We start from the raw sequence: 57671 nt of genomic DNA on the forward strand, positions 1-57671 counted from the left end.
CCGACCCGATCATGCGCGCCGTTGCCGAACAGCTCTGGCTATGGCTGGGAGGGGATTATTCGCGTTTAAACGCCACTTACCAGATGGAAAAAGCCGGGCCCGTATCGCTGCGTATAAGCCCGAAGGACCAGGCAATGCTCGAATATATCACCAGTATCACCATCACCTTCAACAAAACCAGCAAACAACCTGAAAAGGTAGAGATCGTCGACCCAGGCGGCGACACGACCGTCATCAGCTTCCACTCCTACGTCCTCAACAGCAAGACCCCTGACGTTCTCTTTGCCCTCTGTGGTACCAATGAGTAGAAGGGCTGCGATTATCCGCTGGTTGTTCGTCCTTGGCGCCTTCGCCGTGGGCATGATCTTTTGTAACGATCTGCGGCTCGCCGATGATGCCATCGACCTGTTGCCGGGTGAGGCGGTGCGCGGCGACCTGAGGATGCTCAAGCGGATGGGCCTGGTGGATCGGCTGTTTATCACCGTCTCCATGAAAAATGAGGGGGGGATTCCTGTCACAGTCAGCAAGAAGGCCCTGCAGGCCAGTACCAAAAAGCTTGGCGACCTGCTGAATGACAGCGGTCAGTTTTCCTACGTGTTGGCCCGGCTGCCTGAAGGCTATGAATTTTCCCTCTTTGCCGGGCTACAGCCTTCCCTGCCGCTTCTTCTTGATGAAGGCGACATCGCCAATCTGGCTACCATGACCTCGCCGGAAGGCATTAAGGCCGGTCTGCAGAATTCCTTTGCGCTTCTAAACAGTCCGGCGGGCATTGCCATGAAGAAGCAGGTGCAGGTCGATCCTCTCGGTCTGATCACCCTGGCCTTGCAAAAGCTGAACCTCATGCGCTCTGAATACACGGTGCGTATTGATGAGGGCTTTTTCATGAGCAAAGATGGCAGAAGCTGCTTGTTGGTTGCCGAGAGCCGGAAGTCCCTCACCGATTCAGAACAGGCGGCGGCGGTAGAGAAGATCTTGCATGCCGCCTCCGGCCAGGCCCTTGATGCGGGAATCGAGGCGACGGTCATCGGCAGTCTGCCGCATACCCTCGCCAACAGCCGCTCCATCGAGAAAGACCTGCAGCTGTTGTTGCCGCTGGCCTCGGTGCTCATGCTGCTGTTGTTCGGGGTGGCCCTGCGCAATATCCGTTTTCTGGTGGTGGTCGGTGTGCCCTACCTGGCGGCGCCCCCGGCCATTGCTCTGACCAGCCTTTTCTACGACAAACTGAGCGGCCTTGCCCTCGGGTTCGGCATTGTTCTTTTAGGTATTACTGTCGATGTTGCCACCCATCTATATCTGGCCATGACCGGCGCCGAGGGGGGCAGTCCGCGTCAGGCGATGAAACAGGTGGCCAAGCCTTTGTTCTACGCCGTCCTGACCACAGCCGCCGTTTTTGTGGTTCTGCTCTTTTCGCAGGTGCCCTGCCACCGGCAGATGGCCTTGCTGGCGATCTTCGGGGTAACCCTTGCCTCTCTCTTTGCCTATCTGGTCATCCCGGCAATTGCCGCCACGCAAAAAAACAAACCGGTCCGGGTCAAGGAGAACCATTGGCTGCGGCTGCTGTCCCCGAGGCATCCCGGCCAGATTCTCGCAGTCTGGCTGGTCCTTGTGGCCTTTGGCCTGGTTACCTGGCCCCGGCTGCATTATAACGGCGATTTGCGTGGGCTGGACGTTCCCGATCAGCAGGTTATCGAGGGGGAGCGTCATTTCAACGCCACCTGGGGCGGGGGCGATGAGCAGGCCTTTGTCCTTGCCACCGGCAGCAGTCTTGATGAGGTCCTCGATAGAAATTATCTCGTCTATCGCTTTCTGCGGGAAAGCGGTGTGAAGAAGTTTCAATCCTTTGCTCCTCTATTGCCCGGTCCCAGCGCCCAGACCCGCAATCAGCAGGGCTGGCAGCAATTCTGGGAGGCGAACCGGGGAGATTTCGAGGAACGGTTCATAAAGGCGGCGGTCGCCCGTGGTTTTACCGAACAGGCCTTTCTGCCGTTTTTCCACTGGCTGGATACCCCGCCGCAGCCTCTGCTGCCGGAAAAATTCCTGGGTGGTCCTTTGCAGCCGCTGTTTTCTTCGATGCTCAAGGTGCCGGGGGAGGGGGTCAGTGAAAAGGATTCCTACATAGCCATGACCACGATCGCCATTGATGATGCACTTTTGCCTCAGCTTCTGCAGTTTGGCGAAAAGACCGAAGGGGTGCGGGTTCTCGCCAATAAAAAATGGCGGGCCGAGGTGGAGCACCTGCTCCGCTACGACGTCCAGACCCTGTCGCTTATCGCCGGTTTGCTTATCACCCTGATGGTCATCTATCAATTCCGCAACACCAGAGCGACGCTGGCGGTGCTGGCGCCGGTTATTTCGTCGCTTGCCGCCATGTCGATCTTCTGCTTTCTCACCGGTGGCCAATTGAACATGATGCACCTCATCATGGGGCTGATGGTGATCGGCGTCAGTGTAGATTATGGCATTTTTATTGTCTGCGCCAAGCTTTCCGGCCTGGAAAAGGTCTCGGAACGATCGGTGAGCCTGACCGCTGCCAGCTCCATGATCGGTTTTGGCGTCCTGGCCTTTGCCGGTCATCCCGCCCTATACGCCCTTGGAGTGACGGTGCTTATCGGTGTCGGTGTCGCCTGGCCGACTGCCCTTTGGGTCAGTCCGGCACTCCTCGTCTTTGGCAAGAAGGAGTGATCGATGAAGGTCCGGGTTTTCTTCCTGCAATGCTGCCTTGCTGTGCTGCTTTCCGCCTGCAGCCTGCCGTATGTTGTGCCGGGTCCTGATCCGGCGGGACCCGGCAAGGACGAAAAATCCGGCCGCTTGCTGAATATCCGTGTCCAGCGGTGGGATACCGAGCGCTTCTCCGGCCTTCTCGGCCTGCGCCAGAGGGAGGCGGATTTATATTATGTACTGCTTGATGCAACCGGGGTAAAGCTGCTCGAAGCCGAGGTTGCCCTTGACGGTAGTCATCAGCTCCTGCGAGTAACCGGGCCGATGAAAAACACCGAATTCGCGCCGTTTTTATCCGAGGCCCTGGCAAGAATCTACCTGCAGGAGCCGAGCCTTTTGCCCTGCGGCGGTGGATGGTGGCAGAGCCTCTGCCGGGAAGCGGTCGGGACCGGCGGCGGTTTCCGCAAATACGCCCAGATCGGCCCTCTGCCCTTTTGGCAGGTGACCATGAACGGCGAAGAGGCAACGGGCAGAGAGGCGCCGATAGTCTATAGGCAGCCGTGGCTGGGTGTGGCTGTCTTTCTTGAACCGGCAAAACAAGTACAGTGAGCAGTGTTATGGAGAACTCTTCCCTTTACGGCGCCATGCCGGAATGTTGTCTTTGCGTGCGGCTTGAGACCCTGGCCGAGCAGCATCTGCAGGTGGTTGCTGATTTTTGCTTTCCCCCCGGCTATGCCGGGTTCCAGGGGCACTTCCCCAATCAGCCGCTTCTACCGGCGATTGTCCAGATGGCCATGGTACGGTATCTTGCCGAACGCACCGTGCAGGCCAGCCTTATGCCTGGCGGCTACCGGAAGGTTAAATTTACCGGCAAGATTGTGCCCGGCGATACGGTCAGTGTTGTTGCCGATATGCAGAAAAACGACCAGGGATGGGCGGTGAAATTTAACCTGAAAAAAACCGATGGCCAGGCAGTTGCAGCTGGATTTGTTCAATTTCTTCAGTAAAAAGGGGTTCGCAAGCAAATGGTGTACTCTCCAAAATATTTCCCGGTCCGGGATGGTGATCCGGCCCCGCTGGTGGCTATGGCCAAGCGGCGGGTGCGCTTTGAAGAGGTCGATGTCCTCGGGATGGTCTGGCATGGTCATTATGCCAGCTTTTTCGAGGATGGGCGCATAGCCTTCGGCGACATCTACGGCCTGACCTACCAGACATACCGTGACAACAACGTGATGGCCCCGGTGGTGCAGATGCACCTTGATTATAAAATCCCCCTGCGCTTCGACGAAGAGATCACAATAGAAACGGCCCTGCACTGGGCGGAAACGGCCAGGATGAATTTTTCCTATCTCATTTACAATGGCCAGGGGCAATTGGCCACCAGTGCCTATACCGTACAACTCCTCACCGACCCGCAAGGGACGTTGCAGCTGTACACCCCTGACTGGCTGGTCGAATTCAAAGAAAGGTGGCGACAGGGAGCCTGGCCGAAACCGTGATCGGGATGCGGAGGGCGGGGGTAAGGCTCAGGACTCCATCTTGCCCGGCTATGACAATCAACTTTTAGAATTTTCTTTATGCAAACTCTGCGATCAACCATTCTCCTCGTCCATCCCCTTGGCTACAGCGCCAAAAACGCCGGCAGTGATATCTCGCGGGTGGCAAATATCATGCCGCCGCTCGGCCTGGCCTCCATCTCGGCCTATCTTACCAGCCACAGCCTTGCCAACGATATCATCGACTGCTACGCCCACCCTGATTCCGACGAGCGGATTCTTGCATATTTACGCCAGGAAAATCCGCCATTTATCGGTTTTTCCTGCACCACCTCAAGCTTCTTTGACGGGGAGCGTCTGGCGCGGCTGGCCAAGACCGTTCAGCCGGCAATCAAGGTGGTTTTTGGCGGGGTACACGTCTCAGCGCTCCGGGAACAGGTCCTCGACAACTACCCCCTTATCGACTACGTGGTGGTGGGCGAGGGCGAGGAAACCCTCCGGGAACTGCTGGCCACCGCTGAGGCGGAGCGGCAGGGGGTTGAAGGCGTGGTTCTGCGCGGCGAGGGCGGCAAGGCGGTGTTCACCGGGCGGCGGAAAAAACTCCTCGACCTCGACAGCCTGCCCTTTCCAGATTACCGCAAACTGGCGGGTTACCCGGAGGCCTACACCCTGCCGATCTTCAACTACCCCAAGGCGCCGAACGGCAGCTGCCTGTCCAGCCGCGGTTGCCCCTACGCCTGCAGCTACTGCGATCGTTCGGTCTTCGGCCGGTCGTTTCGCTACAATTCCGCCGACTATCTCTATCGCCACCTGTGTTTTTTAAAGGACACTTATGGCCTCCGCCATCTCAATTTCTACGATGACCAGTTTACCTTCAATCGCCAGCGGGTTGTCGACTTTTGCCGGATGGTTATTGAAAAGCCCCTCGGTATGACCTTCAACTGCGCCGCCAGGGCCGAGCATCTCGACTTTGAACTGCTGCAGCTGATGAAGGCGGCGGGCTGCTGGATGATCAGCCTGGGGATAGAGACTGGCGACGAGGTGCTGCTCTCGGCCCATCGCCAGAATGTCGATCTGCAGCTTATGCGCGACAAGATCGCCATGATCAAAAAGGCCGGAATTCGCGTCAAGGGTCTCCTCATGATGGGCCTGCCCGGCGAAACCGAGGCGAGCATCCAGAAGAGCCGGGAATACGTATTCTCCCTGCCCATCGATGACTTCAATCTCGCAAAGTTCACGCCTTTTCCTGGCTCACCGGTGTATCAGCAGATCAAGCAGGCGGGTGGGGCGATGGGCACCTTTCACGAAGACTGGGAGAAGATGGACTGTATGGCCTTTCAGTTCGTGCCGAGAGGGATGGAGCTTGCCAGGATGGAGGAGCTGTTTATCGACTTTCACCGCCGCCATTTCCAGCGGTCGCGGGTCATCTGGGGCTATGTGGCGATGCTCTGGCAGTCGCCGGACAGCTGGTTGCGCTTCCTTAGGAATCTGCCCTCCTTTCTCAGATTCATCTCCACCAATAAACGGATCGGTGGCAAAGAGGAGCAGTGAGCTGCTGCCGGTACGCAGTGTGGCGGCAAACCGTCACTTACGCTTCTCGACACCCACCCGTTGGTCCTTTACCGACCGAATGATGTACACCCCCTGACTGAGCAGCTGCGGGTTCCATTTGCACTTGAACTGAATGTCGCGGCCGATGGTAAGTTTGTTCGCGTCGCGTACGGAAAGATCAAAACCGACGCCATGCGGTGAGATGTCGAAAAGTTCCACCACCAGTTCCCGGCCGTCGGCGGTCTGCACAAGGACGGTACCGGATTGCTGTTCTCGTGGCGTAATCCGCCGGTTAAACATGCACCGGGTTGTTTCCCCACATTTACTGCAGCGCATTGACCGCATACGCACCCCCGGCCCGACGGCAATCATTCTCTTGGCTTGGCAGGCATGGCAGGTGAAGAGCGCTCTGCCGTTTTCCACTCGTAGGGTCTTGGTTCTGGCCATGGCTTGGTTCTCCTGGGGTTACCGGGACGCGAGGGTTTTGGTGATCTTGTCAACCGCCCTGCGGTTCAGGGTGCGTGCGCAGTAGGTACCGCCTTTGAGGGAATGTTCCCCGTCCTGCCACTCAGTGAGGAGGGCGCCGCGTTCGTCGAGGAGTTTGTAGCTGAGGTCAAGGGCCGAGACCGGAATGCCCATTCGTCCCCTGGGCAGGCTGGGGGTCGTGCCCGGATTGAAGAATTCGACATTGATGATGAAAAGCGGCCCCATGGCACTTGTATAATTTTTTATGTCGTCAAGAAGAACCGTCTCGATGCCGTTGCTGCGCATATGGTCGATGAGATCGCGATCCAGCCAGTTCATGACCCGCGTCAGCTCAATGCGGTCGTCCGGCGGGAGCTGTTGCCGTTCTTTATCGGCGACGGTGAGAACGGCAACGGCGTTGGGTTGAGCCGGTGCCTGTACTGCCTCTATTGGTGCCTCGTGCTTATTAGCGCAGCCACCGGCAGTTGAGAAAAATATAAAGAAAGACAACAAGATGACAAACCGTTTCATTCGGCGATCCTCTTTGCTTTAATGGGGTGAATTCATAGTTACCTTTACAGGTAACGCATATCTGGGTTTTTTTCAAGAAACCGGAATAGAGCGGGACAGGTTTTGCAGCGAAAGATGGCGCCGGCTACTGATCGGTGGTTTTACCGGCAGGCGGGGTGTTCATGGCAGCAAGAAGGATTACTTAAAAAACCGGTTCTCCACCCCCCGGGGTATTTATTTTGCGGAAGTATTTTCCCGGAAAAAACCGTGCCGCCTGAGAAAGTCGAGAGATCGACAAAGGGCCATGCTTGCGGTAGTCTGTGCCGTGCCACACAAGGTGTTGATATTGTGCAGTTCAACCTGTGAACCAGCATTGACGGTTGTGATGGAGGACGCCGGGGCGAGGGCCGCCGCCTTCCGGAAGTCATCGAAGGCTGCCTCGTAGTTGAAGAGTTTGCGGTAGGCCATGCCACGGTTAAATATGGCATCGGCAAAGTCCGGCTGGAGGCTAATCGCCCGGGTAAAGGAATCCACGGCCTTTTGAAAGTCTCCCCGGCGATAGTGCAGGTTTCCCAGATGGTTATGGGTGTCGGCATAGTCGGGCATTATTTTAAGCGCTTGGGCAAGGTCTTGTTCCGCCTCCTGGAGTTTTCCCAAACTCAAATAGGCGACCGCTCGGCTGTTGTAGGCCCTTGGGTTTTCGTCGTCCAGGGTGAGGGCCTGGGAAAGGTGGTCTATCGCCAGGGCAGGATTGGTGAATTGTCCATGGTTCCAGAGGGTAAGTGCCTTCTCCAGCCAATGGCTGGCGGTTAGGGCGGCGCTTAACTCTGTAAAATCGTTGTCAAAATCATTTGGTTTATGGGAGGGGGAGGTGGCTTGGACATTTGCCTTCTCCAACTCGCGGATTCTCGCCAGAAGCTCCTGTTCGCGGTCATGAATCTCATCGTATTTACTTAGCAGGGTGCGGTCCTTGAGGAGCTTATCCATTCGCTGGTGGAGGATGCCGGTGTCAATTTCTATTCGGGTTGCCAGGCGGATGCCAAAGGTCTGGTCATTGGCATAGTTTTCTTTGGCGACCACCTGGACATGCAGTACGCCACCGGCGAGCGCCGTCACCTCGTCTTTAACGAGGGTTGCGTTCTCCACCACGCTGAGACTTTCAAGATAGGTTCCGGCCAGTTCAAGAACCTCAAATTTTGACTTGGTCATGGCCGCCATATAGGCGTCGTCCGGCGACTGGCTACCGGAAAATGGCTGGTTGACCCAATGTTCGAAGACCTTCGTTTCGGCTTGACTATCGACCGCTATCAAGCAAATCAATAGCCAGGCGAAGAGGAGGTGGCCGGCGCTGGTCGTTTTCAGGCGGTGGCTGGTGTTGCCGCGCCTGCCGTACCGGCAGAAATGGAGGAAATTGACGAAATGAGGAAAGAAACTGCGCACAATGCGATCCCAGGCTGTTGAATGAATTGATACCTGCACCGGCAATAGACCCTTTAATCCTATAACTTTTGAGGGGAAAAATGCAAATCTGAAGTGAAGGGCAGGAGGGTGAAATGACAGTGTCGCTTCGCTTGCGGAAAAGACATGATGCGAGCGTTATCTGGTTAAAAGTTCTTTGCCTTGCCGGTAGTACCCGGCCATTTCCTCCTCGGGCACCATTTGGCCGCCCGTCCCCCAGACGATATGGCTGGCTGCGGCCATTTTTTCCTGCAGGCCCTTTTCCCGGAGATAGTCTCTCTCCTGAAGTATCGCTGGAGGGCCGAGCATCCCGGCCAGGGCGGATGGTTCCATGGAGATTGCCTCACTGTCGGCCAGGAGGGCGAGGAGGCGGAACAGCTCTCCATCATCGACGGTAAAGGCGCCGTCGACCAGCGGCGCGACGGTCTTGCCGATAAAGCCGGAGGGTCGGCTCACCGCCAGGCCATCGGCTGCGGTGATTCCATTCAGGCCGAAATCCTGAACCGAGACTGCGGCATGGAGACCGGTACAGAGGCCAAGGAGCATGCACGGCGCATGGGTCGGCTCGGCAAAGAAGCAGTGGACGTTTTCGCCGAAGAGGTGTTTCAGGCCAAAGGTGATCCCGCCAGGTGCGCCGCCGACGCCACAGGGCAGGTACACAAAGAGCGGGTGGTCGGCATCGACTGGGATGGCCAGTTCGGCCAGTTGCCGCTGCAATCGCCTTGCTGCCACCGCATAACCGAGGAAGAGGTCGACGGAATTCTCGTCGTCGACAAAATGGCAGCGCTGATCACCGGCCGCCTGCCTTCGTCCCTCTGCCACCGCCGAGCTGTAGTCACCCGGATGCTCAACCACCAAAACCCCGTGGCTGCGCAGCAGGTCTTTTTTCCATTGTCTTGCTTCAGCGGACATATGGACGGTGACCTGAAAGCCAAATCTGGCACCCATTATGCCGATCGACAGGCCGAGGTTGCCGGTTGAGCCGACGGCGATTCGGTAGTCGGCAAAGACCGCACGGGCGCGGTCGCCGCCGAGGACGGCATAATCGTCGCCACGTCGCACCAGTCCCTTTGCCAGGGCGACTTCCTCGGCGTATTTCAGCACCTCATAGATGCCGCCCCGGGCCTTCACCGAGCCGGAGATGGGTAGGAGATTGTCGCATTTTAAAAAGAGCCTGCCGGGGATCAGCAGCCCGCAGTGATCTTCAAGGGCCGCCCGCATCCTTGGAATGGGGAGGAGGGGTGATTCGATCAAGCCCCCCGCGGGCCGCGTTTCCGGAAAGGCAGCGGCGATGAAGGGCCGGAAGCGTTCAAGCCTGGCCTCCGCGGCATCGATATCTCTGCCTGTAAGACCGCTGACCGCCGACTTGCCGGCAGATCCTCCAGGATTCGGGTTGATCCAGGTCAGCGGTTTATAGGCCATCAGGTCAACAAGGAGGGGGAGACGTCGGCACCACTCGGCAAGGGTCGCCCCGCAGACCAATTCCAGCGGGGGGCAAGTGTTGTCCTGTAGCTGGAGATCGTCGGTTTTGCCGTTGTTCTTGGAGTTTTTTGAGTGAGTCATTTGTCAATTTTTTGCAGGTGGAATGGCAGCGGCGCCGTGGTATTTTTTGAGTCGCGCCTTTCTTTTTGTTCACAAACCGTCGATTCTTTCGTATAGCACATATTTTCACTGTCGAAAATCACTATCAAATTGGAACATTGCGTTATGACTGCGGTTGCTTCATCGCGCCCTATGGGGGCTTTCTTCGTTGTCTTCTCCGCCATTGGTTTTGGCGCCCTGGCCATCTTCGGCAAGGTAGCCTTTGCCTCCGGGGCCTCCACCGCCACGGTGCTCTTCGTTCGCTTTCTTGTCGCCGGCGGGCTGATGGTACTGCTGATGGCGGCCCTCCACCAGCCCTGGCCGCAGGGCCGGGACCTGATGGTTCTCATCGGTATGGGCGGGCTTGGTTATGCCGGGCAGGCCTTCTGCTTTTTTTCTGCCCTGCACCATGCCACCGCCGGGCTGACCGGACTGCTGCTCTACCTGTATCCGGCCCTGGTTATTATTGCCTCGGCGCTTCTTGGCAGGCGGAAGCTGACCATTATGAAGAGTTTTCTCGCCCTGCTGTCTCTTTTTGGCATCTTTCTCACCGTATCCGGTGGTTTGGCGGGAACGCCCGTCGGGATAGCCTTCGGCCTCGGTGCGGCACTGATTTACACCGTCTATATCCTGGTCGGCGAAGGGGTGGGCGAACGTACCGGGGCAATCAGTGCCGGCTGCGTTATCATGCTTTCCGCGGCAGGAGTCTTTGGTACCGCCATGCTCCTTGAGGGACCGCAGCCGCCGGGGAATATTGACGGCTGGCTGGCGCTCGGGGCAATCGCCGTTGTTTCGACCCTTATGCCTATTGTCTTTTTCTTTGCCGGGATGCGCCGCCTGGGGGCAAGTGATGCCTCAACGCTGTCGACCCTCGAACCGGTAATTACCCTTTTCCTTGCCTATTTCTTCTTGGGTGAAACCCTCGGGCTCATCCAGAGCCTCGGCGCTGCCCTGGTCATCGTCGCCGTTGTGGTGCTGACGAGGATTCACTGATTGCTGCCTGTATAGTTTTCTCCGCCATCTTGAAAATAATTCTCAAAAAATTTTTCTAATATTCGCGTCTGTGATATCCTTGCAGAGGAGCTTCCCCCTTGCCTTGACTCAAGAGGGCGGGAGTGTCGTGTCGCATAACCCGACCTTCGTTGAAAATGTCGATAAATTAAAAGGTTGCATGAAAAAATTAATGGGGATTACGGGTGGTTGAACGAGAAAGATAACAGTGGAGGAGAGGTATGTTTTCGTTGGTGGAAAAACTCAGTCCAAGAAAAGTTAAAACCAAACTGCTGTTGACACTCGGGATACTCATTTCCCTGACAGTTGTTGTGCCCTCGATCCTGGCATATCGTTCAGTCCTGGAGAATTCCATCCAGCTCTTGCAGGAGGAATTAAAGACCCAGGTCATTCAGGTCAACGACAAACTGACTCTGGAAAAACCGGAACAGATGCGCCTTCTTGCGCGGACCGTCGCCGGAATACCACTTATCCAAAACCTTTTGCTGGCAAAAGATCGGGCCGCGTTACTTGGACTCATGGAGCCACTCTACAAGGAATTGAAAAAGTCTGTCGATCTGAATATTTTTCACTTTCATCTGGCCCCGGCAATGTCGTTTCTCCGGTTGCAGCAACCGGAGAAATTCGGCGACGATCTGTCATCATTTCGAAAATTAGTGGTCATGGTCAATGACAACAAACAGGACGCCCAGGGTATCGAAACAGGCGTCGGCGGACTGGCAATCCGCGGCGTTGTGCCGGTCATGCATCAGGCTACACAACATGCCGGATCAGTGGAATTTGGTGCCCCCATCGATGATAAACTGCTGGCGCAGATAAAAACTGCTGTTCGTCAGGATATTTCCGTCATTATCCCTGAGGGAGAGGGCTTCAAGTATCAGGCAAAGACCCATGATTTGACCATTCCTAAAGAAAAATTCCCCTTTCTCAAGGAAGTTATGCAGGGCGATAAGCCGGTCGTGCAGCGGGTGGCAAATAATGACAAGGAGTTGATGACCGCCTATATGCCGCTCAAGGACTATTCCGGCAAACAGGTAGGGGTTCTGGCTATCCCCCGCGAGATCGGCATGCTTCTCGATACTGCCAGGAAGAAGGCGCTGCGGTCGGTGGCTATTGCCATTGTGGTCCTCTTTGGCCTTCTTGTTTTTGTCTATTTCCTGCTGGTTCGCAATATCGATCGCCCCATAAAGAAAATAACCCAGTTGCTTGAGGCGGCCAGTCGCGGTGATCTGACGCAAAAAGTCGATATGGGGGGTGTCGCCCAGGTCAATTGTTCGGAAAAGGCCCAGTGCAATAAACCGGATTGCTCCATGTTCGGCAAAGAGGGCTATTGCTGGGAGGAGGCCGGGTCGGCAGCCATGAACGTGCAGTGTCCGAAGATCATCAGTGGCCATTACACGTCCTGCAGTCAATGCAAGCAGGTCTTCAGATCTGTCGTGCGCGATGAATTTTCTGAGCTGAATGCCTATAATCATTCGTTTCTTGCCAATGTGCGCAGGTTGGTGGGGGACATTAACAGCAATAGTGCTAATATCAATAATTCCTCGCATCGCTTGGCGGAAGCCTCGGAAAAAATCGATGCCGGCGCTACCGATTCAGCGCGGCGGGCGCAATCGGTAGCTGCCGCAACCGAGGAGATGAGTGCCAATATGACCTCGGTGGCGGCGGCTACGGAGGAGGCAGCAGCCAATGTCAAGGTTATGGCCACCGCAACCGAGGAGATCGGTTTGAGCGTCGGCGAAATTCAGCTTTCGACGAGGAACGCAAAACAAATTACCGGCGATGCGGTTCTGCAGGCAGCTGATATTTCAGCAAAAGTCGATGCCCTTGGCAGTGCCGCCGAGGACATCGGCAAGGTGACGGAGACCATCGCCGACATTTCAGCGCAAACCAACCTGCTTGCTCTCAATGCCACTATTGAAGCGGCGCGGGCGGGAGAGGCGGGCAAGGGCTTTGCCGTGGTCGCCAATGAAATCAAGACCCTGGCCAAGCAGACTGCCGAAGCGACCGGTGAGATTAAGATGCGAATCGACGGCATTCAGAATTCCGCCGGGATAACGGTTGCCGGTATCAAAAAGATTTCCGAGATAATACGGGAGATCGACGAAATTGTGTCGCGGATTGCCGGTTCCATTGAACAGCAGAGCGCAACCATGACTGAGCTGACCGCCAATATAGTTCAGGCAGGCGAGGGGATAGACGAGGTTTCCTCCAATGTTGCCGAGACTTCTGCGGTATCACAGGAGGTGGCGGCGGATATCGCCGAGGTCAATCATGCGGTGAACGAGATTTCTGCGGGCACCGGTCTCGTGCGCCAAAATGCCGAGGAACTGCGAGTACTTTCTCAGTCTTTGCGAGGCCTTATAGAAAAATTTAAGGTGTAGCCGCTACATGATGGGCTGTGTCGCAAACATTGCCGGCTGAAAGCACCCGGAAATGCCTGGAATCATGGTTGCGGGCATTTCCGGATTATTGCTGCTCAGGGTGCATGCTTTATGCAATTCCGAATATTTCCCAAAGCCAGCAACTACTTCAGACAGCCTTTGCAGATCAGCTGATTGTTGACTTTTTCCAGCTTGCTCTCCATGACCATCTCGCCGCAGCGCGCACAAGGGAGGGTCGTGGCTCTCGTGGCCTGTGGCGGAAATTGCAGAGCGATTCTTTGCATGTCAAAAAATGCTGCAGGGCCATGGCTGAACATCTCCTCGCCCCTTGCCTCAAACATCTTCTGATATCTCTGGATTTCTTCCGGCGCAGCCTTGCCGGATCGTATCATCTCGGCAAGTTGCCGCTCTTCTTCCGGGCTGTCAAATATGCCAGGTTTCAGCACAAGGCGAATGGCCTCGCCTGATAGCCTATTGGCAAAGGTGAAGGCCATTTTACCATGGTCCTTGAAGAAGAAATTGCCTTTGCCGAAGGTGCAGCCGGTAAGGACCTGGATGGCGTCGCAGCAGCAGGCATCGTTTTCGACGATGGTAATCAGCTCTTCGTCGACCGACCGGTGTATTGCCAATTGCTGCAAGGCCAGTTTGGCGGCTAAGTAGCCGATGGTCACTCCCATGCAGGTGTGGCCATGAAAATGGACGCAGTCCTGAAAATCCTTCTCGGCTCGAATTGACTCGGGGATATACATTGTCATTGTCTTTTCTCTCTTTGTAGATATTTCAATTCAGGCTCATCGCTTTTTCCGGGCAGATCTCCTGGCAGCAGAAACAAGCAATGCATGTGTCGGCATCGACAATGGGAATGGGCGTCGAATCCATAGCCAGCGCCGAAACCGGACAGTGTTCCACGCAGGCGCCACAGGCGGTGCACAGCTGCGGGTCAGCCTTCGGTTTGACATAGGCCTTGGTGTTTAAGAAATTCTGGACCGTGCTGTTGCCGGCAATGGCCTCGCCGCCCAACGGCGGCAGCTTGAAATCAGGGAGAACGGTCATTTTCCCATCTATATCAATCATCTGAGCATCAAAGTCGCCAAGTCCAAGGGCCTTGGCCTTTTGCAGGAAGCGCAGACGGCCAGGGTCCACACCCATCATCCTGGCAACCACCGCATCAAGGGCAACCGCATTATCCGCCGCGAGAATCAGGCCGATCTCCCGCAGCTCAGGAGAAGCCGGGCCGTTTCCTTCCATACCCACGACGGCATCCATGATAAAAAGGTCGGGAACCCGCAACCGGAAGACATCAACGATTACCTCATGAAAGCGCTCCGGTGACCCGGCAATCTGGTGTAATCGCGCTTTCTGGGCTCCGGGCAGGATGCCGTAGCTGTTTTTTATGGCCCCGGTCATGACCGTCAGGCCATGGGTTTTAAACTTGGGTAGGCTGATGAAAATATCCGCGTCCATGATGGCTTGCGATACCCCGACCTCAGCCATGTAATCAGGGTTAAAGCGGAGGTTTTGCATCGAATCGCCGAGATTGCGGTAATAGCCCTTTGCCGCCGCCATCAGGCCGGTTTTTGCAAAGCTGTTCTCATTGTCACCGTAGTTAAACAAGCCGGGATTGTCGCCAACGATAATCGCAAGCGGCGACATGCTCTCAACTTTTTCAATAACCGCCCGCAGCAGGGCAGGGTTGGTGACGATGTGCTCCGCCGCTTCAGATGCTCTAAGCACATTGGGTTTGATGATGACCTTTTTCCCGGCGATGTCCTGAGGGAATAATTCAAAAGCCCGATTCACAGCTTCTTGGCAGTTCTCGTAGGTTGCCGGATGGATCATGACGCGGTGCATATAATCTCCTTCTCTGCAAAAAGCGTTAGGATTGCTGACTTTGAGTGTCTATGAAGAGCTAAATGATGAGGGAATCTTAATAATACCATTTGTTAAAAAACGCAGAATAAAAAATAACCACAGGGGTGGCAATCAAACTTGATATGTGGATGTTTTCGGTGCTTTGGACGCCGCTATGCCGTGCCTGACTACAGTATTCCAACTCCCTCTGATCTCATGGAAAATTTGTCGGAGAAATTTGCTATCAAAAATAACAAGCGATATACTTCTTCGAAGTGATCAACAGTTTAAATAAACCAAAAGTTAACGAAGGAGAAACGGCATGTCATGGAAAAATATTTCCATAGGCGGCAAACTGGCAATCGGCTTCGGTCTAATGTTGCTGTTTCTGTCAATTATCAGCATCTGCAGTTGGTATGGTTTTCAGTCCGTCAATGAGCGGGTTGGCGAGAGTTTGTATCTATCCGGCGTTAAAGAATTAGCTTTACAAAAGGAAATCGACCATTTGCAATGGCGTGATACAATCTCTGAGATCTTTACTAACACTCAGAAAAATTCCCTTGATGTTCAGGTCGATGATCATAAATGCAAATTGGGGCTCTGGCTGTATAGCGAGGAGCGCAAAGATGCGGAAAAAAGGATGTCTGGACTTGCCGGACTGTTACGACAGCTGGAACAGCCGCATAAGGAAATGCACGATTCGGCAAGAGCATTGCAAGAAGCGATCGTCAAGGGTGGGGGCAACAGAGAGGTATTTCTTCCCGAGTTCAGCAAAATTTTTCAAGAGAAAACCCAACCGAATCTCGGCCTTGTTCGCGACCAGTTGCATGCCGTTATTGCCGAGATCGACAAGCAACTCGGTGTCAGTAAGGAAGAATTACAGGCCAAAATTGTTTTCCAGAAGATGTTTATTCTCTTCGTCTCACTTGGGGCTCTGGTATTAGGGATTGTACTGAGTGTTGTTATCGGTCACGGTATTACCGGTGTTTTGAAAAAGGCGGTACTCTTTGCTGGAAATATAGCCAAAGGTGATCTGACTGAAAAATTCGAGGTTGAGCGCCGGGATGAATTGGGGGTTCTGGCAGTTGCTCTCAGCACAATATCACAGAATCTCAGTAAGATGATCGGCACTATGAGTGGCGAGGTGGTTGGGTTGGCCTCTGCCTCGAATGAGTTGACGAGCCTTTCCCACCGGATGTGCAAGGGCGCGACGATGGTGTCCGAGATGTCTACCAGTGTCGCGGCAGCAACGGAGGAGATGAGTTCCAACATGAATTCGCTGGCGGCAGCAAGCGAGGAGGCTGCAACCAACGTCAACATTGTCGCCTCGGCTGCTGAAGAAGTATCTTCATCAATTGCCGAAGTAGCCGGGAAAACCAGAGAGGCCCGGGGCATTACCGCCGATGCAGTGGCACTGGCCAAAAGTTCATCGGGAAAAGTCGATGCCCTTGGCCTTGCAGCCAATGAGATAAGCAAGGTAACCCAGGCCATCACTGAGATCTCCGATCAGACCAACCTGCTCGCCCTGAATGCCACCATCGAGGCAGCCCGGGCCGGGGAGGCCGGCAAAGGCTTTGCCGTTGTCGCCCACGAAATCAAGGAACTGGCAAAACAGACCGCCGCGGCTACCAGCGAGATCAGGGCCAGTATCGAATCAATTCAAAGCTCTACGTCGGAAACGGTCACCGAGATCCGCCAGATTGCCGAGGTCATTAACAAGGTTGATGACATAGTGGCGGATATTGCCACCTCGGTAGAAGAACAGAGCGCCACCACCACTGAGATCTCAACAAATGTCCAACAGGCGGCAATGGGAATCAACGAGGTCAACGGTAATGTCGCCCAAAGCTCAACGGTGTCCTCCTCGGTTGCGGCAGATATCGCCAAGGTCAGCCAGACGGCATTCGAACTTGCCGGCAATGGCAGTGATGTGGAAATCAGCGCCCGGGATATCGAAAAGATCGCCGATTATCTGAAAACCCTTTCCGGTCAGTTCAAAATCAACAGCAAAGATTTGGCGGGCGTCAAGGAACAGGCAACATCAACGGAGGTAGTTCCCGACCTGATGCGCTGGGATAGCAGTCTGCAGCTGGGGATAGGTCAGATCGACGATCAGCATAAACAGCTGGTCGCGATGATCAACGATCTCCACCGAGCCATGAAGCGGCGCCAGACTCTAGAAATAATGGGTGGCATTCTTGAACGATTGGTAAATTATACGGTCTATCATTTTGGAAACGAAGAAAAGCTTTTTCAGAAACATGGCTACCCCGAATATGAACAGCACAAAAAGATCCATGAAACCCTGGTCGGTAAGGTCATTGAATTCAAATCGAAAATAGATCGGGGCGACTCGACCATCTCCATGGAACTTATGGATTTCCTCAAAGATTGGCTGGTCAATCACATCAAAGGGACGGATAAGAAATATGTGCCTTTCTTGCAGGAGAAAGGGGTGAAGTAAAAGACCTGGTAAGACCCAGAGTCGGCAAAGATGAAAGGGCCAAAGGGGACAGAGCAAAAAAAAATTTTCAAATTTAAATTGCTCTTGCCCCCAAGCCATCTTGCCCTCAAAAATTCTCCAGGCGAATCACGCGACAGTATTTCTCTCTTTCTCTTAGTAAATCTCAGAACATCCATCTATACCGACCAGGAGCGGCGGTTCTTCATCGATTTCACAATAGCTGTAGGGGTCGTTTACTTCAGTGATTGCATTATCATGTATTGCTGTCTGTTCCACGAACCAAAAGATATTCCAGCCTACGTTGGCCAGATTGCCCCAGACGGTAAGCAACTGGCCAGGGTTCAGGGTTGCTGCATCCACATGTTCCTCTTCCAGCTCGTCCTCTTTTGCTGCCTTACCGATATGGCCACCGATAATGGCGCCGAGAACGGCACAAACAATTGCAACGATTATGGCAAGGAGAATGGCAAGCAGGCACAGAATTATTGTCGCACATCCGATGGCGGCGGCGATTGCCACACCTGCGGCAACTCCGGCTATAGTGCCGAAGCCGAGTCCGATAAACCCACCATTGTGCGCCGAACAAACACGCGGATCGTAGTAATAGCACTGGATGACCTCAGAGTTTCGCTCGCCGGCATCGCCGGTACACAGAACGCCGTTTTCGGCTCCTTCTTCCAAACGGTCCCAGAAGTACGAAGTCACTAGGAGAAAAACGCAGCTATGCCAGGCAAGAAAAGGGAAGATGCCATCGCCTCTCTCGGAAAAACTCCGATGAATGTTAATTATCACTCCCGCGGCACAACTCGATGTTCCCGGCATTGGGCTGCATTTCACTCGAGCTTCGTCGTTAAGCAGGATGGCAATGTAAATAAATACCGTCAGGCCAGCCGCTACCAGGCTTAAAAATGCTCCGACGAAACCAATGCCGGCGATACCGCTCAAAATTATACCGACTGCAAGGCCAACCAATACAGCTTCGACAAATGCGACTGATACTGCTCCATATGTACTAAGACCGCCTTCTTCTATTGCGCCACTGCATCTCGGAACTCTATCTATACAGACCATATTTTCACCCCCTTACTCTTTCGAGTATCGTACAAAGCACGTATCCGAAGAACAACCCGACCAAGACGCCAATAATGATGCCAAGATGGTATGCACCTGACAGATGGGCGATGAGTACGGTGAAAAGGCAGATGACCAGGGAGCGCATCAGCATTCCCAGGACAACTGATTGAAATTGCAACCGTAGAAAAATCGTGGCGATACCGACCATCATCATCCAGCAGAACAGGGCAAGGATCACAAAGATCCAGAAGACCTCGGGTGGTGTCGGTGTCAAATGAGGTGACCTGACAGACAGGAGGGTAAGGAGGCCTCCAGCCATTATGCCGATCATCAAGCCGACATTGCCACACGGCCCGAGCTTGTCGAACCAAGCAACCAACCGTGCGTTTAACCCCCGACGTTTAAAGGCAAGCTGTCTCATGAGTCAATCCTCGCAATTATGGTTGCACCCCCCAGGAGGCTGCCACCGTTGTAGGTAGCGATCACCGTGACGGGCAGTTTGCCGGGTGTGTCATCTGATTCATGGATTTCGTCAGGGACAGTGACATCCAACCGGACAATCTTTTCTTCCAGGGGACCAAATACATAGTGGTCCCAGCTGATAGTTGCAGTTAATGGGCCGGGTTTGACCTGCAGGTCTATGCGTCTTGTGGCGCTGGGGTGTGGATTGCGGATGGGGATGTCCACAGAAAAATGCCGCCCGGCAAGGCTGGTCTGGCGGCCATCAATACACTGAAAGCCCGTGTTGTTGATGGGTTCGGTGTCGTAGGGGTGTTCGGTCTTTACCATAACGCTGAGCCGTTGCGGGGAATCAGCGCTTCGCAGGGTTTCATCCAATGGAAAGAGGAGATCAACCGCATTGCCGGCCCAAACGGTTGTCTTTTGAGAAGCATAAAGACGAACCGGCATTCCAATTCCAAATGTTCCAATGTAGAGGTTGATCAATGCGTTGCCGGCGTTGGCTTTCGCTGAACGATTGGTAATCCGCACCCCGATTGACTCCATCAGCCTAAATGGTCCCCAGTCATTGGTGGTGATGTCCGGGCTGTTCCATGTCGGCTCGCGGCCAAGGGCTACCTCTTCGGTTTGACTGTATACAGCAAGATCCGGACGATACACAGGGGTGTTGGTAATCCTCAGGCAACAATCTCCAGGATGCCTTCTGGGGCGGCCTGAACAATTGCAAAAAACGTCGTACCACTTTTGCGTTTGTTTCATCAGAAACCTCCTCCGTTCTTAAAATTTTGTTATTTTGCACCTCATTCTCGATATGAAACGGCTAAGCATCCCTGCCACGGCGTGGTCTGAGGTCTGCGTCCCAAAATAGTTGAATTCTTGTGGTGGAACGCAAAGGAAGACCTGTCACTACCGGTGAGCATCGCCTAAAGCTTCTGGTTCCGGGTAGTTATGGAATGCTATTTGACAATATAAGCCAAGTCTGGATACAGATCGGGGTTCACTGAGCTGCCTTCCAAGAGAATACCTTTAGCTAATAAATCCCCTCTGTGCTCACTTGCATCCTTGAAGATATCGGGATAGTTACATTGGAAAACATTCCTTTCTTCAACGACTTCATTGTCTTTTCTCCAAAGCTTTCTAGCTGTTTCGAGAATTTCTCCTTTTTGATAGACAATGATTCGTTCGGCTGGTTCGTGCATATCGCCAATACCGTCAAATATGCGCGGCGAGGGATCAAAGGTATAGGCCTTTATTCCATGGTGAACAGAGACACTTAAGGCCAAGCCACCTCCCAGGGAATGGCCGGTGGCAATAACATTTTTATGATTGTTTTCTAGTAAATATCTTCCCACAGCTTTTCTAGCCTGGCGGTATTGGAAATTAAACGGCGGGACTGAAAAATTTGCCCAGAGGTAATCGTTTTTATCGTCGGTGCCCCGAAAGGCAAAGACCACTTTATTGGTTCCGGTCTTCTCGTAGATATTGTATGCCAGGCCTGAGAAGCTATGGGTTTTGGTTGGCTGATCAGTTGGTTCTCCATCCAAATCAACATGTTCCCAGCCGAGTTTCTTCAAATCAAAGCGTAGCCGGCCGGGCTTTTTTGCATATGCATTGGCGGACATCATTGCATAAATGGCAAGTTCGCCGGCAATTTTTGGTGTCATTGTTTGTATATCGTTGCCCATTGATAGCTCCTCCCTGTTTATGATTATGTGCCAAAGTGAAAATCACCGGTTTTCTTGGTGCAGACTATTGCCGGATATGACCAGACTGTCTTGTTATTCCAGGTTGTTAGCTCGATATCAGTTTCAGCCTGGCTGTTCCAATGGTATTGTATTGATCGGGATCGTTTTTTGATTTTTCAAGTAAACGCAGAATCATCACATCGCCCGCATGGGCCGCTCGCCAACTCTTGCTCGCTTGCTTGGCGACATGTGAACGGCCGGCATGTTTAAGTGGAAGAAGATCGAAGCATCTTATGGCATCGATTACATAGCCAATCTTAGTCCAAAATGTCCCCCTGCATACATTATCCAAATCTTTGACCGCAGCAGAATTATCTCCCGCCACTGCGAGATTGAGCAGCTTTACCTTTGATGCAGAAGGATTGCTTGATTTCTTAAGTTGTTTCGAAACATTGTCTATAATTTGTGTGAGTAATTTGCCGCGAAGTCCAAAATTATGACGTTCCTTCTCCGAACTTAGATTTCCGATATTATCCTCTACGTAATCAAGGTCACGAATACTGGTTGAATGAATAACTTCCTCACATTGACAATTTTTTCGTAAAACACTCAGTGTTAGCATAAGAGCATTATTGCCCAAGTCCTTTATTTTCCCTAATGTTATGGAAACTCCTCGGCTGGTTACGACATTATTCCCAACACTCGATGCACTCCAGTTCTTCTCACATGGATCACTAAGAACCTGCAAGTCTTTGCCTTCGATCATTCCATAAATTATTACCACAATATCATCTAGTTGTTTCCCTTCATAGTTAATCAGAGGTTCCGGGAACATAATGGCCCACTCGGCTTCGCCGTCATACCCATCCTCTTGGCTGGGCACTGTAAGCTCAGCCTTGGCGACATGTTCATCGATTAGCCCTTCATAATCTTTAAAAAGATGTTCGGTGTCTTCGAAAGTAACTTGAGATCCATCGCACATCCACGCAGGAAGAGTGTTTGCTCCGGGTGACCGAACGACAGGATTCGTTGAAGCGCAACCAGCTACAAAAATCACCGCAAAGATGCCAGCCAATATTCTGTAAATAGCCTTCATTTATTCCCTCCCGTAATTTAGATATGATTCCGGTTGATTGATATCACCGCGAAAATCAACTGGCCGGTATTGCGTTACTTCTTAATACTCACGTTGCCTCCTCCAACGAACGAGCTACGGCCTAGGCTTAAGAAAGAGATGTTGAGAAAGATGGATGATAAAAGACGAGAACCTTTTAAAGAGACAGAAAAATCAACCCTCTCGTTAAAGGCGTATGACCACTTGAAAAAACGTATAAAGATGGATTCGAGCGAGTGCGGTCCACGCACATCGCCTGAGATGCGGGCAGCAGAGGTGAGGCTATTGACAGCGTTGAAGGTGTGAGTGCCCATTCCATTCCCCCCCCCGAGATAGGATGAACAATGTCTGCGTACCATGAAGCTCACAATCTGTCAATTGGTATAAATGCTTATATTTCCGTTATTAATATGTGTTTTATGAGCTTCTGATGCTGGTGGAAGTTCTTGAAAATTATATGTGTTTTGCGCATCTCGCCTGTGCAATGACTCCTGTTTGATAGAGCTAATCGAACTGTGTTACAAAAATCATTAAACAACGTATTTCCAAAATATTTCTTCAAAAACCTGAGCATTCATGATGTAGAGACGCATGTTAGAATTTTGTTTGGGAACTATTCCCCGTCGCTCCTGTAGGATAGGCGCCATACAGGTGGGTGAATGTCCAAACTCTGAGTTTGCGGAAGCAGAGGTAACGCCGGTTAAACCATTAAGAGCTGATTTTTGCAGGAAACCTTCGAGTCCGGCGAACTTTTTGTCATAACTCCTCGAAAGATCTTTTCATCAATTTCATCTTCGTGACCAACCACTCTGGCACAGTTTCGGGCTGGCTATAATCACTCTCCGTCTCGAACGGATGTCAGGCTTGATCCAGATATTCTTTAATGCGTAAATCATTTATGATCTGCAAAATGTGCTTTTACCTGGTTCTCATAATTGTGATATCGAGACAGCCGGAATTATTCCCATACATCATTTGAACATCATTCGCGTAACAGTATAATGTGCCGGTCTTATTGTAAAATAATTGGGATTGACTGCATTTATTTGCTTTATCTACATCTAGGGAGGCATTATTAGAAACTCTAGGTGGATTGTCGAAACATGTCGGATCTTCGAATACCTGGAAATCTTCTTGGAAATCAATAGTACAGATCAGTGCAAACCAAGGGGAATTAATCTTCCGACGAAATGGAATGAAAGGTAATAGATTGACCTTAGTATAACCAGCGGCACTACTGATTATGCTAGCATCCCACCAATATGCAGCTTTTTCTACTGAAAATTGGAATTCTTGCTCACAATACAAGCTGCTTTCATTTTCTTTTCCACATCCAATTATTACTCCCGAATAGTTCCATATTCTATCTGAACAAACACTAAAAGTTTCAGGCTCCCCAGTATTTAATCGTTTTCCAAGTCTATTTACAATGGAGGGTCTGAGAGAGCACGAAGACAATGTGACTATAATTGCCAATAAACAATAACATATCAGTAGTCTATACATATCAAGTCCAATAATTCTAAGAGTAATGGTAATAAACGTGTAGTCGTAAGACTTTGGGAAGCTATTTTTTTATAGGTTCAAGTACTTTAGCTTTCTCCCCAGCGATTTTTTGGTGGGCAGGTTCAACCTGGTAATATTGTTGAACAGGGTGTTGTAAGTTGCTTGGAGAATACTTGCAGCCAATTTCTCTGTTCTTGTTTGCTTTAAATAATTTGTCGAGTCCTATTCGTAACACAACACTTTCGTGCACTACGTCACATCTCGACGGCTTTCTTCTAAAAGTTCCCATGTTTTTATAGAGCAAAGATGATTCAAAATATTCGTCGTGTAAAATTCCATCAACACACTCTGGAAATTGTCCATCAATACGGAAGAGGTTTTCTTCGCGCAATTGCTCTATCATCCAGTTGAGTGGTATTGCTTCTAATCCATTATAGTAGTTTTCTGAATTATTGGAGATCGTATCGCATCCAATAGTTTTCGAGTATCCGCCACCGATATTACCATGTACACCAGGGAACCAAACTTCACGCAATTTCTGGCCTGGTTTCAACTTCACGTCGTCAAATCGTAGTAATCGAAACTTATCTCGCTGTTCATCTAATGAGAGTGCATGAAATCCATTGCTTGCATATAAGTCAAGACGATGATTATCTGGTTCATCATTTGTCCCTAATCCTAACGCTGGTACAGTATCGAAAACTCCTATTGCTTTAACAACGGCACGTTCAAACACTAAATCCGGAAAATTTTCCTTTTTATATTTTTCTATCCGTATTCTTACTTTGTCATCAAAATTGTCGGTCCCATCATTTTTTACACGGTATTCGTCAAATATGTCTTTTATTACATAATGAACAGTAGAAACTCCAAACCAGTCTGGCAAATTATCCGTCCAAACCTCCTTGATTGAGTTTTTGTTCAGTATTCCAGCAAATTCTATGAATCCATTTAGAGACCTGGCAGTAAAAGCACCTCTACTAAAACCAAATATGTATATCTCATCGCCAGGGTCATATGTATTTACCAAAAATCGATATGCTTGTCTTATATTGAGACTTGCCCCTTCTCCTGTTGCACCTCCTAATACGCTGTCAAAAAACTTAGCTCCAACTCCCTTATCATAATAGGGAATTATGGGTTTTCCTGTACAGGATTGAGCAAGTGCTAACCTATAGAGCACACGAATATTGCTTGAATCTGTCTTATCGTTGCCTGTACCATCCATAAATACCAAAAGTTTCCTATTTTTAACACCCCGGTACCGTTCGTTAATCTCAGACCATATTTCTTGGTTCTCTTGATAACTATCTCCAATCTTGTCATATGATAATTCGGTATATTCTTTCTTACAAGATGATGTGTCAGTGTCTCTAAATACGATTGGCTGTTTTCCACCACAACCACTCGTAGATATTAAAGTTATAATCGCGAGTATCAAAGTTAACCATTTCATCAGATCGCCTCCAGAATTAAATTTTAGAAACCTTAAAACTAGGTTTCATAATATTATTATTTCCGAGAGATAATGGTCTCAACCATTGTATTCAACGCTTTCAATTTGAAGATATTTTCTAGTATCTAAATATCTCTTCTAAAACTATCATGCTTGATTTGAGCTAATTTATCATACTCTCATTGACTATTCCAGTGAGCGAAGAATGGCCAATATAGGTGATTTAGGTTGAGTGTATGATAAAAGGCGTGAAAGTTTAAACAAGGCAAGAAAATCTACCCTCTTATGAAAAGCGTATGAAAAAATAAAAAATCTTGTCAAGATGGAGTCGAGCGAGTGCCGGCCACTCACATCGCGTGAGATGTGGGTTGCAGAAGTGAAGCTATTGACAGCTTTGAAGGTGTAGGTGCCCATTCCATTCCCCCTCCGAGATAGGATGAACAATGTCTGTGTACCATGAACCTCACAATCATTCAATTAGTATAAATACCTATATTTCCGTTCTTAATTGATTTCTACAGGCTTGCGTTGCAGTTGGAAGTTCTTGGAAACTATGTGTTTTGCACCTCCTGCCTTTTTAATGCCATTTGTTCGATCGAACAAATGGAACAGTGTTTCAAGATTTCTCAAAACAATGGACTTGCAAGATGTTTCTACAAAAATCTGAGTTTTCAGGAACCAGAGGCTCGTGTTGGAGCTTTCTTCAGTGAAGTATGTTCGCGACGCTATAGTTAGGCCCGGATCAGGCGGGCCAGTGCCCAAACAGTTTTACCACCTTCCAGGGTCTCAGCTTCCATGCCAGCCACACGCAGCCACTCGCGAATCCTTTCAAGCTCGACATCCTGGTATTTTCCGCGCATTGATATCTCGATGATGCTTTCCTTGCCGACTGTCCAGCGTTCGATCACCACACCTTCAGGTATCTCCCATTTTATAGAGGCAATGGGGCCCAAAACGCTGATCGTGTCCCATGGTAATAGGGGCCATGCCGATTCAACCAATAACTGCTGGTGCTTGTTAAAAATCTTCTGAACCGATTTTTCTTTTGCCACTACTGCTCGAAAGAGTTTCTCGTCAAGATCCTTTTCGGTGACCGACCACGCCGGCACACTCTCGGTCAGGCTGGCATCAATCTCCGCCTTGAATCCTGGTAGTTGCTCCCACGCATTACGCACGGTAACGAACGGTGGAACCCAACGACGCCATTTGGCGGTCGAATCAGCCTTCTTTTTTCGGTCTACGCGGACACGTAGGACTATTTCCTGTTGTTTCAGTGATAATGTCGGTGTCTCGAAAAACCAGACTTCTCTTTTCTTGTCATCGACGTTCGATGGAATGTGATCTTTAATCTTTGCCCAATGTTCGTCAGCAATCACTACCTTCACTTCAATGTCCAAAGTTTCACCCCCAGGTTGATGCGCTGTGTTGGTATATGTTCATAATTCAGTATGGTTCAGGCAAGATCAGGCTAAGAACGCAACTCCTTGAGTTGTCGCCAAACTCGCAAAGCACCAATAGGATTAATTGGTCTAGCTATTTTCCGTGCTCTAGCGGCAGGCAATTAATAATGTTTTCAGACAAATGGTTTTCCTCATAATTCTTGTGTTGGAGTTGTTGGGTGTGTCTTAATTATAGAATACCAATAAGTTAGACCTTCCATCGGTACCGGCCCCAGTACTGCTAGTATTGGATTGAGCCCTGTACTGAAGCCAAAATTTAATTTCACTCTGACCCTTTTTGCCCGGCTTGAAACGACTTGTTAGGGGTTATATTAAGTATTTCTCCGTGCGCCAGTCTCACAGCCTTGTTAAATTCAAACTGAACTTTTCTTATATTTTCCAAATTTCCATATTTTTGAGAGATAAGATTTCCTATCAATGTATAAAGTTCTTTACCCTTTTCTAAAACAGTAGGCCCGTGCTTGTGTGTAAATTGAATATAAATTTGATATTCCCAATCTAAATACTGCAACTTCCTCATACTGTGCTGAAGATTATTCAAATTTTCTTTTGACTCATCTTCCCATCCAGATTTTTTTCATCTTCAATTTGCTTAAGTTGAAGCAAGCCAGTAACAATATCAGTAACGCTTTCGTTGTAGCCATGACAAGCAGCAAGAAATTTTTCAGCCCACCAATTCTGCCATTCCTTTTCTCTCAATAGTAGGGCCTTAGTGGTCTCTAATCTTCTATTAATGACAATCCCCAGAATAAGAATTATCAAAGGCGTCAAAAAAGAGGCAACAAGCTTTAATATCTCCATTTTGTATCCTCGGGTAGTTTTTGTATGGCCCTAACAAGTTAATTTAGGGACGGCATCACTATGCTCAGGGAGCAGGTCAGCTTTATTTGTTGTATTCTCCAAGCCTATCCCAATTCTTCATGTGCCTGTCAAGTGTTATTTTGCTAAAGCGTTATGGTGGCGTGCAATTGATGCTTTCTTTCGCAGGGCGATTAGCCTTTAAAGCTTTTTGTTGAGACCCACAATTGTAAGGATATTCACACTAACAATAATGTTAGGATGAGCAAGGGGGGACATCTCTTTACCGAGAGGTAGAGAAAGTTCTGTCAACCAGTGGATAGGACCCGGGGTGTTTCTCATGTCATGGAGAATTGCCATTGATGGAGAACTGCTGCTCTATTGTTTTCCCTTCGATGAAATCGAAGGGAAGCAGGGGCACCAGGTTTGACATATGGGTCTTGAATCTAGTAATACTATTCAAAGGTTATGAAAATCATCCGATATGATATCGGATACATCCGCCGGTAAAAGACCCTAAAAGAATTGGTGTTTTTTGGTTATCAACCTCGCAGCAATAGCGACACTTATACATTCACGGTTTAATCCGGGAAAACCCTATATCGATTCAAGAAAATCCAGGAGCAATGGCACTATGAATCTTGACAATATTCGACGCGAAGACCTGAACGACATCCTCTGCCGGATGCCGAAAGCAGAGCTGCATATACATATCGAAGGCTCCCTTGAGCCGGAACTGATCTTTAAGCTGGCCCAACGTAACCGTATGCAACTGGCATATCCAACCATAGAAGCGTTGCGTGCCGCCTATGCCTTTACCGATCTGCAGAGCTTTCTGGACATTTACTATGCCGGGGCCAGTGTGCTGCAGAAAGAGGAAGATTTCTACGACATGGCCTGGGAGTACCTGAAGCGGGCAAAGACTGAGAATGTTCGCCATACTGAGATATTTTTTGATCCGCAGACCCATACGGCCAGGGGAATTCCCTTCGTTACGGTGATCAATGGCCTGGACAAGGCAATCCGCCAGGCTCATGAACAGCTTGATCTAAGTGCCTCGCTGATTCTCTGTTTCCTTCGCCATCTAAGCGAGGAGGAGGCTTTTGCGGCGCTGGAAGAGGCGCTGCCGTTTCGCGACAAGTTCATCGGGGTCGGTCTTGACAGCAGTGAGCGGGGCAATCCACCGGAGAAGTTTGCCGGGGTGTTCGCCCGCTGCCGGGAGCTGGGATTGCGGCTGGTGGCCCATGCCGGCGAGGAAGGCCCGGCCGAGTACATAAGCAACTCCCTTGATCTGCTTAAGGTGCAAAGAATCGACCATGGCGTGCGTTGCCTGGATGATGCCCGGCTTGTCACCAGGCTTGCCCAGCAGCAAATTCCGCTGACGGTATGCCCGCTATCCAATGTCAAACTCTGCGTCTTTCCGAGCCTTTCCGATCACAATATCGGCAAATTGCTCACAGCCGGCATCGTCGCTACTATCAACTCCGACGATCCGGCCTATTTCGGGGGATACCTCAACCAGAATTTCACGGAAACCTTTACCGGGCTACCAGAGCTTGGCGGAAAGGAGGCCTACCAACTGGCCCGCAACAGTTTTGAGGCCAGTTTTGTCGACGATGCTGTCAAGGACGGATGGATAAAAGAGCTTGACGCGTTTTTTGCCGATTATCGGTAGGTGGCTGATTTGATTAGAAACACGCAATATCGAGAACAAACACAATGAAAATGCGTGTCAGCATGTCCATAAACACCTTGCAGATCAACAATTAAATGACATGTCCCGGTACTTCTATGCACCTCATATCTCTTTCTTCTCTTTTGGTTTTTTCGGCCTTGTTTTTCCCACTGTTGACCGGCACCTGTCTTTCAGCAGAGGCAACCTCAAATATTACTCAAAGCAATATGAAAAATTGTGCTGAAGGAGCACGACTGCTTTCTGATCTTGCGGCTTTGGAGCACAAAGATACCCCGAATATCTCGAATAACCCGAAGAATGCGGAGGAGTTTCGTGCTCTGGTTAGGGAGTTGAAAAGCAACAAGACGCGACCAAACAGCGATGCTGATAAAAGGTCAAAAATTTTCAAGACATCACAAGAACTACAGAATTATATCGAAACTACCTGCCCACGTACCGGTTTTAAATGTGAAACATTTATGAGCAGACCGGAAAGAAATAACTGTAAACCATTTAAAATACTTACTACTGATAGATTTGTTCTCGAAAACAAGACCTATAACTAAACTCTTGATCGAAGCAGAAGACAGATAAATACCGGCATTATCACCGTTAAATTAGATCGCAAGGTTAAAATATGTCATTGGAAGCAGTCAAAGAATACTTCTCAGAATACCAAATGGGCCATCGGATCATGGTCTTAGACACCTCCACCGCAACGGTTGAGGAGGCTGCCCTGGCACATGGCGTCGATCAAGACCAGATCGGCAAAACACTCTCGTTTAAACTGGACAACAGGCCCATTTTAATTGTCGTTGCGGGAAAGGCGAAAATCGACAACCAAAAATATAAAAGTCATTTTGCCAAGAAGGCTAAAATGCTGGGTGCCCAGGAGGCCCTGGAATATACCGGACACGCAATCGGCGGCGTATGTCCTTTTGGCTTGAAGGGTCCTGTTGACGTGTACCTGGATGTCTCGTTGAAAAAGCACCAGGAGATCATCCCAGCGGCGGGTGACCGGAATTCCTCGATTCGCCTGACCTTGGAAGAACTTGAGAAATACTCAAACTGCAAAGAATGGGTAGATGTTTGTAAATAATACCAGAGAACTATGTGGAACAAGAGGGAGGTTTTGTTGAGTTCTAAGAGAAAAAGACAACTGCCATTCTGGTGATTTTACCTGTTATTACACTTTTCCGCGGATACCAAAAGAGTCAATTATGCAATGGCAAATCACCATGTGTCGAGAGAACGCCTATATCGAAGTTGTAACAAAAGGCATAGCAGATCAAGAAAGTTCGCTCGAGATGGCGCAGGCTATTGCCAAGACAATGAGGGCCAATAGATACACAAAGGTCTTGATCGATCATCGAAATATAGAAAAGGTATCGGGAAAAGTAGTTGAAATTTACGATCGCCCAAAGCTTTTTAAATTAATTGGTGTGATATTGGGAATTAAAATAGCCGAAATTATCAACCCTGATCATCGGGAACATTTTCGTTTCTTGGAAACCGTCTGTATTAATCGGGGTTATAAATTTTCGATCTTTTACGATAAGACCACCGCATTACATTGGCTCTTAGACAAGCATGGGGCCAATTCATAAGCAAATTTAGGCCGTGCAGTTCTACGGTATGTATCCATTCACTGCCAGGCGTCTGATCAGGCGCAGGACCTCCCTTCTTGATTTCTTGCCGTAGGGCAGGTATAAGACGTCCAGCAGGTGCATGAAGTTGATGGAAAGAGGAAAGACGGTGTGAATCCGTCACAAGCCAGTCCTTGCTGTTAGCGAAGGCTGCGGCGGCTTTGGAGAATGATTCCCCAAAAATCCTTGTCCCCTAAACGGGATATTCAAGGATTCGTCACTGGGACATCCCGGGAAGGCGGCCGTGTTGCAGGGTAATTCGCAAGTCAGAAAGCCTGCCTGCCCCGGTGGACCAAAGGTCCGCCACCCAGAGCCAACCACTGGAGTTCTCTGTATTCGCCCGTTATAGCGTCTTGGTTATGCAAGGCGGTTGCGGTGTTTTTTGCGGATACGGAGACTCGTCTTTTGCCGTTCTCGAAGGTTTCTCCGTATCCGCCACAGCATTGTCATCCGGCCAAAAGTCTCGCTCCGCGTGCGGCCTTGGCTTGGACTGGTCACCACTTTGGGAGAAAGAAATGGATATGGAAAACAACAGGGCCATCGGCCAGGTCATCACCCGGCTTATCGCTAAGGAAAATCTCAGTCAGGAAGAGGCCTACGCCGCCTTCTGCCTGGTTCTCAATAATCAGGTGTCGGACATGCAGCAGGGCGCCTTCCTCGCGGCATTGACCGCCAAGGGTGAGACCGCTGCCGAGGTTGCCGGCGGCTGGCGGGCGGTTTATGAGCTGGATACCAACAAGGTCTCCATCGGTGAGCAGATCGTCGATAACTGCGGAACCGGCATGGACAGTTTCAAGACCTTCAATATCAGCACCGCCGCCTCCCTGGTTGCCGCCGCCGGTGGCGTAACCATCGCCCGGCATGGCGCCCGGGCCATCACCTCCAGCTGCGGCACGGTGGATATGGTCGAGGAATTGGGGGTCGATGTCGAATGCCCGGTCGAGCTTGTCGCTAAAAGCATCAAAATAGCTGGGATCGGCCTCTTCAACGGTATGAGCCCGGCCACCCACCCGATGGCCCTGGGGCGCATTCTGTCGCAGATCTGTTTTGGCTCCCCCCTCAATATCGCCGCCTCGCTCGCCCATCCGGCCCTGCCGAGGATTGCCGTACGCGGAGTATATTCCCCGGCCCTCCTCCAGCCGGTGGCCGAGGTCATGCAGGCCATTGGCTATACAGATGCCCTGGTGGTTTACGGGGGCGTTGCCGGTAGCAGCAAGGGCATGGACGAGGCCTCGGTCTGCGGCACGACCCAGGGTGTCCGTTTGCAAAATGGAACCCTCAAGGATTTTTCCTTTCTCCCCGAGGATTGTGGATTGGCAAGCCATCTCCCCGACGCCTTAAGGCCCGACAAGGATCGACGTCAAGCAGCGATTGCCATGTACAGGCTGCTGGCGGGCAGGGGCGATGCCGCCCGGCTCGACGCGGTGATCCTTAACAGTGCCCTGGTGTTTCTGGTAAGCGGCGTGGTGGAGACGATCAGGGAAGGTGTCGACAAATCGCGGGAAATCCTTCTTTCCGGCCAGGCCCTGGCAACCTTGAGGAATTGGGTGGAGGTGCAGAACACCGACCCGGCCGCAGGTTTTGCCCGGCTTGCGCAACTGGCGAGGGCGGGGCAATGACCGAACTGCTGATTATTAAATCGGGCAGTGAATATCTGCGCTTTACCGCTGATGGCTTTCAACGTTGCCGGCTTAATAAGGCCAGTGTCTTTCCTTTGGCCCAGGCGGCAGAGGCGAAGGATCGGTGCCGGGAGGCGGTGGCGGCTGGCGAAGCCGCGCAGCTTATCAAATTGCAGATTACTGAAGAACCCTATGAGGAGTAAGGCACCATGCAACTGGTTTTAACCGAATGTGGCACAATGCAATATCGGGAGAGTGTAGCGAGCCCGGCGGTTGGGGAGGGGCAAATCCTGCTCAAGGTCGCCTGTTGCGCTATCTGCCGCACCGACGCCAAAATGTGGCGGCAGGGCCACCGCGACCTGGCATTGCCGAGGGTTCTCGGCCATGAGATTGCCGGAGTCGACCCGGACACCGGCCGCCTGTACGCCGTCTGGCCCGGTCAGAGCTGCGGCACTTGCCGGTATTGTACCTCCGGCCGGGAAAACCTCTGCGAGGAGATGCGCATCATCGGCTTTCATAGCGATGGCGGCTTTGCCCGGACTGTGGTTGTGCCCAGGGAAAGCCTGATCGCGGCGGAGGAGAACGCCGATCCGCGCATTCTTACCTTTGCCGAGCCGGTGGCCTGCGTGTTCAACGGGCTATCGGGGCGGCAGCCGGCTGCAGGCGAGCGGGTGATTATCTACGGCGGCGGCGTGGTGGGCATGATTGCCGCCCTGATCGTCCGGGAAATGGGCTGCCCAGTGACGGTCATCGAAAGGAGCGCCGAGAAAATCGCCCGGCTCAAAGCCTTGGCTGAACAGAACCGGATCGACCTTGTCAAAGACACCACCGCCGCCGACTACGACCTGGCCATCAACTGCTGCGCCAGCCCGATCGCCTTCAGCCTTTGTATCACCAAGCTACGTAAGGGCGGGCGGCTGGTGTACTTCAGCGGCCTTGATAAAAACCAGGAAATCGGCACCAATCTCCTCAACCTCATCCATTACAAGGAGCTTGAGGTGTTTGGCAGCTACGGGCCGAAAAGGGCCGATATGGTCCATGCCGTGGGTTTTTGTGCCCGGCAGAGCAATACCCTCATAGGTCTCATCGAAGGAGTGATTCACCCGTCTGAGGTGGAATCGGTTCTGCCCGGGATTCTTGCCGGTACGGCCCTGAAATATGTCGTCGATTTTTCCTTGCCGGGTGCGCAGGCGGTGACTCCAAGCGCAGCCGGAGAGAAGGTGCGGCAATCAATGGGTAGGACAACTGTATCGCCGTTTCTTGACGGTCTCATCGCCCGCGTCAAACAACCATCGATAACCATTCGCCATCAGGCGCAGAAAAAGGTCGATTTGAAGACCAAACCGCTCGGCGCCCTCGGGCGTATTGAGCAGCTGGCGGTACGGCTATGCGCCATGCAGAACACCCTGGAACCGAGGGTTGATTGCCGGCGGATGTTTGTCTTTGCCGGCGATCACGGGGTGGTTGAGGAAGGGGTCTCGGCCTTCCCCGCCAAGGTGACCGTGCAGATGGTCGAGAATTTCCTGGGCGGCGGGGCGGCGATTAATGTATTTTCCAGGCATTACGGCATTGACCTGGCCGTGGTCGACATGGGAGTGAATGGCGATTTTGCCGACCATCCCCTGCTCATCAAACAAAAGGTGGCCTACGGCACCAACAACTTCGCGGTGCAGCCGGCGATGAGCCGCGACCAGGCAATTCAGGCCATTGAAAACGGCGCCCGGGCCTTTCTTGCCAAAAATCTTCAGGGGCCCTGCCAGCTGGCCGGTTTCGGCGAGATGGGGATCGGCAACAGCAGCAGTGCCACGGCGATCATCTGCGGCGCCTCCGGTTTGCCTGCGGCGGAGGTGGCCGGCCGCGGCACCGGCGTTGACGACCGGGGCCTGGCTCGCAAGGTCGAGGTCATCGACAGGGCCCTGGCACTACACCGCCTGGACCCGGCTGACGGCCTTGGTCTTCTTGCGGCAGTTGGCGGCTATGAACTTGCCGGGATCTGCGGGGCGGTCATAGCCGCCGCCTCGGAGGGCTGTTGCGTCGTCCTTGATGGGATCATCTCCACGGCTGCCGGTCTCCTCGCCCATATCCTTTGCCCCGGTGTCGGCGAGTATCTGGTCGCCGGCCATAAGTCGGTCGAGGCCGGCCAGAAAATCGCCTTGCAGCTCATGGGCCTTGAGCCGGTTGTCGATCTTGATCTGCGTCTTGGCGAGGGTACCGGGGCGGCAATCACCATGAATCTTGTCGATTTGTCGTGTCGAATGATGCGGGAAATGGCCTCCTTTGCCGAGGCCGGGGTGGATAGCGGCTCGCTGCAGCCGTAGTTCCTTGATGAATGCAACTGGAACAAAGGAGGAGTGAATGATCGGTAGTGAGCTCGACCATAAACTCCTCCGCGAACTGATGATCATGAAGATGCCCTTCGGCAAATACGCCGGGCGGCGGCTTGTCGACCTGCCGGAGCCCTATGTCGTGTGGTTTGCCAGGAAGGGTTTTCCACCCGGCAAGCTCGGCCGGATGCTCGCCATCGTTCACGAAATTAAAATCAATGGCTTGGAATATCTGTTTCAATCTTTTCCAGCCGAAACCGTTGAGGATCAGCCTGAGGATGATCACAGCGGTACATCCTCTGGCCGTGAAAGTAAAACCTGAGCCTGCTGAACCAGCCGATGGCCATTGCCTCTTTTTGCACCTGTCTTTCCCGCCTACGGCACTTTATCAATATCAATACCGAAGGTGATGGCACCGATGGCATGGTCGCCGTCCATCACCGGCACGGATACCTGCACCAGATAGGCCTGAGAGCTTTCGTCGAACTTCACCTGATCCACAAAGACCGCGCCGCTACCATTGTTGAAGGATTTGATGAACTTTGCCTCGTCACCCTGCCAGTAGTCCGAGGTCTTGTCGGTCATGGCCACGTTGGCACCCTGGTTATCCATGACAAACATCTCGTAATAATAAGGATGCGATGAAAGGAGGCTCCGCAGGTACCTGCCGCATTCGGAATCGCTGACCGCCTTCATGAAATCGGCAAGTCCCGGGGTTTTTATCCATCTTTCGTCCAGCTCTTTGATTTGGATAAGAGTTTTCCCTTTAGCGTTTTCTGCCTTCACTGCGCTGACGATGACGGCGTCATTGCCCAGGGCAGCCAATGTGCTGTAGGCCAGATCCTTGACCTTTTGTGGCGCTTCTTCAGCGGGCGAAAGGGTCGCACCGGCAAACAAGAGCATGATCGCCATTGCAAAAACTCTGATCGTCATGACTTCTCTCCGCTTGATTTGTTGGGGGCAATTGTCGAAGAATTACATCTTGAATTTTCATCTTCCCCTCAAACTATCGGATGAAAAAAACGCAAAATCAAGCGTGAAGGAGAATTATTTCTGGTTTGAACAAACGCCGGGAGGCGTTTACGCCGGAAGACAACATTGCGTAAGTATTGCCGAGGAATAGGTCCCACCGTCGATAAGTGATAACTTTTGGCAACACTGTTTCTCCAGGTTGGCAATTCTACCGGCCGAGCCGCCCCGACAGGTAACCATTCGGCAGTTGATAAAGAAAGAATAATATATTGAAAAGATGAGGTAATATTGTCCTTCGGTGGCAGCTTTTTCATCCCGGAGACTCTGGCATAGCCCTTGCTTAAGACGGCCCAGGCAAGTTTGAAACAGGGGATTTTCCCAGATTTGGTACTAATAGGAAAAGACAAGGAGGTGCGATGCGGCAAAACATCCCATCGGGGAAACAAGGTACGGAAAGGTTGATTCGGATTATGGAAGGAAAACGTCCCGGCAAATGCCCGGTAAAAACGATGCACTTATCCAAGGAGAGTATTTTCAATGGAAGATAAAAACATTTTCAGTAAACTTCTGGCGATCATCCCGGGCCTGGCGGTCATGGTCGGCACCTTATACGTGCTGCGCATGTATGTTGAGCCGTGGATGAATCAGGTCGTGGTGTTCGGCACCAAAGGCTGGCTGGTGAAGGTAGTGAGCCTCAACTATATCCTGCTGTCGATTCTTACCGGCATGCTGTACCGGAACATCCTCTTTGCCGGAAAAATACCCGGCTGGGCCGAGGATGGCTTTCGTACCACCAGGCTGTTTATCAAGATCGGCGTCATCATGCTTGGTTCTTTATATACCTTTGATAAACTCCTGAAGGTTGGCGGCATCGCCATCGTCTTGATCGTTTCCTTTGTCTTTGGTACCGCTATCTTTATTATGTGGCTCGGCAAAAAGCTTGGCGCCGATCGTTCGGTGACCTCGGTCATGGCTGCAGCCTGCGGCGTGTGCGGCGTTTCCGCCTCAGTTGCCACCGCCCCCGGTGTTCGGGCGAAACCTGTCGATCTGGCCCTGGCCATCGCTACCATCCTCGGCTTCGGTATTGCCAGTATGTTTGTCAGCCCCTATATCGGCAAGGCACTGTCGCTGTCCGATTATCAATTCGGTGCCTGGGTCGGCACCGGTATCCTCAATTCCGGACAGGTGCTGGCCACCTGTTTGGCCTTTAACCCCAACTTTGCACCGGGTACCGCCGTTGCCTATGGCGAGATCTGGAACGTCGTGCGGGTTATCAGTATCCCCTTTGTGGTGTTTTTCATTACCGCCTGGTACTGGAAGGGCGAGGCTGATGCTGAACATGTCAGTCTTGGCAGCGTTATCGCCTCGAAATTCCCGATCTTTGTCCTTGGTTTTGTCGGTATGACCGCCCTTTCTTCCCTGCATGTACTCGGTGCCGAGGGCTCTGAGACCCTGCATCTGATGCGTCAGGTCATGGCATGGATCTTTGGTATCGGCTTGGTCGGTTTGGGTGCCTATATCGATGTCCGCGAAATTAAGGCAGCCGGCGGGACACCGCTGCGCATCGGCATCATTGCCGGCCTCGTCAAATATATTCTGGCACTGATCGTTATTTTGGCGTTTATCCCCAAAGAAGGCGCCTTTTAGTACCTTGGAAATTCCCTTGCTGTTTGCAAGAATGAGTTTCGTAAAGGGACTGGGGTTACTATAAATTAGAGGAGACAATTCATGTCTGACAAGAAAAAATCCCTGACAGTTTTTAAAACCGACCGGCACGAGGATATCGCCGCCATCATCGGTTCGGGAATCGTTGTAATCGTCGTACTTACCTATATGGCCTTCGTGGTGCCGTCCGTATCCATCAAACCGCAGCGCGATGGCAAGCTCGTGGAGATCTTTGTCAAGGAAGGTGCCGAAATCAAAGCGGGCGATAAGCTTTTCTCCCTCGAAGTGGTGAAGAAAAAGTGGGTCAATAACGTCATGGAAGAGAAAAACGTTGTTGAGGAGTTCACCTCGAAGGCCGGCGGCAAGGTGTTGAAGGTTGCCGGCAAGCCCGGCGACAAGGTGAAGAAGGACAAAGGGGCAATCGTCGAACTGGAGCACCAGAAGGGAACCCTGCCTTGATGAAAATCCTCCTTGCCCTTGATGACAATCCCCGTGCCGTGGCTGAGGCCTTGCGCCTGGCCCGCGAGCGTGGCGCGAGCCTCAATGCCCTGTTCGTCGTCGATGCCACCTGGGAAATGTTCATCGGTCATGACTGGTTGTCCGGCTGCAATGCCCGTATCGGCTTTCTCGAATATATGCTGGCGCAGGAAGAAGATGCGGCGGTGATGGCCTTGAAGGCCTATACGGAGCAGGTCGGCGAGGTTCCCGGGGAACTGCTCACCGTCACCGGTGACGTGGTTGAGGAGATTCGCAGGGAGGTGGCCAAGGGCTATGATCTCTTGGTCATGTCCAGCCCGTTTACCCGTGGCCTTACGATCATGCGTGACCCGCTGGCGAAAATAGTGAAAAAGCTGGCCTGTGACGTGTTGTTGGTCAGGCCCGCCGCCAAGGGGCAGGGATCGCCCTGAGGCAGGGGCAAAGTAAAAGCTGTAGCTAGTAAAACGGCAGGGAGGGTTCGACGGGCTCTTCCTGCCGTTTTGCCTTTTACGGCGCTGCAGGTGTCGAAAAATCCTTGCTTCCTGCACCGTACCGGCTACCCTTCAAAAAACATGAAGGCCGTTGCCGGGTGGTAATGGCCAGGTGGCACTCCTCCCCATTTTCTTTCAAGGTTTGGTAATGACCGCCAATCAGCAAACTGCACAAAGTCGCAATAGACACCCAGGCTTCCAGGCCAAATTCCTGCTGGTACTTGCGGCGATACTCATCATCTTTTCCGGGCTGACCGCCTCGACCATCTATCACCATGAGATGGAGAATCTCGAGCAGAATGCCCACGAAAAGACCGAGCTGGTCATGAAGGCCATCGAGGCCAACAGGAATTACGTCCAGGATGTGCTTCGGCCGGCCATGTACAAGGAGTTGGGTGAGCGGCGGTTTGTTTTGGAGGCCATGTCGTCTTCCTATATCAGTCGGATGATCATGGAGAGATTCAACCACGAGGTGCCCGGCTTCGTGTACCGCCGGGTGGCCATCAATGCCAAAAATCCCGCCTATGAGGCGGGTGCCCTGGAAACGGAAATGATTCAACGTTTCCAAAGGGATGGCCAATTAAAAGAATGGCAGGGGATTCTAGAAATGGAAGGGGAAAAATATTTCATGCGCTTTCAGCCGGTTGTCTTCAAGGAGGCCTGTCTGAACTGCCACGGCGATCCGGCGTCCGCGCCGCAGGAGGTAATCGACGGCTATGGGACAACACGAGGCTACGGCCACACCTCGGGGGCGATCTCCGGGGTCATCGGTCTTGGCATGCCCATCGATGTCAATCTGCAAAAGATTAAGGACTTTACTCTGGCGCTCTTTATCGGGGTGGTGCCCTCGATCATCTTTGTCTACGTCATCATCAATACCTTTTTTAACCGCTATATAGCGAGTAATCTCCGTAATATAATCAGTTTTTTCCGAACAAACATCCGCGATGCCGAGGGGCAGACCATCTTCGACAGCTCCCAGAAGATGGATGCCATTGAAGAGCTTATCGCCGCCGCCAAGACCATCGCCGACCAGATACAGGTCAGGCAAAGCACCCTGGAGCGTTATGCCGAGGAGATTCTCCGTAGCAAGAATATTCTGCAATCGGTATTTGACGGGATCACCGATCCGGTGGTGCTTCTTGGCCGCGAAGGCCGGATCAAGGTGGTCAATGCGGCCTTTCTCCAGCGCTATGCCATGTCGATGCAGCAGGTGGTTGGCCAAAAGACCTCAGACCTTCTGGCCAATGCCTGCTGTCCGCTGGTGCAGTGCGACGATGTCCTGGCGGCCTTTCCCGATCATCCGATAAGCCGTGAAATCCGCATGCAGAGCGGTGAAATCTTTCTCATCCATTTCTATCCGATCGAGGTGCAGGGGAATAAGGCGGAAAGCCTTGTCTGCTACGTCAAGGATATCACCGAGCAAAAAAGGCTCGAAGGCAAAATTCAGAATACCGAGAAAATAGCCTCTATAGGTATGCTGGCGGCGGGAATTGCCCATGAAATCAACAACCCCCTGGGGGTCATTTTGTGCCATATCGATCTTATCAAGGGCGAGGCCAATCTTGCCCCGGAGGTGCGGTCTGATCTGGAAATCATCGAGAAACACGCCGGCAATTGCCGGACAATTATCGCTGATCTCCTGAAGTTTGCCCACCAGCAACCGACGGTAAAAGAGGCATGTTCGCTGAACGCGATTATCGGCGATGTGATGCTTATGGTCGGTAGCCAGTTCCGCAAACAGCGGATTACGGTCGAGACTTTTCTTGATGACGCCATTCCACCGCTAGTTCTTGACAAAGACAAGATCAAGCAGGTTGTCCTCAATATCCTGCTCAACAGTGCCCAGGCCATCGAGGAAGGAGGAAGAATTACCGTCTCTAGCCGATTTTCAGAGGAGGAGCAGAGAGCCATTCTCATCATTGAGGACGATGGCCCGGGAATCCCGGCGGAGATCATCAACAATATCTTTGACCCCTTCTTTACCAGCAAGCCGCCGGGGAAGGGGACAGGGCTCGGTTTATCGGTGAGTTACGGGATCATTCGCGATCATAACGGCGAGATCACCGCCGAAAGCTCTCCCGGCAAGCCGACCCGCTTTGTCATTTCATTGCCCGTGTAAGGAAGCAAACATGAATAAAAACCGCCTTGTTATTGTCGATGACGAGACCGATATGCGCAACGGACTGCAGCGTCTTATCAGCCGGGAGTTTCCCGGTTTGCAGGTGGTGGCCCTTGCCGATGCCGAGAGCGCCATCAGCTATTTTGCCAAGGAGCCCGCCGACCTGGCGCTCCTTGACATTAAAATGCCCGGGATGAACGGCCTGGAGTTACTGCAAAATTTGATCGGCAAAGATCCGTGGCTGACTGCGGTAATGATGACCGGCTATGGCTCGATCGAGGTTGCCGTTGAGGCCATTAAACTCGGGGCCTATGATTTTATAACCAAACCGTTTGAGCAGGAGGTCATCTTTCGCACCCTCAGCAAGGCGATTGAGCGTAATCGTTTGCTCCGGGAAAACTCCACCCTGAAAGAGCAGGTTTGCGGTCAGACAATAAGTCATGGATTTGTTGGTAAATCACCGGTTTTTCAGAAGTTTCGCAGTAACCTTGAGATCATCGCTCGCACCAACTATACCGTTCTGGTGCGCGGTCAGTCGGGAACCGGCAAGGAATTGACGGCACGGGCCCTGCACAACCTCAGCGACCGCCGTAAGAAGCCGCTGGTTATGGTCAATTGTCCGGCAATTCCCGAACATCTTCTCGAATCCGAGCTGTTTGGCTATGTGCGCGGGGCCTTCACCAATGCCAATCAGGATCAGCAAGGCCTGGTTGCCGCGGCGGACGGGGGAACGCTGTGCCTTGACGAGGTGGGGGATCTACCGTTTTCCATCCAGAGTAAATTGCTGCGGGTACTGCAGGAGCGAGAGATTAAACCGCTTGGCTCGACCAGGACCGTCAAGGTCGATATCCGGGTCATCGCCCTGACCAATCTGGACCTTGAAAAAATGATAGCGGATAAAAAATTCCGGGAAGATCTCTACTACCGTTTGACTGGCGTCACTCTGCTCACACCGGCCCTTCGGGAACTGGTCGAGGACATTCCACTGCTGGTTGCCCATTTTACCGAAAAGGTGTGTCTTGAACTGAATTTGCCCCGGAAACAGTTTACCCAAGAGGCCATAACCGCCCTCATGAACAAGGACTGGCCGGGCAACGTCCGGGAACTGGAAAATGTGGTGCGCCGGGCGGTGATGTTCTGTCCGCATCCCCATGTCGGCCTGGAAGATTTGAATTTTCTGGAGACCGCGGTCAGCTTGGCTGGTGAGGAGCGGGCGGCGGATGATTTTGAAAGCAACGGCCAGTTTGAGGCGTACAAAGACGCCAAGGAGCGGATCCTTCGGGGCTTTACCAAAAAGTATCTCAGGGCGCTGCTTCGGAAGACCGCCGGAAATGTCTCGCAAGGTGCTGAGATATCGGGGATATCGCGGGTGGCCCTGCAAAAAATCATGAAGCGCCAGGATATCAGCGGCGCCGATTACCGGTAAAAAGGCTTTGCCACGACAAGGTAAAAGCTGCGGGGAGGGAGTGGATATCCGCGGATAAAGGATGTATCATCGAAGACGATGGGCATGCGGGCTGGCTGGGTAAATGAACTTTGCCCACGCCATGCAAGAAGACGGTCGTCATCACCTGGAGGAGGTCCTTATGAAATGGTTGCAATTTTTCACCCCTGTCGCCTCAATCAGCTGGGATGAGGCAAATAAAATGGTGGCGGATAGTCCGGCGGGCGAGGTGACATTTCTTGATGTCCGGCAGCCGCAGGAATACGCCGCCGGTCACCTGCCGGGCGCGAAACTCCTGCCGCTCGGCGATCTGGAGGGCCGTCTCGGCGAACTTCCCGTCGATAAGCCCATTGTCATTTACTGAGCGATGGGCGGACGCAGCCGGGTTGCTGCGCAGATGCTCTCCGGCAAAGGCTTTCAGAAGCTCTACAATCTTTCCGGCGGGATAAAGGCCTGGGGCAAGGAGGTGGCAGTGGGGCCGGAGGATGTCGGCATGCATCTCTTTGTCGGGGCGATCAGCTCCATGGAGGCAATCATCGTCGGTTTTGGTTTGGAGATGGGTCTTCGGGACTTTTATCTGGCCATGGAAAAGAGGACGAAACGCCAGGAAACCAAGGACCTCTTCGGCAAACTGGCCGCCATTGAGACCCTCCACCAGGAACAACTGGTGGGTTTGTACGGCGAGGTTACCGGCAAGCGCCTGTCGGTTGCCGAGTTTGCCGGCAAAATCGCCGAACCGGCGATGGAGGGCGGCTTGACCACCGAACAATATCTGGCGCGGTACAACACCAATCTCGATTCGGAAATCGAGGTGCTGTCGCTGGCCCTGGCGATAGAGGCACAGGCCCTTGACCTGTACCTGCGGGCGGCGGAAAAGGGCGGCGAAGGCGAGGGGCGGCAGGTCTTGCTGCGGATTGCCGGGGAGGAACGCGGCCATATCGCCAGGTTGAGCAACTACATTGACCAGCAGAGGGACCTTTCATGAGAAAACGTCTTGTCCTCATCGGCGGCGGCCATGCCCATATGGTGACTCTGGCCAGGCTCAAAAGCTTTATCGATAAGGGTTTCGAGGTTACCGTTATTCAGCCTTCCGAATACCATTATTACAGCGGTATGGGGCCGGGCATGCTCGGCGGGACCTACCTGCCGGAGGAGATTCGTTTTGCTACCCGCCGGCAGGTGGAGAGCAAGGGCGGCCGCTTCATCCTCGGCAAGGCCCGGCGGATCGATGCCGATAGGCGGCTGGTATATCTTGAGGACAGCGAAGAGGCGATCGCCTTTGATGTCCTGTCGTGCAATGCTGGTTCCTACGTGCCGCGGGAGATGATCTCCGGCAAATTTCCGACGGTTTTTACCCCGAAACCCATTGAGGAATTGCTGGTTGCCAGGCAAAAGGTCCTTGAAGTGGCTGGGCAGGGCAAGTGCACCGTCGCGGTGGTCGGCAGCGGACCGTCGGCGATCGAGATTGCCGGCAATATTCACCAGTTGTGCCGCCAGCAGTCGGTGCATATGCCAACCATCCGGCTGTTTTGTGGCAGGAGCTTTATGGCCGGGCGGCCGGCTCGGGTTCGACTTCTGGTGCGAGATGTTCTTGCGCGTAAAGGTGTGGAGATTCTTGAGGTGGGTCGGGTGCGGCAGATTGACGGGCAGCGGGTTGTTCTTGAGAATGGTCAGGAATACCAGGCCGATATCACCTTTGCGGCGGTGGGGGTCAAGCCGTCGCAGATCTTTGCCCGTTCCGGTCTACCGGTCGGTCCGGACGGCGGCCTGCAGGTCAACGAATACCTCCAGTCCACCGGGTATCCATATATCTTTGGCGGTGGTGACTGCATCCATTTTACCCCACAGCCCCTCGATAAGGTCGGGGTATATGCAGTGCGGCAAAATCAGGTGCTGTACGGCAATCTCCTCGCCTGCCTGGAAGAGCGGCCTCTTGAAAAATTTTCGCCCGGCGGCAGCTATCTTCTGGTGTATAATCTGGGCGACGGTGAAGGGGTGCTGGCCAAATGGTTTCTGGCCTTTGCCGGCAAGCTGGCCTTTGTTCTAAAAGACAAGATAGATCGCCGGTTTATCAGAACATTTCAGGAAACAACGAATGCCGCCTAGAGGTTTCTGCAACCGCTAGAAACCGCCAGGATCGGCTTTTCCGTCCTTGATCTTCCGGCCAATATCCCTTAAAAGAAAGAGGGGTGCTTGAGTCACCATTCTCCACTACTGTAAAGCCGACTTGAGCTGCATGTCTGTGCCAACGAAACGTATGTTCTTGCGATAAAAATCGAATTATTGGAAAACCTTGAGGGGTGGCTATGAGCAAATGGGAGTGTGGGGTTTGCGGATATATTCACAAGGGCGATGCACCGCCGGATCAGTGCCCGGTCTGTGAGGCCCAGAAAAAGATGTTTACGGAGGTGGTCGAGACAGCGGCGGATCCAGCCCCTCCGGCAAGTGAAGGCGGCAGGCGCTGGCGTTGTCTTGTCTGCGGCTATGTTCATTCCGGCAGTGAGCCGCCGGATAAATGCCCGGTATGCGCCGCCCCGAAGTCCCAGTTTGTCGAAATCGATGCCGAGGGCAATACAATAGGCGAGACCGTTCCCCCTGCCGCACCAATGGAGACTGCTCCGCCTGCAACGGCGGTGACGACGGCACCGGCCGTGGCGGAAGCGCAGGGGTCCGCCAAGGTGGAGACCACCTTCTTTGATACACTCGCCGGACCGGTGCAAAAATTCCACCTGCATCCCATCACCGTCCATTTTCCCAATGGCATATTGCCCGCTGCCGTTGGTTTCCTGGCGATTGCCCTGTTTTTCAATATCACCAGCCTGGAGCTTGCCGCCTTCTACAATTTGATCGCCGTGCTGCTGATGCTGCCGGTCGTCCTGCTGACAGGTTTTATCGAGTGGCAAAAACGCTACAAATGCCTAAAGTCATTCATCTTTATAACGAAGATCCTGTGCAGCCTGGTGGTCCTTGCCGCAACCAGCGTGCTGGTCTTCTGGCGGCTTATCGACCCGGCGGTCATGGCCCCGGAGTCGCCATCAAGGTTTATATATCTGGGGATCGCCGTCGCCCTTCTCGGGGCGGCAGGCCTCGCCGGTCATCTCGGCGGCAAGCTGGTCTTCGGCAGCCGGGGATAGTTGCGCCGGGTCGCTGGTCTGCCTCTTCGTCGCCCCGTTTCCGGCTGTGATTATAGCGGCAGGAACGGGGTGATGTCTTTTTCGTAGCGGTTTTTCACCTTGAAGCCTTTGCCTTGCAGGGCCGCTATCGCCTTTGGGCCATCCTGGCTGGCGACGCGCATCACCAGCTCGGTAATCCCCGGATATCTGTTGTCCGGCCAGCAAAACAAGCTCTGGATATTGATTGCTTCATCCTTCAGGGCATTGGACACCTCCGCTAGTTTGCCGATGCTATCGCGGACAAAGATACTGAGGCGGATGCTCTCTTCACTGATGCCGATGGCCTGCAGGAGCACCGCCATGACGTCGTGGCTGGTGATTATCCCGGCCAAGACCTCGCCTTCCATAACCGGCAGAGCGCTGATTCGGTGCTCCTGCATGATCAGGGCCGCTCGCTCGATGGTGGTGCTGGTGGGGATGGTGACGACGGTTTTGATCATGATCATCGATACCTCAACCTTTTGCAGCAGGTAGTTGAGTTCGTGGATGCTCAGCGAGGTGGCCGGTGATGCCCAATTTTGTTTGAGATCCCGGTCGGAGACGATGCCCACCAGCTTCTTCTTGTCATTGATGACGAGAAGGTGGTCGATCTTGTTCTTGTCGATGAGGTCCCGGGCCTCAACCAGGGTGGTCTTGGGGGAGACGGTGATAAGATCGGTGTGCATTATTCTGTCTATATACATGATTGCAAGGCCTCCATGGTAGAGTTCGTGGGAACAGCATTGTGCGATGAACGCTATAAAAACGTCTGGAAATGTTTGAGAAAAGCTTGATACCGCAGGGCTGGATCGTCCCGAGCAATCTCATTATAGAATGGCTGCCGGGATTGTCAAAGCGAAGATCCCCGCCAGGCTTCAAATTTCCTATAAATATCCGTGGCAACAGGTCGGCAAAGTGTTGACGGGGGAGGGAGAGTGTGGTTTTCTGGGGGCTGAAAAAACACTTGCCGGAAGGCGCGGTTTCAGAGTAGCTTGCTCGGTTATTTTGTCCTCGGAACGCCGGTTTTTTGCGGCCGGTGTACGAAACTTAAACACAATGGCATCAAGAATTCTATTGATCAGGAGAGATCGTGGCACAGATTAAAGACAACGGCCTGTGGCTGTCCGGCAATGAAGCCATAGCACTTGGGGCCTATGAGGCCGGTGTAAAGGTTGCATCCGGCTACCCTGGAACACCTTCCACGGAGATTATGGAAAACCTCTCGGCCTATGCAGGGGTTTATACCGAATGGGCGCCCAATGAGAAGGTCGGCCTGGAGGTGGCTATCGGCGCCTCGTTCGCCGGCACCAGGGCCCTTGCCACGATGAAACATGTCGGGGTCAATGTCGCCGCCGATCCGCTCTTCACTGCCGCCTATACCGGTGTCTGCGGTGGACTGGTGGTAGTCAGCGCCGATGATCCGGAGATGCATTCGTCGCAAAACGAGCAGGACAACCGCAACTACGCCTTCGCCGCTAAGGTGCCGATGCTCGAACCCTCTGAGCCCAGTGAGGCGAAAGAGATGGTCAAGCTGGCCTTTCGCCTGAGCGAGGAGCTTGATACCCCGGTCATGCTGCGGGTCACTACCCGCGTGTCGCACGTCAAGGGTGTGGTGGAAAGAGGCGCGATGCAGACCAGCAACGCCGCCTGCGGCATCAACAAGATCCCCGGTAAACTGGTCATGCTGCCGGCTATCGCCAGGCAGCGCCGCGTCGTCGTCGAACAGCGCATGAACAAATGCCGGGAGCTGGCCGAGACCATCGACATCAACCGCATCGAGGCGGGCGACACCAAGAGGGGCTTCATCACCGCAGGCGTCTCCTATCTTTACGTCAAGGAGGCATTTCCCGAGGCTGCTGTTCTTAAGCTTGGCATGTGCTGGCCGCTGCCGGAGAAGAAGATCCGCGAGTTTGCCGCCATGGTCGATGAGCTGGTGATCGTCGAGGAACTTGATCCGTTTCTTGAGACGCACATCAAGGCGATGGGCGTTGCCTGCCGCGGCAAGGACCGCATCCCCAACCAGGGCGAACTGAACACCGCCATCGTCCGCGAGGCGATCAGCCCCGGCTCAGGCCCCGAGCTCTTCGCCCCTGTTGAGTTGCCCAACCGGCCGCCGAATATGTGCGCCGGCTGCCCGCATCGCGGCATCTTCTTCAACCTGTCGCGGATGAAGGTCTTTGTCTCCGGCGATATCGGCTGTTATACCCTCGGTTTTCTGCCGCCGCTGTCGGCCATGGATTCCTGCGTCTGCATGGGCGCCTCGATCCCCATCGCCCACGGCATGGCCAAGGCCCTTGGCGAGGACGGCCACAACAAGGTGGTGTCGGTTATCGGTGACTCGACCTTTATCCACTCGGGCATCACCGGCCTGATCAACACCGTTTATAACAATTCCGCCTCGACGCTGATCATCCTCGATAACCGCATCACCGCCATGACCGGCCAGCAGCACAACCCGGCCTCCGGCTATTCCATCAAGGGTGAGGCGGCGGCAAGTCTTGATCTGGTAGCCCTGTGCCGGGCAGTGGGTGTCAAGCATGTCTATACCGTCAACCCCCACGACATCGTCGAGAGCCGCAAGGTCCTCAAGGAGGCGGTGGAGTTGCAGGAACCGTCGGTGGTTATCTCCCAGGCGCCCTGCGTCCTGCTGCCGGAGATGAAGGCGCGGCGGCCGGTGTCCTACTTCACCAATCAGGAAAACTGTGTCGGCTGCATGTCGTGCATCCGTCTCGGCTGCCCGGCCATCAGCTGGACCGCCTTTGCTGACGGCGAGGCGGAAAGCCGCGGCTACCGCGCGACCCAGAAGGGGCTTTCGAAGATTGACGAGGTGGTCTGCAACGACTGCGGCCAGTGCGCCTCACTGTGTAAGTTCAATGCCATTACCCGCGGGGAGGGGAAGAAATGAAAGAACAAGGCAATATCCTCTTTTCCGGAGTAGGCGGCCAGGGCATCTTACTCGCCAGTGAAATCACCGTCTACGGTCTCTTGGCCGCCGGTTTTGACGCCAAGAAGAGCGAGGTGCACGGCATGGCCCAGCGCGGCGGCTCGGTCACCGCTCAGCTGCGTTATGGCAAGAAGGTTTACTCGCCGCTCATTGAGCCGGGCTGTGCCGATATCCAGATGGCCTTCGAGATGATGGAAGCGGTGCGCTACCTGCCCTATCTGCACAAGGGCAGCACGGTCATCGTCAATACCCAGAAGATCCTGCCGCCCTCCGTCGCCACCGGCCAGGCGAGGTATCCAGAGGACGTTCTCGACCATCTGCGCCAGCGGCAGATCAAGGTCGTACCCGTCGACGCCTTCGACATCGCCCGGGAGGTCGGCGAGATGAAGACCGCCAATGTGGTGATGGTTGGGGCGCTGTCGGCATTTTTGCCGGTTGACCCCGCCGTTCTCGAAGAGGTCATCCGCACCCGGGTACCGGAGCGCTTCCGCGACGTAAACCTGCAGGCCTTCCAAGCCGGACGAAAAGTTAGCCAATAACGACAGTGAATATAGCCAGTTAGGAAACAGGGAGAGGAACCATGTCAGTACATTATTGGGATGAAGAGATGGAGACCCTGCCACGGGTCGGATTGGAATCAATCCAGCTGCGGCGCTTGAAGCATCTGGTGGCAAGGGTGTACCGGACGGTTGAACCCTATCGCCGCAAGATGGATGCGGCCGGCGTCAAGCCTGAAGATATTAAAAGCCTTGCTGATTTGGCCAAACTGCCCTTTACGGTCAAGGACGATCTGCGCGACAACTATCCCTTCGGCCTTTTCACTGTTCCCATGGAAGAGGTGGTGCGGGTCCACGCCTCATCGGGAACCACCGGCAAGGCGACCGTTGTCGGCTATACCGCAAAAGACATCGAGACCTGGTCGAATGTCATGGCCCGCGCCCTGTGCTGCGCCGGCGCCACCAAAGGCGATATGATCCACAACGCCTACGGCTACGGTCTTTTTACCGGCGGTCTTGGCGCCCACTACGGCATCGAGAGACTGGGGGCGACGGCCATTCCGGTATCCGGCGGCAATTCCAAGCGGCAGATCAACATCATGAAGGATTTCGGCTCGACGGTGCTGCTCTCCACGCCGTCCTACGCCCTCAATCTTGCCGATGCCATGGATGCCATGAAGATCGACCCGAAGTCGCTGTCGCTGCGCGTCGGGATCTTCGGCGCCGAGCCGTGGAGTGAGAGCATGCGTGAGGAAGTGGAGCGTAAGCTCAATCTCAAGGCGACCGATATCTACGGCCTGTCCGAGATCATCGGACCGGGGGTTGCCCAGGAATGTCTGGTGACCGACCGCGGCATGCATATCTGCGAAGACCATTTCCTGCCGGAGATCATCAATCCGGAGACCGGCGAGGTATTGCCACCGGGCGAGAAGGGCGAGCTGGTGTTCACGACGCTCACCAAGGAGGCCTTTCCACTCATCCGCTACCGGACCAAGGATATCTCCCGGCTCATTTACGAGCCCTGCGAGTGCGGCCGCACCCTGGTGCGTATGGAAAAAGTCACCGGCCGGACCGATGATATGCTGATCATCCGCGGCGTCAATGTCTTCCCATCGCAGGTCGAGCATGTCCTGCTTGGTGTCGAAGGGGTTGAGCCGCATTACCTGATTGTCGTAGAACGGGAGGGAAATCTTGACACCATGCAGGTGCAGGTCGAGGTCAGCGAAGGAATCTTCTCCGATGAGGTCCGCGTTCTGGAAAATCTGAGCAAGCACATTCAAAAAGAGATTAAAGATCTGCTTGGCGTCACCTGTAAGGTGAAACTGGTTGAACCGAAGACCATCCAGCGCAGTGAAGGCAAGGCGCAGCGGGTTATCGACAAGCGAAAAATCTGAGAGAAGAGGGATACTATGCTGGTAGAACAAATTGCCGTATTTTTAGAGAATAAGTCCGGACGACTGGCGGAGATCACCGCCATCCTCGCCGAAAACGCCATCAACATTCGCGCCCTGTCTGTCGCCGATACCGCCGATTTCGGCATCCTCCGGCTGATCGTCGACAAGGTCGAGCAGGCCAAGGCGGTACTCCGTGAAAACGGCTTTACCGTTGGCAAGACCCAGGTCCTGGCAGTAGAGGTGGAGGATAAGACTGGGGGCCTCGCCAGGGTGCTGAAGTGCATCAAAGAGGCCGGAATCAACGTCGAGTATATGTACGCCTTCGTCAATAAAACCGGGGAAAACGCCGTATTGATCTTCCGTTTCGAGAAGATGGAAGAGGCGATGGCCACCCTGCAAAAGGAAGGTTTTACCATCCTCAGCCGGGAGCAGATCTGCGGCCTGTAATTCCAATTGTCAATCAAGCATTAACTGTAGCTGCTGGGCTGTGCGGCTCCTCGCCGTACTGCTCTGTACTGTCTCGTCGTTGCTGGCTTGCAGCTTCGTTTCCATCTTGATTTAGAAATCATCTTGATTTAGAAATGGAATAATTCAAGCGGGGCAGCTCTCTGCGGTCGGCCCGTTTCACCTCAACCGTTACCTTTGAAACCACTATGTACTGGCAAAAAGATCAAGAGTGTCTGCCTCGGCCGGAGCTTCTAAAACTGCAGCTTGAACGGCTTACCCGCACCCTCTGCCGGGTGGCCAATAATGTGCCGTTTTATCGCAACAAATTCAGTGAATTGAATCTCCATCCGGAGAAGATGCGGAGCCTTGAGGAGTTGCGCGACTATCCCTTTACCACCAAACAGGACCTCCGCGATAACTATCCCTACGGCCTGTTCGCCGTGCCACTGCGCGATGTCGTCCGGGTGCATTCCTCCTCGGGAACCACCGGGATGGCCACGGTAGTCGGCTATAGCCGCAACGATATTGTCACCTGGTCGGACCTGGTGGCGAGAATTCTCTGCGGCGCCGGTGTCACCCCCGATGATGTTATCCAGATCGCCTTCGGCTATGGCCTGTTCACCGGCGGTTTTGGTCTGCATTATGGCGCCGAGCGGCTCGGGGCCTCGGTCATTCCCATATCCTCCGGCAACACCAAACGGCAGATCCAGATCATGCAGGATTTCAAGAGTACCGCCCTGGTCTGCACCCCGTCCTACGCCCTGAAAATGGCCGATGTGATGATGGATATGGGGATCAATCCCAATGGCCTGTCCCTGCGCTACGGCCTGTTCGGCGCCGAACCCTGGTCGGAGGCGATGCGCCAGGAGATCAACAGCCGCTTAGGCATCCGGGCCACCGACAACTACGGCCTATCGGAGATAATGGGACCGGGCGTTGCCGGCGAATGCCAGGAATGTAACGGTCTGCATATCAACGAAGATCATTTCCTGGTCGAGGTCCTCGACCCCGATACCCTGGAGCCGGTGGCTCCGGGAGAGGTTGGCGAATTGGTTCTGACCACGCTTACCAAGGAGGCCTTCCCGGTCATTCGCTACCGAACCAGAGACCTGACCCGTCTGATAACCGAGCCCTGTCCCTGCGGCCGGACTCTTGTGCGGATGAGCCGGATCATGGGGCGTTCCGACGATATGCTGATTATCAAAGGGGTCAATGTCTTTCCCACCCAGATCGAGGCGGTGCTTTTTGATATTGAAGGCACCGAGCCACACTACCGGCTGATTGTCGAACGGGAGAACAATCAGGACAAGCTGACGGTATTGGTCGAGGTTGTCGAATCGATCTTCTTTGACGAGATGAAAAAGCAGAAGGCCCTGGTTGAAACCATCAAGAAGCGCCTGGCCTCGGAACTGGGCATCGGGGTGGAGATCAAGCTTGTCGAGGAACGGTCGCTGGAGCGTTTTGAAGGCAAGGGGGCACGGGTTATCGACAAGCGTCAGCTCTAGGCCCGGATGTTTTTTGAGCACCGCTTCCCTGTCGCTGGGGCGGTGCCGGATCTTATACCGCAAGGGCATGAGTTTCGTTTGAGCAGACGAGCTGCTCGACTCAGCTATATACCGCAAGGGCATGAGTTTCGTTTGAGCAGACGAGCTGCTCGACTCAGCTATATACCGCAAGGGCATGAGTTTCGTTTGAGCAGACGAGCTGTTCAACTCAGCTTTATTCTCCCGCTGATCCCGGCGGGATTTTTTGAAACCCCAGATAGGCCGAGAGAAACCGCGATTTTCCCACCGCGATAAAATGCTCATAGCTCCACGGCTCGCCGGTCAAAAGCTCTTTATGCTCGGGGTGAATGACGTAGACAGCAGCGGCGCAAAGGCCACGGCCTTCGGTTACGACCTGCACCTCCCGGCGGAGGTACTGCCTGCCCTCGAAACGGTCGAGCCGCTCCATGGCGGATGGTGGCAGATCCAGGTAGAGGACGCCTGCAACCTCACTCCCCGGCTGGGCGATGATGCCCGGATACTCCTCGCCGCGAATCCGCGAACGAAAATAGTCCTTGAGGCTTGCCGGGACGAAGTCAGGCTGGCAGCTGGCAACCTGGAACATGATATCACTGCACATCAGTGAGCCGTAGGTAAAGAGATTGAGCATGGCGGTGTAAACGGTAGTTATTAAAGGTGATAAGAAATTTTGCATTATACGATGGAGAACCATGAGAAGCAATAACCGGCAGCCTGATGAGCTCAGGCCATTATCGATAGAGCGGGGCGTGCAATACCAGGCCGACGCCTCTATCCTCATCCGTATGGGCAATACCCACGTGCTCTGCGGGGTGAGCGTGGAAGAGAAGGTGCCACCCTTCCTGCAGAACACTGGGCGCGGCTGGCTTACCGCCGAATACGGCATCCTCCCCTGCGCCACCAATAGCCGCTATCGCCGGGAAACCCAGGGACAGTCGGGGCGGACCATGGAGATCCAGCGCCTGATCGGCAGGAGCCTGCGGATGATGGTCGATCTTTCTATGATCGGTGAACGGACGCTGCGGGTTGACTGCGATGTCCTCAACGCCGACGGCGGCACCCGCACCGCCGCCATCACCGGCGGAGCACTGGCGGTCCGCGACGCCCTGGTAAAGCTGGTGCGGGACGGTAAACTTGAAAAACTCCCGGAAATTCTGCCGGTTGCGGCGATTTCCGCAGGAATTGTCGAGGGCACACCGCTGCTTGACCTGGATTACCAGGAGGATTCCGCCGCCGAAACCGATGCCAATTTCGTGATGGCCGGTGACGGCCGATGGATTGAAATCCAGGCCACTGCCGAGGGCGGACCCTTTTCCGATGAGGCCTATCTGGCCATTTCCGGCCTTGCCCGGCGCGGTATCGCCGATTTATTTCGGTTGTGGAAGGATGCCACCCCGGTAAACCGTTGATTCAATCGTCAAGGACTATAATAATGCGAAGAAAATTCAATGAGATAAGTAATAAAAGTACGATTGACGAGATCCTCCTCCGCTGCCGTGTCGGCAGACTGGCGACCACCGGCGGCGACGGCTATCCGTATATCACCCCGGTTAATTATGTTTACATGGATGGGGCAGTCTATTTTCATTGCGCCAGGCAGGGTGAAAAACTCGACAATCTGCAACGCGATCCCAAGGTGTGCTTTGCCGTCGATCGGCCGCTTGCCTACCTCGACACCGCCTACGACAAGAGTATGCCGGTCTGTGATGTCGGCCAGTATTACCAGTCGGTGGTCATTCGCGGCCGGGCGGAGATTGTCGAGGATGTCGTGGAAAAGGTGGCCGCCCTCAATGCCCTTATGGCCTGCCATGAAAATGTTCCGGACTTCGCCGAGATAACCGCCGAAACGCCGGCGGTGGCCTTGTGCACCGTTGTGGCGGTGCGGGTAGAACAGGTCACTGGTAAGGCCAACCTGGGTCAGAAAAAGCCCGCCGCCGAGAAGGAGAAAATTTGCGCGTATCTGCGCCGGAGGGGACTGCCGGGCGATCTGGAGGCCGCCGATCTTATCGGTTAGCCGAGGACGGAACCGGTCAGTGCAGATCGTTCAGGCAAGGAGTCGCTACAGGGATTGACGGTTTACCGGGATGGCGCCAAAAATTTTGAGAGGAGGGGAACAATGCATCTGGCTCTGGGTGTGGTGATTGGTTTTCTCGTAATGCTCCAGTTTGGCTTTGGCCATGCTCTTCTCGGTGGTCTGGTCGGGGCCTTGGCGGCGGAGGTACTCTCTCTTCGTAAGCGCCTGAATATCTTGGAACAAAAACCTGAAACCAAGGGCAGGCAGGAACAGGAAGTTGTCTTTTCACCGGTCAATGCCCAACCGGCCGCACCTGCTCGCCCTGCCGCACCGCTTGCAAGGCCACGGCCGGTACCGGTTGCCGCTCCATCCATGGCTGGTAGCAGTCACCAGCCGCCTAAGGAGCGGCAGCCAAACCTCCTCGACCGGTTTTTTGCGACCCTTGGCCAGGGGGCTGCCCGAGCCACCTCGACAATCAAAGAATTCTTCAGTACCGGCAATGTCGTATTGAAAATCGGTGTCATCATCGTCTTCTTCGGTGTCGCCTTCCTTCTCAAGTATGCCGCCCAGCGGGACATGGTGCCGCTTGAACTGCGTCTTGCAGGTGTAGCGATCTCCGGTATGGCGATGCTGGCAACCGGCTGGTGGCTGCGCCGCCGCAAGACCGGCTACGGCCTGGTTCTGCAAGGCGGAGGGGTCGGTATTCTCTACCTGGTGGTCTTTGGCGCCGCCAAGCTCTATGGCTTCTTGCCCATGGTCTTCGCCCTGGCGGTAATGGTCGGCCTGGTCGCCCTGTCCTGTCTGCTGGCGGTCCTTCAGGACGCCAAGTCCCTGGCGGTCTTCGGTATTGTTGGCGGCTTTCTCGCCCCGGTGCTGATGTCGACGGGTGGCGGCAGCCACGTCATGCTGTTTTCCTACTACGGTCTCCTCAATGCCGGGATCTTCGGCATCGCCTGGATGAAGGCCTGGCGCGACCTCAATCTCATCGGTTTTGTCTTTACCTTTGCCATCGGCACCTTCTGGGGCAGCAGCGGTTACCGGCCCGAGCACTTCGCCACCACCGAACCCTTCCTCCTGATATTCTTTGTCTTTTATGCTGGCATTGCCATTCTCTTTGCCCATCGCCAACCGGTCAATCTGCGGGGATTTATTGACGGTCCCCTGGTCTTTGGTCTGCCCCTGGTGGTTTCCGGCCTGCAGTATTATCTGGTCATGGATACTCAATACGGTCTGGCTTTGTCGGCCCTTGGCTTTGGCCTTTTTTACCTGAGCCTGGCAACCTTTTTGTGGCGCAGGCTCAGCGAGCGGATGCATCTGCTTGCCGAGGCATTTCTGGCACTCGGGGTGGTCTTTGGTACTCTGGCCATCCCTCTGGCTCTCGACGGACGCTGGTCGGCCTCGATCTGGGCCCTGGAAGGGGCGGGAATGGTATGGGTCGGAGTACGGCAGCAGCGGGTGGTTGCCCGTCACTTCGGCCTGCTGTTGCAAGCGGCGGCGGCCTTCATCTTCCTTGATTCGGTATGGTATCCGTTCAAGGCCTGGCCCTTTGCCAATCATCATTTCCTCGGTTGCGGATTTTTGGCCGGCGCCGGTCTGCTATCCGGATATTATCTCGATCGGCACAACGGTGAACTGAAAACCTGGGAGCGCTTTTACCCTTTGCCTCTGCTCGCCTGGGGCCTTGCCTGGTGGTATATCGGCGGGTTGCGGGAGGTGGACAGGCAACTGCCTGCCCGGGAGACGCTACACGGTTTTCTCCTCTATTGCTCGGCCACCACGATGCTTGTTGGCATTGCCGTGAAAAAGATTCACTGGCCTCGGCTGGCTTTGGCCCTGCTGCTGCAGTTGCCGGCAATGGTAATCCTTGTACCGGTAAGTTTCCTCGATCTCCATTCAGGTTCGCACCTGCTTGCCGGCTGGGGACTGGCTGCCTGGGCCATTGCCTTTATCGTCCAGTACCGGCTTCTCCATCTCTTTACCGGGGCATGGTCACGGCGTATCGAAATTGCCTGGCATCTCGGCACCCTCTGGTTGCTGGTCTTTGTCCTCAGTCATGAGGCGGCTTGGGCGGTAGGCCGCTTGACCGGGCTGGCTTCGGTTTGGGCATGGGTGTGCTGGGCGGTGGTACCCATCGGCGGCCTTTTCCTGCTGATGAATTGGCCAAATCTGACTCTCTGGCCTGTTGGGACATTTCGCTCGGCATATCTCGGGGTGGGAACCGTCCCACTCGCCGCAGCCCTTTGCATCTGGCTTGTCGCCTCCTTCAGCTTTGCCGGGAACCCAAGCCCACTCCCCTATCTGCCGGTCATAAATCCCCTGGAAATTTCTGGAATCATGGCAGTTTTTACCCTCTTTATGACACTGTCCCGGTGGACGGATATCGCTTCCTTCGGTGGTAAGCTGCCAAAGGAAAAACAGCTGCGCGGGGTGGTGGGTGTGCTGCTCTTCTTCCTTGTCAACAGTGTTGTCGCCCGGTCTGTGCATTTTTATGCCGGTATTCCTTACTATGCCGATTCACTGTATCATTCGGCGATTTTCCAGGCGGCCATTGCCGCACTATGGGGTGTCAGTGCCCTGGCGATAACTATTTGGGCGACCCGGCGAGGCAGCAGGCCACTGTGGACCGTGGGTGCCATTTTGCTCAGCATGGTGGTGTTGAAGCTGTTCATTGTTGATCTTTCAAGAACGGGTACCATCGCTCGTATTGTCTCGTTTCTGGTGGTGGGGGTGCTGATGCTCATTATCGGCTATTTTTCACCCATGCCGCCGAAGAAAAGTGAGGAAAAAAGTCCATGAGATACCTCTTTCTAAAACCGCAAGGGCATAGGTTTCGTTTTTGCAGACGAGCTACTCAACTCAGTTTTACAATGATACCGCTGCTTGCCCTGCAGGCTGCTTTTGCCGGTACTCAGGAGGTACGGCCTGACGATTTCGCCGCCGGCTACTACCTGGAGGTGACCAGCCCCGGCCCCCTCTATTCCCTGGAGCTGCCGCTGGATGTGTACCGGACGGTACGCCGTCCGGATCTCGGCGATATCCGGGTATTCAATGGAGCGGGAGAGGTGGTGCCGCACAGTTTACGAGATGTGGCAGTGCCTCCCGAGGCGGTTCGGAAAAAGGCCAGTGTGCCGTTTTTCCCCCTGTTTGAAAATACCGCCAACCCCGGCCAATCCGATCTGGCGATGCAGGTTGTTCGTAACAGCAGCGGTACCATCGTCAGTATCAATGCCGATCCTAAGCCCGGAGCCGGTGGCCCGCAAACAACCAGCTACCTTCTGGATCTCAGCGGCTTGAAGACGCCGGTTGGCGAACTGGATGTGCATTGGATCGCTGGACAGGGCTCTCCCGTCTACGCGGTGACCGTGCAGCATAGCAGCGACCTGCAGCGTTGGATTCCCTTAGTTGCCAATGCCCCCCTCGCCGACCTGCAGCATGGTGGGGCGCGGGTCGAAAAGAGGAATATCATTCTACCCTACGGCCCGCAGAAATACCTGCGGCTGACCTGGCAGGGTGGCACGCCTCTTGTCCTGAACCGGGTGGACGCCGTCTCGCCGATTGTCCCATCGCGCCAGCCGCGGCAATGGGATGATCTCGGCAGCGGTGTTGTCGATACTGGCGAAAAGGTACCGGCACTAAACTATAAGACCTCCCTCCGCCTGCCGGTCAGCAGTGCCCAGATGGTCTTTTTTGATAAAAACCCGACGGCAAGGATAGCCCTGCAGTCGCGGCCTACCGACAAAGATCCCTGGCATACCCGTTGCGAGCAGGTGTTTTATAAGCTTAGTTTCACAGCCTCGGAGGTGCGCAATGAACCCTGTGTCTTCCAACCGACTACCGATACCCTCTGGCGGGCGGTGGTACGTGAAGATGGGGCGGGGATAGGATCCCGGCAACAGATCCCGACCCTGCAGCTTGGCTGGAATCCCAGCGAACTGGTGTTTATCGGCAGGGGGGAGCCGCCATTTCTCCTTGCCTTCGGCAGTGCCGGACTCGAGCAGCAGGACCGGGGCGACAGTACCGTCGTCCTCCAGGCGCTCAACGCCGGCCCGGCAAATCAGGGGATTGGTTCGGCTCGTCTTGGCAGCAGAAGGGAATTGGGCGGGGAAAGGGCGCTGAAAAGTCTGCCGCCTCCGCCGCCATGGAAGAAGTGGCTGCTTTGGGGCGTTTTGGTTGCTGGTGTCGCCTGTCTGGCGGGGATGGCCCGTAGCCTTATCAAGGAAATGAATAAAAAGGCAATAAATCAGACGACGTCCGAGAAGTAACCGGGTACTGTACCTGTTCGTC

The 57671-nt window shown here is 53.5% G+C and carries 52 protein-coding genes and 1 riboswitch (1 of these 53 only partly in view); of the genes, 34 read left to right on the top strand and 18 right to left on the bottom strand.

What is annotated here, in order from left to right:
• The 6 genes from OEL83_15825 to OEL83_15850 all read left to right on the top strand — a co-directional run.
• A protein-coding gene (locus OEL83_15825; protein MDK9708511.1) for an outer membrane lipoprotein carrier protein LolA crosses the window boundary here: on the top strand, window positions 1-308 show its end. The gene continues 367 nt to the left of window position 1, outside the view; the window shows 308 of its 675 coding nt (coding positions 368-675); its start codon lies beyond the left edge, outside the window; the stop codon is at window positions 306-308.
• Window positions 301-2682, top strand: a complete 2382-nt coding sequence (locus tag OEL83_15830) for an MMPL family transporter (protein ID MDK9708512.1) — start codon at window positions 301-303, stop codon at window positions 2680-2682. Before OEL83_15825 ends, OEL83_15830 begins: the two co-directional genes overlap by 8 nt.
• Window positions 2683-2685: 3 nt before the next feature.
• Window positions 2686-3267: a hypothetical protein gene (locus tag OEL83_15835; protein MDK9708513.1), complete on the top strand. Its 582-nt coding sequence runs from the start codon at window positions 2686-2688 to the stop codon at window positions 3265-3267.
• An 8-nt stretch (window positions 3268-3275) separates the two neighbouring features.
• Window positions 3276-3665: a beta-hydroxyacyl-ACP dehydratase gene (locus tag OEL83_15840; GenBank protein ID MDK9708514.1), complete on the top strand. Its 390-nt coding sequence runs from the start codon at window positions 3276-3278 to the stop codon at window positions 3663-3665.
• 18 nt (window positions 3666-3683) lie between these two features.
• Window positions 3684-4157: an acyl-CoA thioesterase gene (locus OEL83_15845; protein ID MDK9708515.1), complete on the top strand. Its 474-nt coding sequence runs from the start codon at window positions 3684-3686 to the stop codon at window positions 4155-4157.
• Window positions 4158-4235: 78 nt separating this feature from the next.
• Window positions 4236-5705 carry a B12-binding domain-containing radical SAM protein gene (locus OEL83_15850; protein ID MDK9708516.1) on the top strand — a complete coding sequence of 490 codons (1470 nt, stop codon included), beginning with the start codon at window positions 4236-4238 and terminating at the stop codon, window positions 5703-5705.
• A gap of 33 nt (window positions 5706-5738) precedes the next feature.
• On the opposite strand, the gene OEL83_15855 is transcribed toward OEL83_15850, so the two are convergent.
• The 4 genes from OEL83_15855 to OEL83_15870 form a co-directional block, all read right to left on the bottom strand.
• Window positions 5739-6152, bottom strand: coding sequence for a hypothetical protein (locus OEL83_15855; GenBank protein MDK9708517.1), 414 nt, complete (start codon window positions 6150-6152; stop codon window positions 5739-5741).
• Between the two features lie 18 nt (window positions 6153-6170).
• A complete protein-coding gene (locus OEL83_15860) occupies window positions 6171-6701 on the bottom strand; it encodes a hypothetical protein (protein MDK9708518.1) in 531 nt (176 codons plus the stop codon).
• A 213-nt stretch (window positions 6702-6914) separates the two neighbouring features.
• Entirely contained in the window at window positions 6915-8120 is a 1206-nt protein-coding gene (locus OEL83_15865) for a tetratricopeptide repeat protein (GenBank protein ID MDK9708519.1), read from the bottom strand.
• 156 nt (window positions 8121-8276) lie between these two features.
• On the bottom strand, window positions 8277-9701 hold the full coding sequence (locus OEL83_15870; protein MDK9708520.1) for a D-serine ammonia-lyase: 1425 nt from the start codon (window positions 9699-9701) through the stop codon (window positions 8277-8279).
• A gap of 144 nt (window positions 9702-9845) precedes the next feature.
• Between OEL83_15870 and OEL83_15875 the strand changes: the two genes are divergently transcribed.
• The gene (locus tag OEL83_15875; GenBank protein ID MDK9708521.1) at window positions 9846-10712 is read left to right on the top strand and encodes a DMT family transporter; all 867 of its coding nucleotides are present in this window, start codon (window positions 9846-9848) and stop codon (window positions 10710-10712) included.
• 239 nt (window positions 10713-10951) lie between these two features.
• The gene (locus tag OEL83_15880; GenBank protein MDK9708522.1) at window positions 10952-13114 is read left to right on the top strand and encodes a methyl-accepting chemotaxis protein; all 2163 of its coding nucleotides are present in this window, start codon (window positions 10952-10954) and stop codon (window positions 13112-13114) included.
• Between the two features lie 143 nt (window positions 13115-13257).
• Here the strand turns inward: OEL83_15880 and OEL83_15885 are convergent, their stop codons facing one another.
• Both OEL83_15885 and OEL83_15890 read right to left on the bottom strand, forming a co-directional pair.
• Window positions 13258-13869 (bottom strand): FmdE family protein, encoded by a 612-nt coding sequence (locus OEL83_15885; GenBank protein ID MDK9708523.1) that lies wholly within the window; start codon window positions 13867-13869, stop codon window positions 13258-13260.
• A 25-nt stretch (window positions 13870-13894) separates the two neighbouring features.
• Window positions 13895-14965, bottom strand: a complete 1071-nt coding sequence (locus OEL83_15890) for a DUF362 domain-containing protein (protein MDK9708524.1) — start codon at window positions 14963-14965, stop codon at window positions 13895-13897.
• A gap of 322 nt (window positions 14966-15287) precedes the next feature.
• On the opposite strand from OEL83_15890, the gene OEL83_15895 reads away from it, so the two are divergent.
• Window positions 15288-17429: a bacteriohemerythrin gene (locus OEL83_15895; protein MDK9708525.1), complete on the top strand. Its 2142-nt coding sequence runs from the start codon at window positions 15288-15290 to the stop codon at window positions 17427-17429.
• Window positions 17430-17582: 153 nt separating this feature from the next.
• Here the strand turns inward: OEL83_15895 and OEL83_15900 are convergent, their stop codons facing one another.
• The 9 genes from OEL83_15900 to OEL83_15940 all read right to left on the bottom strand — a co-directional run bounded on the left by OEL83_15900 (window position 17583) and on the right by OEL83_15940 (window position 26984).
• A complete protein-coding gene (locus OEL83_15900) occupies window positions 17583-18374 on the bottom strand; it encodes a hypothetical protein (protein ID MDK9708526.1) in 792 nt (263 codons plus the stop codon).
• Window positions 18375-18504: 130 nt separating this feature from the next.
• Entirely contained in the window at window positions 18505-18924 is a 420-nt protein-coding gene (locus OEL83_15905) for a hypothetical protein (protein MDK9708527.1), read from the bottom strand.
• Window positions 18921-19721 (bottom strand): hypothetical protein, encoded by an 801-nt coding sequence (locus OEL83_15910; protein ID MDK9708528.1) that lies wholly within the window; start codon window positions 19719-19721, stop codon window positions 18921-18923. The genes OEL83_15905 and OEL83_15910 overlap by 4 nt, the downstream gene beginning before the upstream one ends.
• A gap of 197 nt (window positions 19722-19918) precedes the next feature.
• Window positions 19919-20647, bottom strand: coding sequence for a hypothetical protein (locus OEL83_15915; protein MDK9708529.1), 729 nt, complete (start codon window positions 20645-20647; stop codon window positions 19919-19921).
• A gap of 106 nt (window positions 20648-20753) precedes the next feature.
• Window positions 20754-21743 carry a hypothetical protein gene (locus OEL83_15920; GenBank protein ID MDK9708530.1) on the bottom strand — a complete coding sequence of 330 codons (990 nt, stop codon included), beginning with the start codon at window positions 21741-21743 and terminating at the stop codon, window positions 20754-20756.
• A gap of 1585 nt (window positions 21744-23328) precedes the next feature.
• On the bottom strand, window positions 23329-24723 hold the full coding sequence (locus tag OEL83_15925) for a DUF2235 domain-containing protein (protein MDK9708531.1): 1395 nt from the start codon (window positions 24721-24723) through the stop codon (window positions 23329-23331).
• 731 nt (window positions 24724-25454) lie between these two features.
• Complete coding sequence (locus OEL83_15930) at window positions 25455-26120, bottom strand: hypothetical protein (protein ID MDK9708532.1); 666 nt, start codon at window positions 26118-26120, stop codon at window positions 25455-25457.
• 325 nt (window positions 26121-26445) lie between these two features.
• On the bottom strand, window positions 26446-26694 hold the full coding sequence (locus OEL83_15935) for a hypothetical protein (GenBank protein ID MDK9708533.1): 249 nt from the start codon (window positions 26692-26694) through the stop codon (window positions 26446-26448).
• A 26-nt stretch (window positions 26695-26720) separates the two neighbouring features.
• Window positions 26721-26984, bottom strand: a complete 264-nt coding sequence (locus tag OEL83_15940) for a hypothetical protein (GenBank protein MDK9708534.1) — start codon at window positions 26982-26984, stop codon at window positions 26721-26723.
• 631 nt (window positions 26985-27615) lie between these two features.
• On the opposite strand from OEL83_15940, the gene OEL83_15945 reads away from it, so the two are divergent.
• The 8 genes from OEL83_15945 to OEL83_15980 all read left to right on the top strand — a co-directional run bounded on the left by OEL83_15945 (window position 27616) and on the right by OEL83_15980 (window position 34567).
• A complete protein-coding gene (locus OEL83_15945) occupies window positions 27616-28656 on the top strand; it encodes an adenosine deaminase (GenBank protein MDK9708535.1) in 1041 nt (346 codons plus the stop codon).
• Between the two features lie 95 nt (window positions 28657-28751).
• Window positions 28752-29222 carry a hypothetical protein gene (locus tag OEL83_15950; GenBank protein MDK9708536.1) on the top strand — a complete coding sequence of 157 codons (471 nt, stop codon included), beginning with the start codon at window positions 28752-28754 and terminating at the stop codon, window positions 29220-29222.
• 71 nt (window positions 29223-29293) lie between these two features.
• Window positions 29294-29755 carry a YbaK/EbsC family protein gene (locus OEL83_15955; protein MDK9708537.1) on the top strand — a complete coding sequence of 154 codons (462 nt, stop codon included), beginning with the start codon at window positions 29294-29296 and terminating at the stop codon, window positions 29753-29755.
• A 121-nt stretch (window positions 29756-29876) separates the two neighbouring features.
• Window positions 29877-30263 carry a hypothetical protein gene (locus tag OEL83_15960; protein MDK9708538.1) on the top strand — a complete coding sequence of 129 codons (387 nt, stop codon included), beginning with the start codon at window positions 29877-29879 and terminating at the stop codon, window positions 30261-30263.
• 98 nt (window positions 30264-30361) lie between these two features.
• Window positions 30362-30600: riboswitch (cobalamin riboswitch) on the top strand.
• Window positions 30601-30817: 217 nt separating this feature from the next.
• The gene (trpD, locus tag OEL83_15965; GenBank protein ID MDK9708539.1) at window positions 30818-31921 is read left to right on the top strand and encodes an anthranilate phosphoribosyltransferase; all 1104 of its coding nucleotides are present in this window, start codon (window positions 30818-30820) and stop codon (window positions 31919-31921) included.
• Entirely contained in the window at window positions 31918-32124 is a 207-nt protein-coding gene (locus OEL83_15970; GenBank protein ID MDK9708540.1) for a hypothetical protein, read from the top strand. The genes trpD and OEL83_15970 overlap by 4 nt, the downstream gene beginning before the upstream one ends.
• Window positions 32125-32130: 6 nt before the next feature.
• Window positions 32131-34239: a nicotinate-nucleotide--dimethylbenzimidazole phosphoribosyltransferase gene (cobT, locus tag OEL83_15975; protein MDK9708541.1), complete on the top strand. Its 2109-nt coding sequence runs from the start codon at window positions 32131-32133 to the stop codon at window positions 34237-34239.
• Between the two features lie 37 nt (window positions 34240-34276).
• A complete protein-coding gene (locus tag OEL83_15980) occupies window positions 34277-34567 on the top strand; it encodes a DUF3820 family protein (GenBank protein ID MDK9708542.1) in 291 nt (96 codons plus the stop codon).
• Window positions 34568-34620: 53 nt separating this feature from the next.
• Here OEL83_15980 and OEL83_15985 read toward each other — a convergent pair whose 3' ends face one another.
• Window positions 34621-35178: a PDC sensor domain-containing protein gene (locus tag OEL83_15985; protein ID MDK9708543.1), complete on the bottom strand. Its 558-nt coding sequence runs from the start codon at window positions 35176-35178 to the stop codon at window positions 34621-34623.
• Window positions 35179-35754: 576 nt separating this feature from the next.
• Between OEL83_15985 and OEL83_15990 the strand changes: the two genes are divergently transcribed.
• The 8 genes from OEL83_15990 (at window position 35755) to OEL83_16025 (ending at window position 44550) form a co-directional block, all read left to right on the top strand.
• Window positions 35755-36864 (top strand): YeiH family protein, encoded by a 1110-nt coding sequence (locus OEL83_15990; protein ID MDK9708544.1) that lies wholly within the window; start codon window positions 35755-35757, stop codon window positions 36862-36864.
• Window positions 36865-36945: 81 nt separating this feature from the next.
• Window positions 36946-37341 carry a biotin/lipoyl-binding protein gene (locus OEL83_15995; protein ID MDK9708545.1) on the top strand — a complete coding sequence of 132 codons (396 nt, stop codon included), beginning with the start codon at window positions 36946-36948 and terminating at the stop codon, window positions 37339-37341.
• On the top strand, window positions 37341-37790 hold the full coding sequence (locus OEL83_16000; protein ID MDK9708546.1) for a universal stress protein: 450 nt from the start codon (window positions 37341-37343) through the stop codon (window positions 37788-37790). Before OEL83_15995 ends, OEL83_16000 begins: the two co-directional genes overlap by 1 nt.
• 208 nt (window positions 37791-37998) lie before the next feature.
• Window positions 37999-39972: a DUF3365 domain-containing protein gene (locus tag OEL83_16005; protein ID MDK9708547.1), complete on the top strand. Its 1974-nt coding sequence runs from the start codon at window positions 37999-38001 to the stop codon at window positions 39970-39972.
• Between the two features lie 10 nt (window positions 39973-39982).
• Window positions 39983-41398: a sigma-54 dependent transcriptional regulator gene (locus tag OEL83_16010; protein ID MDK9708548.1), complete on the top strand. Its 1416-nt coding sequence runs from the start codon at window positions 39983-39985 to the stop codon at window positions 41396-41398.
• 160 nt (window positions 41399-41558) lie between these two features.
• The gene (locus tag OEL83_16015; protein ID MDK9708549.1) at window positions 41559-42401 is read left to right on the top strand and encodes a rhodanese-like domain-containing protein; all 843 of its coding nucleotides are present in this window, start codon (window positions 41559-41561) and stop codon (window positions 42399-42401) included.
• Window positions 42398-43522 carry an FAD-dependent oxidoreductase gene (locus OEL83_16020; GenBank protein ID MDK9708550.1) on the top strand — a complete coding sequence of 375 codons (1125 nt, stop codon included), beginning with the start codon at window positions 42398-42400 and terminating at the stop codon, window positions 43520-43522. The genes OEL83_16015 and OEL83_16020 overlap by 4 nt, the downstream gene beginning before the upstream one ends.
• 200 nt (window positions 43523-43722) lie before the next feature.
• Window positions 43723-44550 (top strand): hypothetical protein, encoded by an 828-nt coding sequence (locus OEL83_16025; protein MDK9708551.1) that lies wholly within the window; start codon window positions 43723-43725, stop codon window positions 44548-44550.
• A gap of 50 nt (window positions 44551-44600) precedes the next feature.
• Here OEL83_16025 and OEL83_16030 read toward each other — a convergent pair whose 3' ends face one another.
• A complete protein-coding gene (locus OEL83_16030) occupies window positions 44601-45272 on the bottom strand; it encodes a CBS and ACT domain-containing protein (GenBank protein ID MDK9708552.1) in 672 nt (223 codons plus the stop codon).
• Window positions 45273-45658: 386 nt separating this feature from the next.
• On the opposite strand from OEL83_16030, the gene iorA reads away from it, so the two are divergent.
• From iorA to OEL83_16055, 5 genes are all read left to right on the top strand, one after another.
• Window positions 45659-47473 (top strand): indolepyruvate ferredoxin oxidoreductase subunit alpha, encoded by a 1815-nt coding sequence (gene iorA, locus OEL83_16035; protein ID MDK9708553.1) that lies wholly within the window; start codon window positions 45659-45661, stop codon window positions 47471-47473.
• Entirely contained in the window at window positions 47470-48051 is a 582-nt protein-coding gene (locus OEL83_16040) for an indolepyruvate oxidoreductase subunit beta (protein ID MDK9708554.1), read from the top strand. Before iorA ends, OEL83_16040 begins: the two co-directional genes overlap by 4 nt.
• A 41-nt stretch (window positions 48052-48092) precedes the next feature.
• On the top strand, window positions 48093-49403 hold the full coding sequence (locus tag OEL83_16045) for a phenylacetate--CoA ligase (GenBank protein ID MDK9708555.1): 1311 nt from the start codon (window positions 48093-48095) through the stop codon (window positions 49401-49403).
• A gap of 15 nt (window positions 49404-49418) precedes the next feature.
• Window positions 49419-49850, top strand: coding sequence for an ACT domain-containing protein (locus tag OEL83_16050; protein MDK9708556.1), 432 nt, complete (start codon window positions 49419-49421; stop codon window positions 49848-49850).
• A 206-nt stretch (window positions 49851-50056) separates the two neighbouring features.
• A complete protein-coding gene (locus OEL83_16055; GenBank protein ID MDK9708557.1) occupies window positions 50057-51355 on the top strand; it encodes a phenylacetate--CoA ligase in 1299 nt (432 codons plus the stop codon).
• Window positions 51356-51569: 214 nt separating this feature from the next.
• Here OEL83_16055 and OEL83_16060 read toward each other — a convergent pair whose 3' ends face one another.
• Window positions 51570-52049 carry a gamma-glutamylcyclotransferase gene (locus OEL83_16060; protein ID MDK9708558.1) on the bottom strand — a complete coding sequence of 160 codons (480 nt, stop codon included), beginning with the start codon at window positions 52047-52049 and terminating at the stop codon, window positions 51570-51572.
• Window positions 52050-52065: 16 nt separating this feature from the next.
• Between OEL83_16060 and rph the strand changes: the two genes are divergently transcribed.
• From rph to OEL83_16080, 4 genes are all read left to right on the top strand, one after another.
• Entirely contained in the window at window positions 52066-52782 is a 717-nt protein-coding gene (rph, locus tag OEL83_16065; GenBank protein MDK9708559.1) for a ribonuclease PH, read from the top strand.
• 23 nt (window positions 52783-52805) lie between these two features.
• Entirely contained in the window at window positions 52806-53387 is a 582-nt protein-coding gene (locus OEL83_16070) for a pyridoxamine 5'-phosphate oxidase family protein (protein MDK9708560.1), read from the top strand.
• Between the two features lie 102 nt (window positions 53388-53489).
• On the top strand, window positions 53490-56183 hold the full coding sequence (locus OEL83_16075; GenBank protein MDK9708561.1) for a DUF2339 domain-containing protein: 2694 nt from the start codon (window positions 53490-53492) through the stop codon (window positions 56181-56183).
• Between the two features lie 71 nt (window positions 56184-56254).
• The gene (locus tag OEL83_16080) at window positions 56255-57649 is read left to right on the top strand and encodes a DUF3999 domain-containing protein (GenBank protein ID MDK9708562.1); all 1395 of its coding nucleotides are present in this window, start codon (window positions 56255-56257) and stop codon (window positions 57647-57649) included.
• Window positions 57650-57671: the final 22 nt, after the last annotated feature.

The sequence above is a fragment of the Desulforhopalus sp. genome (assembly GCA_030247675.1).
GTDB lineage: Bacteria > Desulfobacterota > Desulfobulbia > Desulfobulbales > Desulfocapsaceae > Desulforhopalus_A.

Excerpts from the sequence above, each read along its gene's own strand:
- OEL83_16080 (MDK9708562.1), top strand. The coding sequence starts at position 56,255 with ATGATACCGCTGCTTGCCCTGCAGGCTGCTTTTGCCGGTACTCAGGAG.
- OEL83_15955 (MDK9708537.1), top strand. The coding sequence starts at position 29,294 with ATGTCATTGGAAGCAGTCAAAGAATACTTCTCAGAATACCAAATGGGC.
- OEL83_15885 (MDK9708523.1), bottom strand. The coding sequence starts at position 13,869 with ATGACAATGTATATCCCCGAGTCAATTCGAGCCGAGAAGGATTTTCAG.
- OEL83_15925 (MDK9708531.1), bottom strand. The coding sequence starts at position 24,723 with ATGAAATGGTTAACTTTGATACTCGCGATTATAACTTTAATATCTACG.
- OEL83_16020 (MDK9708550.1), top strand. The coding sequence starts at position 42,398 with ATGAGAAAACGTCTTGTCCTCATCGGCGGCGGCCATGCCCATATGGTG.
- OEL83_15980 (MDK9708542.1), top strand. The coding sequence starts at position 34,277 with ATGATCGGTAGTGAGCTCGACCATAAACTCCTCCGCGAACTGATGATC.
- rph (MDK9708559.1), top strand. The coding sequence starts at position 52,066 with ATGAGAAGCAATAACCGGCAGCCTGATGAGCTCAGGCCATTATCGATA.
- OEL83_15950 (MDK9708536.1), top strand. The coding sequence starts at position 28,752 with ATGACATGTCCCGGTACTTCTATGCACCTCATATCTCTTTCTTCTCTT.
- OEL83_16045 (MDK9708555.1), top strand. The coding sequence starts at position 48,093 with ATGTCAGTACATTATTGGGATGAAGAGATGGAGACCCTGCCACGGGTC.
- OEL83_15840 (MDK9708514.1), top strand. The coding sequence starts at position 3,276 with ATGGAGAACTCTTCCCTTTACGGCGCCATGCCGGAATGTTGTCTTTGC.
- OEL83_15850 (MDK9708516.1), top strand. The coding sequence starts at position 4,236 with ATGCAAACTCTGCGATCAACCATTCTCCTCGTCCATCCCCTTGGCTAC.
- OEL83_15940 (MDK9708534.1), bottom strand. The coding sequence starts at position 26,984 with ATGGAGATATTAAAGCTTGTTGCCTCTTTTTTGACGCCTTTGATAATT.
- OEL83_16000 (MDK9708546.1), top strand. The coding sequence starts at position 37,341 with ATGAAAATCCTCCTTGCCCTTGATGACAATCCCCGTGCCGTGGCTGAG.
- OEL83_15835 (MDK9708513.1), top strand. The coding sequence starts at position 2,686 with ATGAAGGTCCGGGTTTTCTTCCTGCAATGCTGCCTTGCTGTGCTGCTT.
- OEL83_15855 (MDK9708517.1), bottom strand. The coding sequence starts at position 6,152 with ATGGCCAGAACCAAGACCCTACGAGTGGAAAACGGCAGAGCGCTCTTC.
- OEL83_16060 (MDK9708558.1), bottom strand. The coding sequence starts at position 52,049 with ATGCAAAATTTCTTATCACCTTTAATAACTACCGTTTACACCGCCATG.
- OEL83_15830 (MDK9708512.1), top strand. The coding sequence starts at position 301 with ATGAGTAGAAGGGCTGCGATTATCCGCTGGTTGTTCGTCCTTGGCGCC.
- OEL83_15875 (MDK9708521.1), top strand. The coding sequence starts at position 9,846 with ATGACTGCGGTTGCTTCATCGCGCCCTATGGGGGCTTTCTTCGTTGTC.
- trpD (MDK9708539.1), top strand. The coding sequence starts at position 30,818 with ATGGATATGGAAAACAACAGGGCCATCGGCCAGGTCATCACCCGGCTT.
- OEL83_15905 (MDK9708527.1), bottom strand. The coding sequence starts at position 18,924 with ATGAGACAGCTTGCCTTTAAACGTCGGGGGTTAAACGCACGGTTGGTT.
- OEL83_15995 (MDK9708545.1), top strand. The coding sequence starts at position 36,946 with ATGTCTGACAAGAAAAAATCCCTGACAGTTTTTAAAACCGACCGGCAC.
- cobT (MDK9708541.1), top strand. The coding sequence starts at position 32,131 with ATGCAACTGGTTTTAACCGAATGTGGCACAATGCAATATCGGGAGAGT.
- OEL83_15895 (MDK9708525.1), top strand. The coding sequence starts at position 15,288 with ATGTCATGGAAAAATATTTCCATAGGCGGCAAACTGGCAATCGGCTTC.
- OEL83_16005 (MDK9708547.1), top strand. The coding sequence starts at position 37,999 with ATGACCGCCAATCAGCAAACTGCACAAAGTCGCAATAGACACCCAGGC.
- OEL83_15920 (MDK9708530.1), bottom strand. The coding sequence starts at position 21,743 with ATGAAGGCTATTTACAGAATATTGGCTGGCATCTTTGCGGTGATTTTT.
- OEL83_15945 (MDK9708535.1), top strand. The coding sequence starts at position 27,616 with ATGAATCTTGACAATATTCGACGCGAAGACCTGAACGACATCCTCTGC.
- OEL83_16025 (MDK9708551.1), top strand. The coding sequence starts at position 43,723 with ATGAGCAAATGGGAGTGTGGGGTTTGCGGATATATTCACAAGGGCGAT.
- OEL83_15890 (MDK9708524.1), bottom strand. The coding sequence starts at position 14,965 with ATGCACCGCGTCATGATCCATCCGGCAACCTACGAGAACTGCCAAGAA.
- OEL83_15985 (MDK9708543.1), bottom strand. The coding sequence starts at position 35,178 with ATGACGATCAGAGTTTTTGCAATGGCGATCATGCTCTTGTTTGCCGGT.
- OEL83_15845 (MDK9708515.1), top strand. The coding sequence starts at position 3,684 with ATGGTGTACTCTCCAAAATATTTCCCGGTCCGGGATGGTGATCCGGCC.
- OEL83_16075 (MDK9708561.1), top strand. The coding sequence starts at position 53,490 with ATGCATCTGGCTCTGGGTGTGGTGATTGGTTTTCTCGTAATGCTCCAG.
- OEL83_15860 (MDK9708518.1), bottom strand. The coding sequence starts at position 6,701 with ATGAAACGGTTTGTCATCTTGTTGTCTTTCTTTATATTTTTCTCAACT.
- OEL83_16040 (MDK9708554.1), top strand. The coding sequence starts at position 47,470 with ATGAAAGAACAAGGCAATATCCTCTTTTCCGGAGTAGGCGGCCAGGGC.
- OEL83_15990 (MDK9708544.1), top strand. The coding sequence starts at position 35,755 with ATGGAAGATAAAAACATTTTCAGTAAACTTCTGGCGATCATCCCGGGC.
- OEL83_16010 (MDK9708548.1), top strand. The coding sequence starts at position 39,983 with ATGAATAAAAACCGCCTTGTTATTGTCGATGACGAGACCGATATGCGC.
- OEL83_16030 (MDK9708552.1), bottom strand. The coding sequence starts at position 45,272 with ATGTATATAGACAGAATAATGCACACCGATCTTATCACCGTCTCCCCC.
- OEL83_16070 (MDK9708560.1), top strand. The coding sequence starts at position 52,806 with ATGCGAAGAAAATTCAATGAGATAAGTAATAAAAGTACGATTGACGAG.
- OEL83_16055 (MDK9708557.1), top strand. The coding sequence starts at position 50,057 with ATGTACTGGCAAAAAGATCAAGAGTGTCTGCCTCGGCCGGAGCTTCTA.
- OEL83_15870 (MDK9708520.1), bottom strand. The coding sequence starts at position 9,701 with ATGACTCACTCAAAAAACTCCAAGAACAACGGCAAAACCGACGATCTC.
- OEL83_16050 (MDK9708556.1), top strand. The coding sequence starts at position 49,419 with ATGCTGGTAGAACAAATTGCCGTATTTTTAGAGAATAAGTCCGGACGA.
- OEL83_15970 (MDK9708540.1), top strand. The coding sequence starts at position 31,918 with ATGACCGAACTGCTGATTATTAAATCGGGCAGTGAATATCTGCGCTTT.
- OEL83_15910 (MDK9708528.1), bottom strand. The coding sequence starts at position 19,721 with ATGAAACAAACGCAAAAGTGGTACGACGTTTTTTGCAATTGTTCAGGC.
- OEL83_15880 (MDK9708522.1), top strand. The coding sequence starts at position 10,952 with ATGTTTTCGTTGGTGGAAAAACTCAGTCCAAGAAAAGTTAAAACCAAA.
- OEL83_15915 (MDK9708529.1), bottom strand. The coding sequence starts at position 20,647 with ATGGGCAACGATATACAAACAATGACACCAAAAATTGCCGGCGAACTT.
- OEL83_15960 (MDK9708538.1), top strand. The coding sequence starts at position 29,877 with ATGCAATGGCAAATCACCATGTGTCGAGAGAACGCCTATATCGAAGTT.